The organism is Biostraticola tofi (genome assembly GCF_004343195.1).
GTDB classification, from domain to species: Bacteria; Pseudomonadota; Gammaproteobacteria; order Enterobacterales; family Enterobacteriaceae; genus Biostraticola; species Biostraticola tofi.
The window spans coordinates 173,014-223,700 of record NZ_SMCR01000007.1; the positions used below are offsets into that span (position 1 = coordinate 173,014).

Here is a 50,687-nt window from a genome sequence, read left to right on the forward strand (position 1 = left end):
TAATCTATCTTTTTCATCTTGGCCTTAAGTATTTAAACAGATGTCGAATTTGTCATACATTGTTCAAGTCGTACAGAGTTCAGTCTCTGAGAATGTTCCGAATAAACGAGAGCGGCTGGTTCGCCATCTCTGGATATCGAAATTGTTGATACCGTAGCTACTGAACAGGGTAAAAGTATCATCTAAAAAGGTTTCAACCTGATCAGTGAGTTCATTATCATTATGGTGTTTCAGTTTAAAACTTACAATAAATGAGGCTATGTGCTCAATGAGTTCATTCAATTGCAAATTGGTGATGGAAGTCGGATCATTTACCCAGCCGTGATAACTATCGCCAAGACTGGCTATGCCTTCGTCATAGAGATTTTCACACAGGAATTTGAGTTGTGCAATATCGTGACGTTTGGGTGAATACTCATCCATATCAGCCCTCCTGACCATGAACTAATTGCTGTACTGAAGACGTGTTCAAGAAGGGTATGCAGATAGCCCTGCTTGCTTCCACATCCTATTATAAAGATAGGATAATCTCCGTCGTTTGACACTATGCGCTTACATTAACTTACAGTATTGATCTCAGATAATGAGACAGAATGAATGAAATGCAAAACGTAACGCAATTTGTCTGTAATCTGCATAACACCCATTGCAGGGTAGGGGCAGGCCTCTAAACGCCTGATGAAATAAATCAACCTGATTTCATCAAGCCACATAATAAAATTAGCAGACCAGCCGAAGAAAAAAAAGAGTCATTTATGTGGCGATCTGGTCACCATTAACTTTTTAACTCATTTTATTCATTATTGCAGGTTCAGATTATACAGTAATGCGCGATTGCTGATTTAGCCTAAAAAGCGATTCTCAAAAGCAGAAATGAGTGTTATGTTATCTTATATCATTTTATGCGATGTTTTCTCATGCCTGTTATTTCAACGTTTTTTTGCCGCCTGCAGCGATTCAACCTGCTGATGGCCGCCTCCTGGCAACGCCTGTTGTGCGCTGCTTTCATCGTCGCTCTGCTGTGGCTGTCAATCCAGTGGGCTAATTTACTGCCATGATTACCTTAAATAATGTAGTCATCGGCCATCAAGGGAAACCGGTTGTTTCGCCGGTGAGCGGCAGGTTTGAACCCCATAGTCTCACCGCTATTATCGGTGCAAACGGTACCGGTAAATCTACCCTGCTCAAAACCATCGCTGGGCTGTTACCGCCGTTGGCTGGTGAGCTCATGTTTGCAGAGCGCGCTAAACCGCACATTGGCTATCTGCCGCAACAGGCCGAAATCGACCGGCAATTCCCGGTCAATGTGCTGGATGTCGCGGCCATGGGATGCTGGCCAAAAATCGGATTTCTCCGCTCTATCAATCGTATCGCTCGGCAGCGGATACATCAGGCAATTGAGCGGGTGGGGCTGACTTCGATACAGCGTCAACCGATTGAGGCATTGTCTGGCGGCCAATTCCAGCGGCTTATGTTTGCCCGATTGCTGGTACAGGATGCGCCATTGATGTTGCTTGACGAACCCTTTACCGGCATCGATGGGGAAACCTGCAGCTTGCTGATGGACGTCATAAAACAGCTGCATGCAGAAGGTCGGACGCTGATTGTCGTGCTGCACAACCTGGAACTGGTCCAGCAGCATTTCCCGCACACGCTGTGCCTGGGGTCATCCGATATCCGCTGGGGCGACACCCGCGAAGTGATTCCCCGCGCCTGGGTTGACCCGGCAATGTCGTTGGCGGGTTCCCCGATGCTGCCAGGTGCATCATGATCCTGCATGACTTAATTACCCCATTCGCCTCCTTCGGCTTCATGCGAAGGGCGCTGATTTCCTGTCTGGCACTGACGGTCAGTACCACTCCGTTAGGCGTATTCCTTTTACTGCGGCGAATGAGTCTAGTCGGCGATGCGCTTTCCCATGCCATTTTACCTGGTGTGGCTATAGGTTATCTGCTTTCCGGTATGTCGCTGCTGGCGATGGGCATCGGCGGCTTTGTCGCCGGGTTGCTGGTAGCGCTGCTGTCTGGATGGGTTACCACGCTGACGCCGCTCAAAGAAGATGCCAGTTTTGCCGGGTTTTATCTCGGTTCGCTGGCATTGGGGGTGACGCTGGTGTCCTTGAAAGGATCAAGTGTGGATTTGCTGCACGTGCTGTTCGGATCGATTTTGGCGGTAGACGGCGAGGCCATGGAGTGTATCGGGCTAATTGCCGGCTTCACTCTATTGATGCTGGCGCTGTTGTATCGGGCCCTGGTGATTGAAGCTTTCGATGGTGCTTTCCTGCGGGTAAATCGGCGCGGCTATCCAAGACTGATTCATGGCCTGTTCCTGGGTCTGGTGGTCCTGAACCTGGTTGCCGGCTTCCAGATACTGGGCACGCTGATGTCGGTCGGGCTGATGATGCTGCCGGCGGTAGCGGCCCGCTGCTGGTCAGGTCGCTTGCCGCTGATATTGCTGATTGCCGCTGCTATCGGCTTTCTCAGTGCCTGGGCCGGTCTTGTCTGGTCATTCTATGCCTCGCTGCCGGCCGGGCCGTCCATTGTGCTCAGCGCGAGTCTGGCTTTCTTTTTTTCAGTGGTATTTGGTCCTCGCGGCGGTATAGCGGTATGGCTACGCAAACGCCGCGAGGTCAGTCATTATGGAGAACGTTAAATGAAATCTTTATCAGCCTCGCTGGCAATCGTCATGATCGCCGCAAGTCCTGCCGCCCTGGCCAATACCGTTACCACGGTCGCCAGTTTTTCTGTCCTGGGGGATATCGTCAAACAGGTGGGCGGTGACCATGTTACCGTCACTATCCTGGTAGGCCCGGATGGTGATCCTCATAGCTTTGAACCCAGTCCCAAGGATAGCAAGGCGATAGCCGGCGCGGATGTGGTGTTTGTCAGTGGCCTGGGCCTGGAAGGCTGGCTCGACCGGTTGGTCACGGCATCTGGCTATAAAGGTAAAGTGATTGTCGCCTCTGATGGCATCGATAGCCGGAAAATGGAAGAAGACGGAAAGACAGTGACCGACCCCCATGCCTGGAACAGCGCTAAAAATGGGGCTATTTATGCGCGTAATGTCATGAATGCCTTGATAGCCGCCGATCCGCAGGATGCACCGTATTTCCGTCAGCGCGGCGGCGCCTATATCCAGCAACTGGAAAAACTGGATAGCTGGGCGAAACAGGCGTTCAGCCAGGTCAGTCCAGCGACACGCAAAGTATTGACCAGTCATGATGCGTTTGGCTATTTTGGTGCCGAGTATGGGGTAGAATTTTTGGCCCCGGTAGGATTCTCAACCGAATCCGAAGCCAGCGCCAGCCAGGTGGCGGCATTGATTACCCAAATCAAGCAGCAGGGCATCAAGACCTACTTTATTGAAAACCAAACCGACCCTCGACTGGTAAAACAGATTGCCGCCGCCAGCGGTGCCCAGCCAGGTGGCGAGCTTTACCCGGAAGCGCTGTCTAAGCAAGATGGACCGGCGACAACCTATGCAGCGGCTTTCAAACATAATGTAGATACCCTTATTGCCACCATGAAATAAATCGACCTCATTAAAAAAGGGCCCTTGGGCCCTGTTTTAATCTGCTTCAGCGTTTCTTCTTACGGCCCTGCACCGCTTTGAAACGCGGATTGGTTTTGCAGATGACATATATACGGCCCCGGCGACGAACCACTTTACAATCTTTATGCCGGGTTTTAGCCGATTTCAATGAACTCAATACCTGCATCAGAATAAATCCTCAGGATGATTGCTTATTGCCAAGAAAGCGGCCAAAACGCTGATTGAAACGAGCGGTGCTGCCGTCTTTGGTCAGGGTTCTCTGCTTACCGGTATAGTAGGGATGAGATTTTGACGACACTTCAATCGTGACGTATGGATAGGTTTGACCTTCGAATTCCACGGTACGATCGGTACTAATGGTCGAACCTACTTTGAACCAGGCATCAGCGGTAGTGTCATGGAATACCACCAGTCGGTAGTCAGGGTGGATACCCTCTTTCATAATAGCCTCTCTGTTATGTTATAATATATCTATTATGCGATATTCCTTCGCCGGTTTCAACCTCGACGCATGAAAGCCTTTTCGCCAGCGACAGCGATAAAAAAAGCCGCTTGCGCGGCTTTTTAACAGTAGGATTGCAGGAGAGCTTAGTGCTTGCTCAAGTCTACCTGCGGTTCGGCGTGTGCGCGGTGCCCATCCTGGTCGGTTTTCTTGCCGAAGCGCCGACGAACCACGACAAAGAACACCGGTACAAAGAACAGGGCCAGTACGGTTGCGGTAAGCATCCCTCCCATTACCCCGGTCCCTACGGCATTCTGGGAGCCAGACCCTGCGCCGGTGCTGATGGCCAGCGGCAACACACCGAGGATGAAGGCCAGTGAGGTCATCAGGATCGGACGCAGACGCATGCGGACCGCATCCATCGTCGCCTCGATAAGACCCTTGCCTTCTTTATCCATCAGGTCTTTGGCGAACTCAACGATTAGGATGGCGTTTTTAGCCGATAGCCCGATTGTGGTCAATAGCCCTACCTGGAAGTAGACGTCATTATTCAGCCCGCGCAGCGTCGCGGCGAGCAGAGCGCCGACCACACCCAGCGGTACCACCAGCATGACCGAGAAAGGTATTGACCAGCTTTCGTATAACGCCGCCAGACAGAGGAATACCACGATAAGCGATATGGCATACAGGGCAGGGGCCTGGTTGCCCGACAACCGCTCCTGGTATGACATGCCGGTCCACTCGTAACTGATGCCGGCAGGCAACTTGGCGACCAGCTGTTCCATCATCGCCATCGCTTCACCGGTGCTCTTGCCGTGCGCGGCCTCACCCTGGATCTGCATTGACGGCAGGCCGTTATAGCGTTCCAGACGTGGTGAACCGTATTCCCAGCGCGCGCTTGATATTGCGGAAAGTGGGACCATCTGATTGTCAGAGCCGCGGACAAACCAGTTATTGATGTCCTGTGGCAGCATGCGGTATTGCGCATCGCCTTGCACATACACCTTTTTCACTCGACCGCGATCGATAAAGTCATTCACATAGCTGCCGCCGACTGCCGCAGCGATAGTGGTGTTGATATCAGACAGCGACACCCCCAGCGCCTGTGCTTTTTCATGATCGACATCCAGCTTGTACTGCGGCGTGTCTTCAAGTCCGTTTGGACGTACACCCACCAGTAGATCCGGATGTTGGGCAACCATGCCCAGCAGTTGGTTACGCGCTTCGGTCAACTTCTGATGACCCAGGTTGTTCTCATCGATAAGTTCAAAGTCAAAGCCGGTCGCCGTACCCAGTTCGACAATCGCCGGCAGGTTGAACGCCATGACGATACTGTCTTTGATGGCGGCGAAGTGCTGGTTGGCTCTGGCTGATATGGCCGGCACCTTATTTTCGGCGCTGCTGCGCTCATCCCAGTTTTTCAGGCTGACGAAGGCAATACCGGTATTCTGGCCGCGGCCGACAAAGCCAAAGCCGTTAACGGTAAAGACTGATTCGACATTCGCCTTTTCCTTGGTCAGGTAATAATCGGTAACCTCGTCGAGCACTTTCTGTGTCCGTTCCTGGGTCGCTCCGACCGGCAACTGCGCCATGGTCAGAAATACCCCCTGATCTTCTTCCGGCAGGAACGAAGAAGGCAGGCGCAGGAACAGCAGTGCCATACCAACCACGATCAGCAGGTATATAATCAGGTAACGGCCGGTGCTGTTAAGGATATGGCCGACGCTATCGGTGTAATGATGAGTACTCTGATCAAACTTTTTGTTGAACCAGCCAAAGAAACCGGTGGTCTGGGCCTGATGACCCTCTTTAAGCGGTTTAAGCAGTGTGGCGCAAAGTGCCGGAGTCAGAATCAATGCGACGACGACCGACAGTACCATGGCGGAAACAATGGTAATGGAGAACTGTCGATAAATGGCGCCGGTTGAGCCGCCAAAGAACGCCATTGGCACAAACACCGCCGACAGCACCAGGGCGATACCGATCAACGCACCCTGAATCTGTCCCATGGATTTACGCGTTGCTTCCAGCGGACTGAGGCCCTCCTCCGCCATGACGCGCTCGACGTTTTCCACCACCACGATGGCATCATCCACCAACAGGCCGATGGCCAGTACGCAGGCGAACATGGTCAAGGTGTTGATCGAGTAGCCGAACGCCCCTAGCACCGCAAAGGTGCCCAGCAGTACCACCGGCACCGCGATGGTCGGGATAAGCGTGGCGCGGAAGTTCTGCAAAAACAGATACATCACCAGGAACACCAGGATGATGGCTTCTACCAGCGTTTTGACCACTTCGTTAATCGAGATGGTAACGAAGGGCGTAGTGTCATACGGATAAACTACGCTCAGGCCGGTGGGGAAATTCTCCTGAAGGCTTTTGAGATCTGCCTTCACCGCCGCTGCGGTATCCAGGGCATTGGCGCCGGTGGCCAGTTTGATACCCAGGCCGGCCGCCGGACGGCCGTTAAAGCGCGCAATGATGTCATAGCTCTCGCCGCCAAGCTCAACCTTGGCGATATCTTTAACCCTGACCTGCGAACCGTCCTGATTCACTTTCAACAGGATATTACCGAACTCTTCAGTGGTCTTCAGACGGGTTTGCAGAATAATCGAAGAGTTGAGCTGCTGTCCTGGTATTGGCGGAGTACCGCCCAATTGTCCCGCCGCGACCTGATTGTTCTGTACCGTCAGAGCGCTGATGACATCCACCGGCGTCAGTTTGAAGTTATTAAGCTTGTTCGGATCCATCCAGATACGCATCGCGTATTGGGCGCCAAACAGCTGTACTTCACCCACCCCTTCAGCACGGCTCAGCGGATCTTTGATGTTGGAACCCACATAGTCAGCGATATCCTGCTGGGTCATGGTTGGGTCGCTGCTGATAAAGCCCGCCACCATCAGGAAGCTGGCGCTGGATTTCTGCACCTGCACACCTTGCTGCTGAACATCCTGCGGCAACAGCGGCATCGCCAGCTGCAGTTTATTCTGTACCTGTACCTGGGCGATATCCGGGTTGGTGCCTGACTCGAAGGTCAGGGTAATGATAGCGGTACCTGAAGAGTCACTGCTTGACGACATATACATCAAATGATCTATGCCGTTCATGTTCTGTTCAATGACCTGGGTTACACTGTCTTGCAATGTAGTGGCATCGGCCCCCGGATAGGAAGCGGTCACCTGGATAGACGGCGGTGCAATTGCCGGATACTGCTCGATGGGCAATTTCATAATTGAAAGCGCACCGGCAAGCATGATGATAATGGCAATCACCCAGGCGAATATGGGTCGATCGATAAAATACTTAGCCATGTCGTTTACCCGTTCCTATTAAGACTTACTGGCGTTTTCAGGCTGAGGTTGTTCCGGTTTTTTCTGTTCTTCGGTCATTTCTCGAGCGTTTACCTGAACGCCTGGTTTGACTTTCTGCAGACCTGATACGATGACGCGGTCACCTTCCTTCAGGCCGGCGGTGACAAGCCATTTATCGCCTATCGCCTGCTGGGCAGTCAGTATATGAACGGCTACTTTATTGTCCTGACCCACGATCATGGCAGTGGCTTCACCACGCGGGGTGCGGGTAATACCCTGCTGAGGAACCAGGATGGCACTGTCGTTGATCCCCTCCTCAAGACGGGCACGCACGAACATGCCTGGCAGCAGGCTGTGCTGCGGGTTGGGGAATATAGCGCGCAGCGTAATGGAGCCGGTAGTTTCATCGACGGTGACATCAGAAAACTCAAGGGTACCGGTCTGCTGGAATTCTTTGCCGTCTTCCGTCAGCAGGCGGACGGTGGCTTTACCGTCTTTCTGCTTCATGGTGCCTTTTTCCAGCTCTTCCTTGAGACGCAAGAATTCATTGCTGGATTGGGTAACATCTACATAAATCGGATCCAGTTGCTGAATGGTCGCCATGGCGTCTGCCTGGCCATTGGAGACCAGTGCGCCTTCAGTAAAGGCTGATTTGCCGATGCGGCCGCTGATGGGTGCCTGAACGCGGGTATAGGCAAGATTTATCCGGGCGGTTTCAACCGAAGCCTTTGCTGCCAACACAGCAGCATCATTCTGGCGCATGGTTGCTACTGCCTGGTCATAATCCTGTTTACTGACGTAATTGGTGGAAATCAGTTTTTTATAACGATCTACGGTAACGCGGGCAATGCCGGCATTGGCTTCGGCCTGGGCCAGGTCGCCTTTGGCGCTATCGTAAGATGCTTTATAGGTAGCTGGATCAATCTGGTAAAGCGAGCTGCCTGCTTCGACATCAGCCCCTTCCACGAAGTTGCGCTTCAGGATAATACCGCTGACCTGAGGACGGACCTCTGCAATACGAAAAGCGGCAGTGCGACCGGGCAAATCAGTGGTGACATTCAAGGATTCTTTTTTTATCGTCACCACACTTACTTCCGGTGCCTGTTGCTGAGCGCCTGTCTGACCCGCTTGTTTATTATCACATCCTGCAATAACAAAACTGCCAGAAAGCATCAGAACGGCTGCCAGAGGCAAAATCCCTCTGTTTTTGTTCATATGTAAACCTCAAGAGTCCGATTTGAAAAAAATTGATCAACTGATCACAAGCCCTAAAACCGATTGCTGCGCAATACGACCGAATATGCTATGTTACATACATTCACGAATGTATGTAACTCTAAACGCTGCCCAAAATCACCTTATGGCACGAAAAACCAAAGAACAGGCGCTGGAAACGCGTCAAGATATTATTAATGCTGCGGTTCATCTTTTCTCCGAGCGGGGTGTCGCAGCCACTTCGCTCAGCGATATCGCCACTGTGGCAGGCGTCACTCGTGGTGCTATCTATTGGCATTTTAAAAATAAATTCGACCTGTTTAATGAGATTTGGCAGGTCGCTGATGCCCGGATTACGGCATTCGAGTCAGAGTATCAGACAAAATATCCTTCGGATCCACTATACGTGCTTACAGAGACATTGATTTACATTCTGAACAGCACTGTTTCGGACAGAGATTGGCGTGCTCTGATGGAAATTGTCTATCACAAATGTGAGTATGTCGGAGAAATGGCGCTGTTTGCCAATGTACGGAAAACACTGTATGGGGATTGCTATTCGCGTATAGAGGAAACGCTTAACAGATGCATTTCGTTTAATCAGTTACCGGCAAACCTGCACTGCCGGCGGGCGGCGATCGTTATCAGGGGCTGTATTTCGGGCCTGATGGAGAATTGGCTGTTTCTGCCTGATACCTATGATCTGGAAAAGGAATCGCGTGCTCTGGTGATGACGCTGGTTGATACCCTCAACCTCAGCCCCAATCTGAGAAACGAGCACACCTGAGAGAATACCAGCCCCGCAGCCGGGGCGTGCTATTCCGTTTGATTGGAACGGCGCAGTTTGGACTGGTAATCTTTTTTCACGATTTCAATGGCGTCCAGCACCACTTCCGGTTCCACTTCATTACTTTCCAGCAGCATAATCAAATCCACAGCCAACTTAACTGCGGGTGATTCATCTTCCAATACCACGGAACTCTCCGGCATGCCAAAGGCACGATAAGCAAAAAAGAGAGTATAGATGAGATTATTAACATGCTTAATGGTGATTCAGTAATAATAAGTGTAGTTGTGGTGATTTCTGCCGTCCCGTAACTTAAAGACCATTCTCCCGCTTCTCGATTTTCCGCTCTATTCGTGCCAGCGCCTGCCTGCATCGCGTCAGTCTTCCTTCAAGGGCGGCGATTTCCTGCTGCAATTGCTGGGCTCTGGCCATGTCGTTACAGGAGAGCAGGAGGCTCTCGCGATCCTGGATCATCCCTTTCAGGCGGCGCTCATAATCCTGATGCTCAGCCAGTCGGCTATAGTCATCGACCGGTTCCGGGGCCGATGGGAGGTTATTGCGCAATTCAAGGGTGGCAAGTTCTCGGGCCAGGGCGGTCATCTGATCGACCAGCCTTGGCGCCAGCCAGGCCACTTGCTCTGTCTGATTATGTCCGGCAGCCTGGGATAACTTCTGCAGCGTTTCGCCACACTCGTCAAGGTAGTCTTCGAGTCTGTTTCCCCGACTGTGAAACAGTCGCCGGTCAAAGCGGGATTGCGCGACGAGGGTGGATTTTGCTTCTTGAACCCGCTGGGCCAGGGTGGAAAACTGCTGGCTAAGGGTGGTAATAAACCTGGATGGCTGCACGTGATGTCTACCTGAAGTCAATGACAAATTAAGGCTTATGCCCGATGATACCTTTCTGAAGGCTATCATTAGAAGTACAAACTGCCATCGGCGCCATGTTTGCTCTGCGCCCCGTGCTGCACGGTTACCCAAGAGGGGCTATGTACCGTATATTTTTAATCACCCTGGGATGGCTGTCGGTCATCCTTGCCACGCTGGGCGTGGTATTGCCGCTGTTGCCAACCACGCCATTCCTGTTGCTGGCTGCCTGGTGCTTTGCCCGCTCATCGCCGCGTTTTCACGCCTGGCTGCTGCACAGGTCCTGGTTTGGTCCCTATCTCAGACACTGGCAGCAGTTTCGGGCATTACCGCCAGGCGCCAAGACAAAAGCGGTTATCGTTATTCTGCTGAGCTTTGGCGTATCACTGTGGGTAGTGAAAATTCTCTGGGTACGGTGTATTTTAGGATTAATGCTGCTGGCGTTGTTAGTGATGATGTGGCGTTTGCCTATCGTTAACGCTGCCCAACAAAATCATGAATGAGACCGCTGTGGTTATTGCATTTCCCTGCCAGTTTGCATAGATTTGTGCGCTTTCATGTGTGGTCGGCACTAAAATCAGTTTTTTATCCTGACGCCATCGCCGATCCCTGTAGATAATATTTATCTGAATGACCAGGCATAACTATGATGACCCCAACAGATCAACAATACGATATGATCAAAAACAGCATCATCAGCGTTCCCGACTACCCCAAGCCGGGTATCCTGTTTCGTGATGTGACCGGTTTGCTCGAAACCCCGCTTGCCTATGCCGCCAGCATTGAACTGCTGGTAAGTCATTATCGTGATAAAGGCATTACCAAGGTCGTGGGCACCGAGGCCAGAGGGTTCCTGTTCGGCGCGCCGGTAGCGCTTGCTCTGGGCGTCGCGTTTGTACCGGTGCGCAAACCCGGCAAACTGCCCCGTGAGACGCTGAGCGAAAGCTATGATTTGGAATACGGCTCAGATCGCCTTGAAATCCATACCGCTTCTATTAATCCAAGCGATAAAGTGCTGGTGGTCGATGACCTGCTGGCTACCGGCGGTACTATCGGTGCCACGGTAAAACTTATCCGCCGGTTGGGCGGCGAGGTGCACGATGCGGCCTTCGTGATTAACCTGGCGGACCTGGGTGGTGAAGCCTTGCTCAATACCATGGAAGTAACCAGTTACAGCCTGTTGGTGTTCCCAGGTCATTGACGATATCCGCCTCGCGCTTCGGTGCGGGGCTGTGGTAGCATGACCTTCTGTTTTCCCGACTTTTGCGCGACTCATGAGCTATCAGGTTCTTGCCCGTAAGTGGCGTCCCCAGACGTTTTCCCAGGTGGTTGGCCAGGAACATGTTCTGACGGCACTGGCTAATGGCCTTTCACTAGGCAGGATACATCACGCCTATTTACTTTCGGGCACCCGCGGGGTGGGTAAAACGACCATTGCCCGGCTGCTGGCCAAGGGGCTCAACTGTGAAACCGGCATTACCGCTACCCCCTGCGGGCATTGCGATAATTGCCGTGAGATAGAGCAGGGCCGGTTTGTCGACCTGATAGAAATAGACGCCGCTTCGCGTACCAAAGTCGAAGACACCCGCGATCTGCTGGACAATGTGCAGTACGCACCGGCGCGGGGTCGCTTCAAGGTTTACCTGATAGACGAAGTGCACATGCTTTCGCGTCACAGTTTTAACGCCTTGCTTAAAACGCTCGAAGAACCGCCTTCCCATGTTAAATTTTTACTGGCCACCACCGATCCGCAAAAATTACCGGTGACCATTCTGTCACGCTGCCTGCAATTTCATCTCAAAGCGCTGGATGTCGGCCAGATTCGCGGCCAGCTTGAACATGTCCTGGGCGCAGAGAAGATAAACAGCGAGCCCCGGGCGCTACAGCTGCTGGCGCGTGCCGCCGACGGCAGTATGCGTGATGCCTTGAGCCTGACCGACCAGGCCATCGCTATCGGCCAGGGGCAGGTGAGCACCGCCGCCGTCAGCGATATGCTGGGCACCCTGGACAGCGAACAGCCGCTGGCGCTGATTGAAGCGATGGTGGCCGCCGACGGCAACCAAATGATGGCCAGGCTTGCCGAGGCGGCCTCGCGCGGCACCGACTGGGAAACGCTGCTGGTCGAAATGCTGACCCTGCTTCATCGCATCGCCATGGGTCAACTGCTGGCCGACGCCCTGTCGGCTGAAGAAGACTCTGCCATCGCTCCGCGTCTGCGGGAGCTGGCAAGGACGATCCCGCCGGCGGATCTGCAGCTCTACTATCAGACGCTGCTGGTCGGCCGTAAAGAACTGCCGTTTGCGCCGGACAGGCGAATGGGCGTGGAAATGACGCTGTTGCGTGCGCTGGCCTTTCATCCGCGGTTAATCGACGATGCGCCGGATGCGCCAGCGGCCGACGGGGAAAAAAAAACGGCTGAAAACCCGGGTCTGAATCAATCCAGGGGCGAATTTAATTCGCCGGCCGCTTTAGCCGCAGTCCCTCCGCAGGGGGTAGCCAATGCCAGACGCCAGCTGGAGGCCTCTTCCCAGGCTCGGGTAAAGGCCGCTCCCCGTACCGCAGAGGCCGGCGCATTAAGGACAGCCGATGCCCTGAAGGCGGCAGAAATGGCGTCGCCTAAAGCGGCGAAAACCTCTTTGCCGCCGCCGGTCGATTCCCCTGCCACCGCAAAGGCGCGTTGGCAAAAAACCGATAATAGGCCAACTGCCGAGGATCCAGCTGCCGAGGATAATGTCGCTTTGGCTATGCCTGATGCGCCGCAGGACGCCGAGGATACATTTCACGATTATCCCCAGGCGGACGCTACTCTTGCTGGCCCTGCAGCAGACCGTCAGGAAAATGGCGACTATGCTGATGAGTGGGCGCGCATGATGTCCCAGGATGACAACGAGCGCATTCCTGAGCCGACTGAACCTGTGCAGCCATTACCCGACGCGACGGCTAAACTGTTGCAGGCACGCTCGGCCCTGCTGAGCCGCCAGGAGCAGCATAAAGCAAAAAAGGATGATCCGGCTTCAACGCCGGTCAAGCCCGGTAACGCAGGCAGTCCGCTTGAACGCCTGGCCTCGGTAGGGGAACGCGCCCAGCAGCGCAGCCAGTCGTCCGGTCATGCTGGCACCGCACCGAAGCCCGCCAAGCCTGATGCCTACCGCTGGCGCGCCAGTGTCCAGCCCCAGGCGGTGGCCGAGCCGGTGACTACGCCGAAAGCGCTGCGTACCGCTCTGGAGCATGAAAAAACCCCGGAGCTGTCGGCAAGACTGGCAGAGGAAGCTATACTGCGCGATCCCTGGGCGGCCCAGGTCAGCCGGATGAAAATACCAAAGTTGGTGCAGCAGCTGGCGCTGAATGCGGCCCGTGAGGACTTGGCTCCCGGCAAGGTATGTTTGCATCTGCGCAGTGCTCAGCGGCATTTGAATTCCGACTCCGCCCGGGAAACACTCGGTAATGCCCTGGCGGTCGAGCTGGGTGCGCCGGTTGAGCTTAGCGTGACAGAAGACGATAATCCGGCTCTGCGCACGCCCCTTGAGTGGCGCCAGGCTATATATGAAGAAAAATTATTACAGGCGCGTCTGGCGATAAATGCGGATTCGCATATCCAGACGCTGCAGCGTTTCTTTGATGCTGTGCTGGATGAAGACAGTATCCGGCCTGTTTAACTTAACCGCCGCATTACCGGCCCCGATGGCGGCTGCGGCCTGATGCAATAGAGAGAGACGATTATGTTTGGTAAAGGCGGAATGGGTAACCTGATGAAACAGGCCCAGCAGATGCAGGAAAAAATGCAGCAGATGCAGGAAGAGATCGCACAGCTGGAAGTGACCGGCGAATCCGGTGCCGGTCTGGTAAAAGTCACCATTAACGGTGCGCACAACTGTCGCCGGGTTGAAGTGGATCCCAGCCTGCTGGAAGATGACAAGGACATGCTGGAAGATCTGATCGCAGCGGCTTTCAATGACGCGGCCCGCCGCATCGCCGAAACGCAGAAGGAAAAAATGGCGTCCGTTTCCAGCGGAATGCAGCTTCCTCCTGGCTTTAAAATGCCGTTCTGATGCAAACCAGTCCACTGCTTGAAGCGCTGACGGAGGCGTTGCGCTGCCTGCCCGGCGTTGGTCCGAAATCGGCGCAGCGCATGGTATTCCATCTGCTGCAGCGTGACCGCAGCGGCGGTATGCGGCTGGCCCAGGCGTTAACCCGGGCCATGTCTGAAATCGGCCATTGTGCAGACTGCCGCACGTTTACCGAGCAGGAGATCTGCACCATCTGCGCCAATCCGCGCCGTCAGAAGACGCGGCAAATATGCGTTGTGGAAAGCCCGGCCGACATCAATGCTATCGAACAGACCGGCCAGTACGCCGGGCGCTATTTCGTGCTGATGGGACATCTGTCGCCTCTGGACGGCATCGGCCCTGATGATATCGGCCTTGGACGGTTGCAGGAAAGGCTAGGCGGCGAAGAGATCGATGAGGTTATTCTGGCTACCAACCCCACGGTTGAGGGCGAGGCCACTGCCAACTATATTGCCGAGATGTGCGCCCATTATGCTATCCTCGCCAGCCGTATCGCTCACGGCGTACCGGTCGGTGGAGAGCTTGAAATGGTTGACGGCACCACGCTTTCCCATTCCCTGGCGGGTCGGCATCCGATAAAGTCCTGACTGATGGTGGTCCGGCGCCCGGCAGTGGCTTGCCGGGCCGCCGCCTGCTTTTGGACTTTTTTTTTCGCCGGTTGCCGGCTTTCTTCCCTTGAAAAACCTGCCGCTTACCCCCATCTGTCTATCAATGTTGTATTTAACCCGCTTGAATAATCGCTATCTGGATTGAGGTAAGTATGAGTATGAAAGGACAAGAAACCCGCGGATTCCAGTCTGAAGTCAAACAATTGCTGCAGTTGATGATCCACTCACTTTATTCCAATAAAGAGATATTCGTTCGTGAACTGATTTCCAACGCCTCAGATGCCGCGGATAAACTGCGTTTTCGCGCCTTATCGAAGCCTGAACTGTATGAAGGCGACGGAGAACTCCGTGTCCGCCTGTCTCTTGATAAAGAAAAGCGGACTTTGACCCTCAGCGATAACGGTATTGGTATGAGCCGTGACGAAGTGATCGATAATCTGGGGACTATCGCCAAATCCGGCACCAAGGCGTTCCTGGAGTCAATGGGCTCCGATGACGTCAAAGACAGCCAGCTAATCGGCCAGTTCGGCGTCGGTTTCTATTCGGCATTTATCGTTGCCGATAAGGTCACCGTGCGCACGCGCGCTGCCGGTGCCCCGGCGGATGCCGGTGTCTATTGGGAGTCCGCCGGTGAGGGCGATTACACGATCGCCGATATTTCCAAAGCCGATCGCGGCACAGAAATTACCCTGCACATGCGTGAAGGCGAAGATGAGTTCCTTGACGACTGGCGCCTGAAGAGTGTTATCAGTAAATATTCCGACCATATTGCACTGCCGGTAGAAGTGGAAACCCGCTCTACAGAGGGCGAAGGCGACGAAGCTGAAGAAACCGTTACCTGGGAAAAAATCAACAAAGCCCAGGCGCTGTGGACCCGCAGCAAAGGGGAAATCAGCGATGAAGAATACCACGAGTTTTATAAGCACCTGTCCCACGACTTCAGCGATCCGCTGATCTGGAGCCATAACCGGGTCGAAGGCAAGCAGGAATATACCAGTCTGCTGTATATCCCCTCCCAGGCGCCTTGGGATATGTGGAATCGCGATCATAAACACGGCCTGAAACTGTACGTGCAGCGCGTGTTTATCATGGACGAAGCTGAGCAGTTCATGCCCAACTACCTGCGGTTCGTCAAAGGCCTGATTGATTCCAATGATCTGCCTTTAAACGTATCCCGTGAGATTCTGCAGGACAGCCGAGTGACCCAGAATCTGAAAAGCGCCCTGACCAAGCGTGCGCTGCAAATGCTGGAAAAATTGGCTAGAGACAGTGCCGAAGAGTATCAGACCTTCTGGCAGCAGTTCGGCCTGGTGCTGAAAGAAGGCCCCGGCGAAGATACCGCCAACAGCGCCAGCATTGCCAAGCTGTTACGCTTTGCCACGACGCGGTCCGACAGCTCAGTCCAGACCGTATCGCTGGATGACTATATCGCACGCATGGTCGAAGGCCAGGAAAAAATCTATTACATTACCGCAGACAGCTATGCGGCGGCGAAGAGCAGCCCCCATCTGGAACTGCTGCGTAAAAAGGGCATCGAAGTCCTGCTGCTGTCCGATCGCATCGACGAATGGATGATGAGCTACCTGACCGAATACGAAGGCAAATCCTTCCAGTCCGTCAGTAAAGCCGATGAATCCCTGGATAAACTGGCTGATGAAGAAACCGAAGAGCAGAAAGACGCTGAAAAAGCGCTTGAGCCATTTGTAGAGCGTGTCAAAACGTTCCTGGGCGACCGGGTTAAAGAAGTCCGCCTGACGCATCGCCTTACCGATACCCCGGCTATCGTCACCACCGATGCCAATGATATGACTACCCAGATGGCGAAGCTGTTTGCCGCTGCTGGACAGGCTGCGCCGGAGATCAAGTACATATTCGAGTTGAATCCCGATCATCAACTGGTGAAAAGAGCGGCTGATGTCAGTGATGACGCCGGGTTCGGCGAATGGATCGAACTGCTTATGGATCAAGCGCTGCTGGCTGAACGCGGTACGCTTGAGGATCCCAACCAGTTCATCCGCCGGATGAATCAACTGCTAACGGCTTAAGGGTGTAAGCCGGCATGGTCAGCGTAGGGACCATGCCGGCCGATTCCCGGACAAATCGGCGGGTTTTATCTGAAAGCGAGCTCTGTGAGTCACTCCTTGCGCCGGTTCCTTGAGGGATCATGCCCGAAAATGGTATGGTTTGTCGTTTTCTACCTTTTATTACACTCCAAGATTAGCAAGGGGATTTACGCAATGCGTATCATTCTGCTGGGCGCTCCGGGCGCTGGTAAGGGCACTCAGGCTCAGTTTATTAAGGAAAAGTACGGTATTCCGCAGATTTCAACCGGCGACATGTTGCGCGCTGCGGTGAAAGCGGAATCCGATCTGGGCAAAAAAGCCAAGGAAATCATGGATGCCGGTAAGCTGGTCACCGACGATCTGGTTATTGCGCTGGTTAAAGAACGCATTACTCAGCAAGATTGTCGTAACGGTTTCCTGCTGGACGGATTCCCGCGCACAATTCCTCAGGCTGATGCCATGAAGGACGCGGCCATCAATGCAGATTACGTGCTTGAATTCGATGTACCTGATGCCTTGATCGTCGATCGCATCGTCGGCCGCCGAGTCCATGCGCCATCGGGCCGGGTATACCATGTCAAATTCAATCCGCCCCGTGAAGAAAACAAGGATGACGTGACCGGCGAGCCGCTGACCACCCGTAAAGATGATCAGGAAGAGACGGTACGCAAACGGCTGGTGGAATACCATCAGCAGACCGCGCCGCTGGTTGACTATTACAAAAAAGAAGCGCAAGCGGGCAATACCCGTTATTTTAATATCGACGGCACCCGTAAGGTAACTGAAATCAACCAGGAACTGGCCAAAATCCTCGGTTAATAATGTCACGCCACCCCGCGGCGTTGAGGCAGTCCATGGTTGCCATCCTCAGCGCGGCGGGTCTCAAGGCCAGATAACATCGTCTCCCTTCCTTACCTCACCCGATCGTTCATCATCTGTCCCCTTTATGATAAGGGTTCTCATATATCCCTTTTCAGCTACAATAGCTTATCCAACCTGTGCGGACAGTCCTCATGGCGTCGGCCAGGGCCAAGAATAACAAGAGTAACTGAAGGGAAAAGGATTCATGAGTCAGGAAAAATACGGTGTCCTGATGGTCAATCTGGGAACGCCTGAAGCACCCACATCCAAGGCAGTGAAACGTTATCTGGCCGAATTTCTCAGTGACAGGCGGGTGGTGGATACGCCGAGGGCATTATGGTGGCCGATATTGAACGGTGCCATCCTGCCGTTGCGTTCACCCCGGGTCGCCAAGCTGTATCAGAGCGTATGGATGGACGAAGGCTCGCCCCTGATGGTCTTCAGCAAACGACAGCGTAAAGCGCTGGCCGACTGTCTGCCGGATATGGCGGTAGAGCTGGCCATGAGTTATGGCAAACCGTCCTTGCCGGACGCCGTTGGCCGCTTGCTTGAGCAGGGCGTGACCAAACTTATCATACTGCCGCTTTATCCCCAGTATTCCTGTTCCACCAGCGCTGCTATCTGGGATGCGGTAGCGCGTATCCTCATCGGCTACCGGCGCCTGCCTTCGATCAATTACATCCGCGATTACGCAGAGCATCCGGCCTATATCGCCGCGCTTAAGCATTCTATCGAGCAGTCGTTCGAACGTCACGGCAAGCCTGACCGTCTATTGCTGTCGTTTCACGGCATCCCGGTACGTTATGCAGCCGAGGGAGATGACTATCCGCTGCGCTGCAAAGATACCCGGGATGCGCTGGTGCAGGCCTTGGATTTCCCTGAACAGCAGGTGATGATGACGTTCCAATCGCGCTTTGGCCGCGATCCCTGGCTGACGCCCTTTACCGATGAAACGATGAAAAACCTGCCGGCCGACGGCGTTAGGCACATTCAGGTCATTTGTCCCGGCTTTTCGTCCGATTGCCTGGAGACGCTGGAAGAAATCAATGGCCAGAACCGCGAGATATTTGAACACGCCGGCGGCGAAACCTTCCATTACATCCCGGCGCTCAACGATTCACCAAAACACATTGAACTCTTCCGTCAATTAGTCAGTGAACAGGTACGATGAAATTTCCCGGTAAACGTAAATCCAAGCATTACTTTCCCGTCAGCCAACGCGATCCGCTGGCGCTGCCGGAACCTGAGATAAATGAAGCCGCCGGGGCGTATATCGTTGGCATTGATCAAACACTGGTGGACATTGAGGCCAGGGTTGATGATGCCTTTCTTGCCCGTCATGGGCTCAGCGTGGGACATTCAATGCTGGTGGATGCGGATGCCGCTGATCGGTTGAATCTTGAACTCATGGAGCAGGCCAGCATCACGCATCAGTTTGCCGGCGGCACCGTCGGTAATACCCTGCATAATTACTCGGTGCTGGCCGATGACCGGTCGATGCTGCTGGGGGTGATGTCCAGTTCGATAAGTATCGGCAGCCATGCATATCGCTATCTGTGCAATACCTCCAGCCGGGTAGATCTGAACTATCTGCAGGGGGCCGATGGGGCGATGGGGCGCTGTTTTACCCTGATTGGCGATAGCGGCGAGCGGACGTTTGCCATAAGCCCCGGCAATATGAACCAGCTTAAGCCTGAATGTGTGCCTGAAGATGTGGTTGCCGGTGCGTCGGCGCTGCTGATAACCGCTTATCTGCTGCGCTGTACTGCCTACGAGCCCATTATGGATGCGACGCTTGTGGCGATAGCCTATGCCAAAAAATACCAGGTGCCAGTAGTACTGACCCTGGGTACCCAGGCGATAATCGCCGACCGCCCGGAATGGTGGCAGGATTTTATCCGTGAAAACGTCACTATCCTGGCGATGAACGAAGAAGAGGCTTGCGCGCTTACCGGCTGTACCGAACCGCTGGCGGCGGCTGATGCCGCGCTGGCATGGACTGACCTGGTGATATGCACCGCCGGGCCCGATGGGCTTTATATGGCGGGTTATGCCGATACCGGCGTGAAACGTGAAACTCGGCATCCGTTGCTCGATGGCGCATTGCCGGCTTTCAACCGGCATGAATTCAGTCGGGCGATGCGCCGGGAAGCCTGCGAACAGCCAGAGCGAATTTATTCCCATATCAAGCCGTACATGGGCGGGCCGGGCAAGATAATGAATACCAATGGCGCCGGGGATGGCGCTCTGGCGGCGGTGCTGCATGATATTGCCGCCAATGTTTATCACCGCCAGCAACTCCCTGACTCTACCAAGCACCGGGCTTCTTTCCTGACCTATTCCTCACTGGCCCAGGTGTGCAAATATGCCAATCGCGTCAGTTACCAGGTCCTGAATCAGCACTCACCCAGACTGACGCGGGGCCTGCCTGAGCGCGAGGACAGCCTGGAAGAGGCGTATTGGGAGCGCTGAGGAGCGCTGGGGGGAACCTCGCCCTTTATTCAGGGCGGGGAAACTGTCAAATCGGGCAGGACTCGGGTTGGGCCTCCTGCATCTCCAACTGCAATAAGGCAATCATGCTGTTGGCGATTTCCCGCTCTCCCATCACCACCTGGGTGGCGCCGCGATCGGCAATGTAGGTAACTTCATCATCGTAATGGGCCCGGGCAACGATTTTCAGGTCAGGCCGTTTTTCGCGTGCCAGGGCGACAATCTCACCGGCTTCAAATCCATTGGGAATAGTCAGCAGCAGCCAGCGGGCACAGTCCAGTCTCGCCAGCGACATGATTTCGGCCTTGGCGGCATTACCCAGCACGACATTAATGCCCTGTTCGCGCAAGGCATCCACCCGTGAACGGGTATTTTCCACCACCACCATCGGCACGCCGGCCTGATTGAGTTTGGCACCTATCAGGCTGCCGACCCGGCCATAACCCACCAGCAGTACGTGGTGGCAGATTTCAAGCGGTATCTGGGCGACTTCAGCTTCGATCTTGTCGTGGTCTTTTTCACTGTCGTTATCGTCTCGCGCCAGATAACGCTCGAGCAGGGCAAACATTAGTGGGTTAATCATGATCGAGAGGATGGCGCCAGCCAGGACCAGGTTGCGCCCCTGTTCCGACAGCATGCCCAGATAAATGCCCAGGCCCGCCAGGATAAAGGCAAATTCGCCGATTTGCGCCAGGCTGACCGAGATTGTCAGCGAGGTACGGTTGGACAGGCCGAACAGCTTGACGAAGATAAACGCCGCCGCGGATTTACCGAAAAGAATTATCGCCAGGGTACCCAGCACCGCCAGCGGTTCCTTGATAAGAATCATCGGATCAAACAGCATGCCTACCGATACGAAGAACAGTACGGCGAAGGCATCGCGCAGCGGCAGGGTGTCATGGGCCGCCCGATGGCTGAGCTCCGACTCGTTCAGTACGACGCCCGCAAAAAATGCGCCCAGGGCAAAGGAGACATCAAACAGTTCCACCGCGCCAAAGGCTATCCCCAGGGCGAGCGCCAGCACTGCCAGGGTAAACAATTCCCGCGAGCCGGTGCTGGCGGTCTTGGCCAGTACCCAGGGCACCACGCGCCTGCCGACCACTATCATCAGGGTAATGAATGCGACCACCTTGCCGATGGTGATTGCCAGCCCGGTCCATAATTCCTGGCTAATAGCCTGGTTGCTGCCCAGCATGTCGCCAAAGGCCGGCATCAGGACCAGGGTCAGCACCATGACCAGGTCTTCGACAATTAGCCAGCCTATGGCTATCTGGCCGCGTCGACTGTCAATCAGCTGGCGTTCTTCCAGAGCCCGCAGCAACACCACGGTACTGGCGGTAGAAAGGCACAGGCCAAACACCAGGCCATTCAGCAGCGGCCAGTCCATAAAGCGCGAGAACAGCATGCCCAGGAGAGTGGCAACCGTAATCTGGGCGATAGCGCCCGGGATGGCGATATGCTTTACCGACATCAAATCTTTCAGGGAAAAGTGCAGCCCAACGCCGAACATCAAAAGGATAACGCCAAGCTCAGCCAGCTCAGGGGCCAGGGAGGTATCGGCAACGAAACCCGGCGTGAAAGGCCCGACCAGGACGCCAGCGGCCAAATAGCCGACTAAAGGAGAAATGCGTAATCGATTTGCCAACATTCCAAGCAGGAATGCCAGGACGAGACCCCCGACAATGGTGTTGATGAGCGGTGTGGCATGATGCATCCCGTCTCCTTAAAGTGATAAATGTGTGTAACAAAGGTTTACATATTCAGTTTATGGTATAGAGAGGGTATTTGGATAGGTAAAAATATGCATATTGCTAAAAAAAAAGACATGGGCCGTTTTAACGCTGCAAATGCATATTTAGCATCGATAACTCGTTTATCATCAATGTCCAGCAGGGGATAGTCACTGGGCTGAATGAGTTTTGAGTCAGTAAATGGCCTTGTTTTGCTCCAGGTCAGGCAGAAAAGCGGTAAGCATCCCCAGTAAAGGCAGGAATGCGCATATTTGGTAGACTCGTTCGATGCTGGTGATATCCGCAACGTGGCCCAGGACCGCTGCGCCTAATCCTCCCATGCCGAAGGCAAAACCGAAAAACAGCCCGGAAACCATACCGATACGTCCTGGCAGCAGCTCCTGGGCGTACACGAGGATGGCTGAAAATGCCGATGCAATGATGACGCCGATAACCACGCTTAATACACCGGTCATCGACAGCGAGGCGTAGGGCAGCAGCAGGGTAAAGGGCGCCACGCCGAGTATCGATCCCCAGATGACATATTTGCGCCCGATACGATCCCCCAGAGGACCGCCGATCACCGTGCCTACGGCCACGGCAAATAAAAACGCAAACAAATGCATCTGGGCTGCCTGGACCGACAGGCCGAATTTATGGATCAGATAAAAGGTGTAATAACTGCTGATGCTGGTGAGGTAAAAATATTTGGAAAATATCAGCAGCAACAGGATGCTGATAGCCAACGCCACCCGGCGGCCGGGCAACGCGGAGGCGCCGGGCCGCGGGATTTTCTTCGGCAGCCGCGCCACGGCAGCGTTCTTGTACCATCGGCTGACCTGCAGCAGTACCACCATCGCCAGCAAGGCCGCCAGTGAAAACCAGGCCAGTTGTCCACGGCCATAGGGGGCAATGATTAGCGCCGCCAACAGTGGACCCAGCGATGCGCCAAAATTGCCGCCGACCTGAAAAATGGATTGCGCCAGGCCATGTCGCCCGCCTGAAGCCATTCTGGCCACTCGGGAAGACTCTGGATGAAATACCGATGAGCCGGTTCCTACCAGAGCGGCTGCCGTCAGCACCAACGTGAAACTATCGGCAACCGCCATCAACAGCAGTCCGCAGAGCGTAAAGCCCATACCGATCGGCAAGGAGTAGGGCTGGGGATACTTGTCGGTCCAAGCGCCAATCAACGGTTGAAACAGGGACGCGGTAATCTGGTAAGTCAGGGTGATAAGGCCTACCTGGGTGAAACTCAGCGCAAAGCTTTGCTGCAACAGCGGATAGATAGCCAGGATCAACGATTGGATCATGTCATTGAGCATATGGGCGATACTTATCCCCCCCAGCACTGAAAAGGCGGTTTTGCGACCGCCATCACTAGAGCGCGATCCTGGAACAGTGCCTTGCGTCATGGTTTTTCCTTACCTCCCGTTGTGTGGGGGGGGCGGCGAGCAATATCGGCAAAACGCGCGCTGAGCAGCGTCGCCAAATCGTCCGGCTTGAGTTCGATATCCAGGCCGCGCTTGCCACCTGAGACAAAGATGGTGTCAAACTGCTGCGCCGGCAAGTCAATAACCGTAGGCAGGCGTTTTTTCTGACCCAGCGGGCTTATCCCTCCCACCACGTAGCCGGTCGTTTTCTGAGCTATCATTGGGTCGGCCATTTCGGCTTTCTTGGCTTCCAGGGCTTTGGCGACTTTCTTGAGATCCAACGGGAGGGACACTGGAGTGATGGCGACAGCCAGCTTTTTAGCGTCGCCGTTCAGGCTGACCAGCAGGGTCTTGTACACCTGCTCAGCATTCAGCCCCAGCTTGCGAACCGCCTCATCACCGAAATGGGTCTCTTCACTGTCGTGGTGGTAGGGGTGCAAAGTAAAAGGAACACGCTGTTTTTCCAATACGTCAACGGCCGGCGTCATATTTGAATCCTGGTATGTATAAAATGTAAATTATTACCAAGATTAACGGGTTCTGCCTTCGAGGTAAATGTCACCGATCCCGCTGTGCCAGCAAGTCCGGTAAATTTCCTGAACCGTAAAGATGCTGAGCCCCCACCGCTACCAGATAATCGCCGTCAGGCAGCGCCAGCAGGGCTGATTTCCAGCGCATATTACGCTCTGTCATCAGGTACTGGTATAAATCATTGCTGAAGCTGTCTGGAAAGGCCTTGCGAATGTTCACCGGCCGGCTATCCAGCCACCAGCCGATCATGACCTGCAGCAATCGGGCATTGGTATGCCAGTGATCAAGCGTGTCATGCAGCAGTGACAGCCCTTGCTCCGGCAATTGCAGCAGCAGATTGAGTTGTTCTTCAGGCCCCTCCAGTTCGATAATCGGTTTGCCCATTTCCTTGGCTGCCTCGATAAGTTGATAATCAATACCAAATTCGGCGCTAAGGCCTAAACGTCCGGCCTGCCGTGCCTGCAGGGTCAAGGCGATTTGCCACGCTGGCAATTGCTCCAGCGTTTGGCGGTCCAGATGATAAAGGCTGATGAGGCTTTCGAGCGTCTGCCGCTGTCGAGGCGTCAGGCGCGGTTCAAGCGGCAGACTGATGCCGTCAGCCGGGGCCAGCGGCGGGCTGGCGGTAATGTCGGCTTCAACAATCAACGCGTCGGCTTTTTCCAGACGGTTCACTAAGGCGATGGGCAACGGGGCCATGCCTGCGGTACCCATATGAATACTGCCGACCAAGTGTAGCTGACGATCTGCCGGCAAAGTGATATCCATGCCTGGCCAGGCATATACCGCCGGGGATACCAACCCCAGCAAGCTCGCCAAACGCCATAAGAATGTGGTCATCAATTCCTGCTCCAGTCTTATTATGGCTGCTCAGCGTAGCACGAAGCGACGGTCCGTTTTGGGTTTGGTCCGTGAAAGGCGTATAATTGGCCAGCATCAGCGACGTTAGGCAAATGCAGCGGCCGATACGCTACCCGCATCCGCACCCTCTGTGCGGGTGTCAATTGCCGCAGCCATTGCCATAGCAAGCAGGCGAGGAGAATATATGAATATCAGCGATGTCGCAGTCAAGACCGGTTTGACCAGCAAGACCATTCGTTATTATGAAGAAAAAGGCCTGGTCACTTTACCCCTCAGGCAAGATAACGGCTATCGTCGCTACACTTCTCGACATATCCAGGAATTGACGCTGCTCAGGCAGGCGCGCCAGGTAGGATTTACCCTTGAGGAGTGCCGGGAGCTGGTGGGGCTGTTTAACGATCCCCACCGCCACAGTGCCGATGTAAAAAGGCGCACCCTGCAAAAAATCACCGATATAGCACAGCAGATCGAACAGCTCAACGCGATGCGCGAGCAGTTGATCACCCTCGCCCGGCGCTGCCCGGGAGATGATGGCGCGGAATGTCCGATTATCGACAGCCTGGCCGGCTGCTGCGCCGTCAAAGCCTGACGCAGCAGTGGCCGGGCTGTGCGAAACCTGCCTTGAAGGGGCGATACGGTAAAATATGAGGCTTTTTTCCCGTGGCTCGCCAGCAGATGATCCATCTGTACAGGTTTAGCGAACCGGCCGCACCCTGAGGGTGATACCGTCGATAGCATATATTTCCACCTGTTCACCGCTTTGCATCGGTTGGTCACAGATAACTCGCCAACTGCTGTCGCCGATACGGACCCGGCTGTAGCCATCAACCGAGGTTTCGGCCAGCGTGACCCGATGGCCAATAAGCTGTTCCCCTCGCAAATTGAGGGTAGACGGCGGCAAAGCGGCATTTTTTGCCCGCAGCCGGTACCACCAAAGCCAGGCGCAAAGCACCGTCAGCAGCGCAAAAGTGAGACCCTGCCATTCCCAGCTTAGCGGCACCGCCCATACCAGCAAACCGACCAGCATCGCGGCGATGCCGCTCCACAGCAGGTAGCCGCTGGCCCCCAGCATTTCCGCCGCCAGCAGCAGTCCACCCAGGGAAATCCAGAACCAATGAGGATAAATCAGCCAGGCGGTAAGCATGATTATTGCCCCCTGGCACGCTTGCTTTCACCCACTAACTCGGCAATGCCGCCAATGGCACCCATCAGGCTGCTGGCATCAAGCGGCATCATGATGACTTTGCTGTTGTTGGCCGAGGCAATATTTTTCAGCGCATCGGTATATTTCTGGGCGACAAAATAGTTAATGGCCTGAATGTCGCCGGCCGCAATGGCCTCAGACACCATTTTGGTGGCGCGGGCCTCCGCTTCGGCGGCACGTTCACGGGCTTCAGCCTGCAGGAAAGCGGACTGTCTTTCCCCTTCGGCATTCAGGATCTGGGACTGTTTTTCCCCCTCTGCGCGCAGGATTGCCGCCTGACGAACGCCTTCAGCTTCGAGTATGTCCGCACGCTTGGTTCGTTCCGCTTTCATCTGGGCATTCATGGCGGCAATCATTTCAACCGGTGGGCGTACGTCGCGTATCTCGACGCGGGTCACTTTCACCCCCCATGGATTGGTGGCTTCATCAACGATGTGCAGCAGCCGGGTATTGATGCCATCGCGCTGGGACAGCATTTCGTCCAGCTCCATCGAACCCAGGACGGTACGGATATTGGTCATGGTCAAATTGAGGATGGCCTGTTCCAGATTACTGACCTCATAGGCGGCCCTGGCCGGATCTACCACCTGGATAAAGCAAACGGCATCAATGGTCACATTGGCATTGTCTTTAGATATGATTTCCTGGGAAGGAATATCCAGCACCTGTTCCATCATATTGATTTTGCGACCAACGCGATCCATGAAAGGCACCACCAGATTGAGTCCGGGTTTCAGCGTCAGTGTATAGCGACCGAAGCGTTCCACTGTCCAGTGGTAGCCCTGAGGAACGATTTTGATGCCGGCGGCGACAATGACTAACGCGACCACTATCAGTATTGGAATAACGAGCAACATAGGTGAATCTCCTTTTCTTGTTTCGGTTAAGCGGCTGGCTGAAAATCAGATGGATGGACGTCTGGGTTTGTCGCCCTGGCTGGTTCCTGTTGGGATAATCCCTGTTTGAAGGTAGTAAGGCAAGCATAGCGCCAAACCGATGTCGATAGCGCGATCAAAAAGGCGGAACCGAAATATATACTGACCCGGAGGACGGACGCGGGGAAGGGGACAAACTGCCGGCAGGCCTAAAGAAAAATGACCTCGGCCTCTACACCGGCAAGGGCTGTAAAGGCCGTTAAAATTAGCCGAATGTCAGTAGAGCAGGGAGTAAAGCTGTCGACGGTATTTTCCTGCCAGGGCATCGCCGGTGCCCAACGCGGCCAGAATATTCATCATGGTTTTACGGGCGTCGCCGTCAGCGGCCGTCAGGTCTTTACGCAAGTGTCCGAGCAACAGTTCAAGCGCTTCTTCATTGCGGCCTACCTGGTGGAACTGCAAAGCCAGTTGCACCGCCAGCGGCGCATCATCGGGTGCGGCTTCGACCTGGCGCTGCAGCAACTGGATTTCAGGACTGTCTGCCGCCTGCTTCAGAAGATCAATCTGGGACAGTAATCCCTGATAGCGGGTGTCTTTATCCTGCAAAGGAAACGCCGACAGCACCGTTTCGGCTTCTTCGATACGATTAAGTTCGATATAAGCCTGGGCCAGCAGCAAGCCGACTTCACTGGCATGACTGCTGTCCTGCCAGAGTTCCTTGAGCAGCGGCAACGCCTGGGCATACTGCTCCTGCTCCATCAAATCGGCGGCTTCAGCCAGTTTCAATTCATTAGGGTCAGGCAAAGCCCGCAGGAGCAGTTCCCGGATGGCGTCTTCCGGCTGCGGACCCTGGAACCCATCCAGCGGCTGGCCGTCCTTGAACAGGTACACCGTTGGGATTGCGCGCAAACCGAACTGGGCCGCCAATGGCTGCTGGGCGTCGCAGTCTACGCGCGCCAGGGTAAACTGGCCGGCAAATTCCTGGGCCAGCTTTTCTATCACCGGGGTCAACTGCTGGCAGTGCTGGCTGCGTTCGGACCAGAAATAGAACAGCACTGGTTCAGACATTGACAGTTCCAATGTTGATTGCAGGTTGCTTTCATTGATATCGATTATTTTGGCTTCGGCTAGCATAGCGTTCTCTCTTATCCGTTTAGGCACTACATGGGGGCATTTTCTCCCGCTTCAATGTCTGGGGCGTAAAATCATATCCAGGCAACGGTCCGGTAAAATGCGGCGCAAGAAGGCCATTCCGTGGGTGACCAGCGTGACTGGATAACGGGCTCTAGGCCGGGGGCTTTCTAAAGCGTGGCGCAGTTTGGGCAAGATTGCCTCTGGCGGCAGGGTAAATCGCCCGGCAATACCCGGATTTTTAACCGGTCTGTCAGGTTCAGACTGATTAACGTTGTCGGTGAAGGCGGAGCTAATCGGGCCCGGTTCAATCAGGCAGACGTGCAGTCCGCTGCCGTGAAGCTCCATTCTCAACGCATCCGACCAGGCCTCAAGGGCGAATTTACTGGCGGCATAGGCGCCACGACCGGGGGTGGCGATAAGCCCCATCACTGAGCTGGTCTGGATTATCCGTCCTTCGCCATAGGGCAGCATCGCCGGCAGCAGTCGGCGGGTAAGCTGGTGAACGCCGAAGAAATTACTGGCGAACTGCTGTTCCAGCTGTTGGCGCGACAGCGAGGCAAGCGGCCCATAAACCCCATAGCCGGCGTTGTTGAACAGGGCATACAGCCGATGACCGGTCAGCGATAAAATCTGGTCGGCGGCCTGCTCCACACTGTGCGCATCGTCCAAATCCATTAACAGCGCCTCAAAGCCTTCGGCGGTCAGGCGCTGGAGATCGGCGGATTTACGGCAGGTAGCCAGTACCCGATAGCCGCAGGCCCGCAGACTTTGCGCCGCTGCATGGCCTATGCCGCTTGAACAACCGGTGATAACCACTGATTTTTGCATAACTTTACCCATTTCTCCGGGCGGTTCGCCTATGATTCATGCTTTAGTAGAGGCATTAACCGTTCAGACATCCATTGAGCGATAAAAGGCTGTGCGGCAGAATTAGGGTGAATACCGTCATCCTGCATCCATTGAGGCTTTAAATACACCTGCTCCATAAAGAACGGCAGTAACGGGATGCTGTACTGTTTGGCCAGGTCAGGGTAGATAGAACTGAAAGATTCGGTATAGCGGCGGCCATAATTGGGCGGTAACTGAATCTGCATCAGCAGGGGGGATGCTCCGGCCTTATTGACCAGTGCTATCGCCTCAGTCAGATCCCGCTTGATATTCTGAGGTGGAAAACCGCGCAACCCGTCATTGCCGCCCAGTTCAATCATCACCCAGCGGGGTTTATGTTGTTTGAGCAGCCCAGGCAGGCGCGCCAGTCCCTGGGTAGCGGTATCGCCGCTGATGCTGGCATTTACCACCCGAATGGAGGAGGCGTCCTCTCCCCATTGGTCATTCAGTAACGCCGGCCAGGCAGTTGCCGCCGGCATGCGATAGCCGGCGCTGAGGCTATCGCCGAGTATCAGTAAAGTATCAGCGGCGAGTGCCCGCATACTCACCAGTGCCATTATGAAAAGGAAGGGCAAATGCCAGCGGAAAACGTTCTTGAAGTTCATCATCTTAGTAAGCACGTCGGTCAGGGTGATAATCATATATCCATCCTTACCGGAGTTGAGCTGGTTGTCAAACCCGCACAGACAATTGCCCTGATTGGCGAGTCGGGGTCAGGCAAATCGACTTTGCTGGGGATCCTTGCGGGTTTGGATGATGGCAGCGAGGGCGACGTGCGGTTGCTGGGGCAATCTCTGCCGGGGTTGGATGAAGAACAGCGCGCTGCCCTGAGGGCGAAAAGCGTCGGTTTTGTGTTCCAGTCTTTTATGCTGGTGCCCACCTTGACTGCACTGGAAAATGTCCAACTGCCGGCATTGCTGCGGGGTGAAAACGAGCGCCAAAGCCGTGACCAGGCGGTACAGTTGCTGGATAAACTGGGACTTGCGGCCCGACTCGGCCATCTGCCTGCGCAATTATCCGGCGGCGAGCAGCAGCGAGTGGCTCTGGCTCGGGCGTTTAGCGGCCGGCCGCAGATTCTGTTTGCCGATGAGCCCACCGGCAATCTTGATCGGAAAACCGGAGATCGTATAGCGGATCTGCTGTTCTCTCTTAATCAGGATTCCGCCACCACGTTGATTCTGGTGACCCATGATCAGCAATTGGCGGCACGCTGCCAGCGCCGTCTGCGGTTACAGGACGGACAGTTGCAGGAGGTTGCATGATCCATCGATGGTTCTGGCGCGAGTGGCGTTCGCCTTCGCTGCTGATTGTCTGGCTGGCGCTGACCCTCTCGGTAGCCTGCGTTCTGGCGCTAGGCAGCATCAGCGATCGGATGCAGAAGGGACTGAACCAGCAAAGCCGCGACTTTCTGGCTGCCGATCGGGTGCTGCGCGCCGCCAGGCCGGTCGACGAAGGCTGGCTCAGGATGGCGGAGCAGGAAGGCCTGACCCTCAGTCGGCAAATCCGTTTTATGACCATGACCTACGCAGGTGAAAATGCGCAGTTGGCCGAGGTGAAGGCCGCTGACGACAAATATCCGCTTTATGGCCTGCTCGAGACCCGTCCGGCGAATCTTCGCTCCCAGCCGGGTACCGTGCTGGCAGCGCCGCGATTGCTGGCTCTGATGGGGCTGAAAGTCGGTGATACGCTTGAGGTGGGCGATGCCACTTTGCGCATTGCCGGGGAAGTTATCAAAGAACCGGACAGCGGCTTCAATCCGTTCGAGACCGCGCCGGGAATTATCATCAACCTGGCGGATGTGGATAAAACTGGCGCGGTGCAGCCCGGCGGCCGGGTAAGCTGGCGTTATCTGTTTGCCGGCAGTCCTGCCGCGCTCGAGACGTATGAACAGGCTATCCTGCCGTTGTTAAAGCCGGATCAGAGCTGGCGCGGGGTGGAAGATTCCAGCGGTGCGCTCAACCGATCACTTGAGCGGTCACAGTATTTTTTGCTGCTTTCGGCGTTGTTGACGCTACTGTTATCGGTTGCCGCCGTAGCGGTCTCAATGGGACATTATTGTCGCAGTCGCGGCGATCTGGTTGCAGTGCTCAAAACCTTGGGCGCCGGCCGGCGGGCGTTGGTAAAACTTATCGTCGGCCAGTGGCTTTCATTGCTGGCGTTTGCCGGCATCTGCGGCAGTCTGACTGGCCTGGCATTTGAAGCCATACTGATGCATCTGCTGACTCCGGTGTTGCCGGCCGCATTGCCGCCGGCCGGTATCTGGCCATGGATGTGGTCGCTGGGATCGCTGCTGGTGATTTCACTGCTTATCGGAATCAGACCCTATCGTCAACTGCTGGCGACTCAGCCGCTCAGAGTGCTGCGTCGTGATGTCCGGGTAACGGTATGGCCACTGAAATATTACATCCCGCTGTTGCTGGTGATGGTGCTGGGTCTGCTGGCGCTACTGGTAGGGGCTAATGCGCTGCTGTGGTCGCTGATGGGCGGCATGCTGGTGCTGGCGCTGCTGCTTGGACTGGCCGGCTGGCTGTCGCTGATTACCCTGCGGCGGCTTACGGTGAAACGGCTGACGCTGCGCCTGGCGCTAAACCGGCTACTGCGGCAGCCTTGGGTCACGATGAGTCAACTGGCTGCGTTCTCCCTATCATTCATGCTGCTGGGGCTGCTGCTGGTGATGCGCGGAGACTTGCTGGAACGTTGGCAGCAGCAGTTGCCGCCTGAAAGTCCGAATTATTTTCTGTTGAATATGACCGGGGAGCAGGTGCAGCCGGTGCGCGATTTCCTGCAGCAGCGAAGCGTAGCGCCAGGGACTTTCTATCCGATCATTCGCGCCCGTTTAACCGAAATCAACCAGCAGAAAGCCACCGATCTGATTCATGAAGATTCTCCGGGCGGCCCGACGGTGAATCGTGAACTCAACCTTACCTGGCTTAAAGGGCGTCCAGAGCATAACCCCCTGACAGCCGGTTACTGGCCGCCCAAGGCGGGGGAAGTATCGGTCGAAGCAGACGTAGCCGAGCGGCTTGGACTTAAATTGGGCGATGAATTGACGTTTACCGGTGATACCCAGCCCTTCAGCGCCCGCGTAACCAGCTTGAGAAAAGTGGATTGGGAAAGTTTGCGTCCCAACTTTTTCTTCATCTTTCCTCCCGGGGCGCTGGATGATCAGCCTCAAACCTGGCTGACCAGTTTTCGCTATCAGGGAGATGATCGGCTGGTAGTGCAGTTGAATCGGCAGTTTCCGACCCTGAGCTTACTCGATGTGGGATCGATTCTGGCGCAGATCGGCCAGATATTGCAGCAGGTGAGCCGGGCGCTGGAAATCATGGTGGTGCTGGTGCTGCTTTGCGGTGGACTGCTGCTGTTGGCACAGGTGCAAGTCGGCATGCGCCAGCGGCAACAGGAATTAGTGGTTTATCGAACGCTTGGCGCCAGCAGAAAACTATTGCGGGCGACGCTCTGGAACGAGTTTGCTCTGCTTGGACTGGTATCCGGACTGGTGGCGACTGCCGGCGCGGAAGCTGCTCTGGCGCTGCTGCAGCGTAAAGTGTTTGATTTCCCCTGGGCACCCAATCTGATGATGTGGTGGTTGCTGCCGCTAGGTAGTGCCCTTACGCTGTCGACCTGCGGCGTGGTACTCGGTCATAGACTGGTCGGCAGAAAAGGCCAGCACAGGAACTATCAGGGATAAACCCCGGCTGGAACGCCGGTCGCAGGCCTGGTTGCCGGATCATCAACCGGCCATCAAGCCGCCGTCGACCGGCAGCGTACTGCCGGTGATAAAACTGGCGCCAGGGGAGCACAGCCAGGCAACTGCCTCGGCGATCTCTTCCGGGCGGCACAGTCGTCCCATCGGATGGACCCAGCCATGATTTTCAAGTTCGGCCCCCAGTTCCCTGCTGGACATAGGGGTCCTTACCAGTCCGGGGCACACGCAGTTGATGCGAATACCTGTACGGGCATGTTCTAACGCCGTAGCCCGGGTTAGCCCAACCAGGCCATGTTTGCTGGCGGTATAGGCCGCTCCGCCGCTGAAGCTGGCACGCAAACCGGCCACAGAGGCAATATTGACGATGGAGCCCACTTTGCTGGTGGCGGTAATCAATGCCAGTTCATGTTTCATGCAGTGAAATACCGCGCTCAGGTTGAGCGCAATCACATCATCCCATACCGAGAGCGGGTAATCGTCAATAGCGGTAAAAGACAGCCCCTGCATGCCGGCATTATTGACCGCAATATCCAGGCCTTCGCCGCTGCCGGCAATTTTTTCAAACAGCCGGCCAACATGCTGGCGATCGGCCAGGTCTGCCCTGATAAAACTGGCTCCGGTGTATGCCGGCAGCGGTCCTTCTAACCAGGTACGTTCTGTACGCCCTACGATGATTACTTTGCCGCCCAGCTTGAGGAAATGCTCGGCGCAGGCGAGGCCGATACCGGAAGTGCCGCCGGTCACCAGTATGTGTTTATCCTTGAAAAAGCTCATTAGGCAATCCTTTTGGTCAGTCATTGATGCTCACCGCCTGGTCGAATCAGTATCCTGACTGCCGCTGAAAGCCGCAGTCAATGCCTCGACTCGCTCAGGGGGGATCTTTTTGACAAGGCAGTCGACCTGTAGATCGAGATGAATTTCTTTATCAAGCCAATGGGCATCCATGGCGCTTTCCAGCGAAGGGAAGGGGGTCTGTTGCAGGGCCAATGCCTGCCTGATTCTGCCTGCCAGAGCCGGAATGATCGGCGCCAGGGCGCAACTGAATATATTAAGCAGATAGAGGCAATTTTTCAGGATGTGGATCACCTGCGGGCGGTCGGTTTTCAATACTTGCCACGGCTGTGCCTGACTGATGTACTCGTTGCCGATATCCCACATTTTCCTGATGTGATGCCCGGTTTTCCTGAATTGGATTTCTTCCATCTGGGTCAGGTAGCTTTTGACCTGCAGCCCGATATCCTGCCGCAGGCGGTCATCTAACAGAAAACCGGCCGGCAGGATGCCGCCAAAATGATTTTCGATAATCTTAAACGTGCGGTTAATAAAATTGCCCAGGCTGTCCGCCAAGTCTTTATTAATAATCTGTGCAAAAGCCTGGAATGAGAAATCGGCATCGCTGGACTCGGGGATCATGGCAAACAGACCATAGCGCCAGTAATCAGCGGGAAACAGCTCCAATGCCTTATCGGTAAACACCCCTCTGCGCCGGCTGGTGGAAAACTTGTCGCCTTCATACGTCAGCCAGTTAACGCCCTTGATATAACTCGCTGACAGCCAATCCTGACCTGATCCCTTAAGCATAGCGGGCCAGAACAGCGTATGAAACGGCACATTATCCTTGGCCATGAACTGCACCAGGTTAACGTCTTCCGGCGCCAGCCACCACGCTTGCCATGATTCAGGCCAGCCGTTGGCGGCCGCCCATTCCTGAGTCATGCTGATGTATCCCATCGGCGCATCAAACCAGACATAAAAAACTTTGTCATGATAAGCAGGTAGAGGCACCGGCACGCCCCAGTGCAGATCGCGGGTTATGCAGCGCGCCTTGAGCCCCTCCTTCAGCCACTGATTAGCAATTCCCCGCACCAGCGGCGGCCAGCCATCCTGGTTTGAGATCCAGCTTTTAAGCTGAGGTTCCAGAAGGCCGAGATCGAAAAACAGATGATTCCCTGCTATCTGCTGCAGGTCGGTACTGCCGCTTAATGCCGACCGGGGGCTGAGCAGCTCTTCAGGAGACAGCAGGGCGCCGCATTTATCGCATTGATCGCCTCGGGCATCGGTATAATGGCAGCGGGGACAGGTTCCTTCAATATAGCGATCTGGCAGGAAACGCTTATCGATCGAGGAGTAATACTGTTTAATACTTTTTTCAAAAATATATCCGTGATCGTTGAGTCTGGCGAAAATCTCCTGCGTGCACTTTCTGTTCATTTTTGTGGAGGTACGGCCGAAATAATCGAAACTGATATCAAAACTGCGGTAAATATCACGCTGCAGGCAGTGATTTTGCTGGCAGTACTGTTCAATGTTCAATCCCGCTGCCTGGGCACCGAGTTCAGCTGGGGTGCCATGTTCATCAGTGCCGCAGATATACAATACTTCCTTGCCCTGCTGGCGTTGAAAACGCGCGTAAAAATCCGCCGGCAGCATTGAACCGATTAAATTGCCTACGTGCTTGGTGCCGTTAATATAGGGCAGGGCGCTTGTAATAAGTACTTTATTCATATCAATTTTCATTATTATTTCATTTAATACGGGCTGGAGGCCAATTAAGACGTTTTTTTTACAGGAACTACCATAGCGTAAAGCTTTAAGGTTTTCCTCGGTCGTTAAAATAACAGATAAACTTTTAATCTGAAGATTTTTTTATTTAGTTAACATTGGAAGTGTAGCTTCTACTGGTTATGCGAACGGTTAAATATTTATTGATTACTTACTTGATGCTATAAAGCCAAGGGTTAATGAGTTTTTACTCGTTCTGGTCGATAATAAAAACGCGAAACGGCGTCCGGCATAGAATTGAAATTAATGACAGAAGTTCTGCTGTTTGTATATCCTTATCACGATAGCGCTCCTGAAACAGATTGATTAGCCCCTGTACGCTCATTGTTTCGTCGGTGAGATCCAGTAAACTGGCGATCTGCTCATCCGGCAGGCTGAAGCAGTGTCCCAAATCTTCCAGCGTCAACCACTGGCGCGGTTCTTCAGTAATGCAATCTCGTGCTATCCCGTAATATATCACCCCGGGGCGCCGCTCGCCGGCATCGAACATCAATCGGCCATTTTCCAGTTTATACTTGGGCAGCGGCACAGTCTTGGTCACGCCTCCGCCTGCGTTTATTTCATGCTTCATCGCCTGGCGAGCCGGACGCAGCCGATATTGCAAAAATGCATTGCTGCTATTTTTAAGGGTATCGCTGACGCCTCGCCCTGCTTGACAGACATAACACTCAAGCAGTGGGTTTCGCATCAGACTGCCCAGATGAGCCTTGTCGGGTGCGGATAACCCCTCGACCCGCTGCCTGAGTTCAGCTGAGTCCAGCATAAATTCGGGTGAAAAATGGTGTGGCTGCTTCCAACTGATAAGGCCGAGCGAAGCCTGATCCAGCATCGTCAGCAGTGAAGGCACATCATAATAATGCTCCAGGGGATTACAGATGAAATCGGCCAGTTCAATGGCAAAGCCTCGCCGATGTTCCAGATAAGATAAGACTTTACCCAATTCCCTCGGCCGGCGGGCATGACGATTCAGATTGGAGAGGAATTCCACCGCCAGATTAAAACGCTCTCCCGCCTTTAGGCTGTTGCCTCCTTCCAACAGCCTCAGCACATGCTGCATTTTGATTGAGTACTGGCGATTATCGCGGTCATAAACCATTAACTCGGCCATGCCGTCGGTTTTAAGGGACGACCTGATAGCGGACAATCCTTCCGGTGGGCAGGGCAAGTGATGCAGCACGCCTATACAGCTCACATAATCGAATTCGTGCCGGTAGCCGGCTGCCAGCAGGTCTTCCTGGCGGAAAATGATATTATCCAGTGCCAGATTAGCGGCCAGTTTCCGCTGAAAATCCAGACTGGCTGCACTGATGTCGCTGGCAATAATCTGGCATTCCCTGAACTGCAGAGCCAGCATCACCGCCCAGCGGGTGCCGCAGCCAGGTACCCATAGCCGGCTGGTGCGGGAGAGTCCGGCGTTGCGCATCGAACTGAATTCGTAGTTAAAACTGGCGGTCAAATCACGCTGGGCATCTTCCTGTACCAGATGATAAACCGGCGGGAAAGGAAATCGATCATAGTGTGCCGATATTGCAGTACTGTCCTGACATTGCTGATTCAGGAGCCTCATATGCTCATCCTTATACGGGCCAGCGGCCCGATGAATTGTTTAATTAAGTTATTCGTAATAGGGGCGCGCCCGGTGATCAGCATCCAGGAAATGGGGCAGTAAAGGCGGCAGATAGTTCTCCAGATCCAGGCTGTAACTGTGCATCGGCTCTTCAGGATACAACTCGTAATATATCTCCTTGGCCAGCAGGCGCAGCGCCATTACCCGCTGCTTTCCATTCAGGTAGCGCCGGCTGCTGCACTGCAGTATCCGGCTGATGATGGAGGGATAAAGTGTGGTTGCCAAGGCAGGATCGGCTAATTTGTGAATGATGCCTTGGGTGAACATGTCCGGAAATAAATAGTTTAGTAATTCCGTACTGTGTCCCGGCCGCCTGAATCGGATGCGTATCGCCATGCTGTCTTCCAGATAGTCGGCAAAGTGCCAGCAGAACGCCGGCACGAAAATAGCATCCCCGGCATCCAGTACCACTTCCTGGCCACCGGTAAAGTGCAGGAAATCCCGACGTTCACGATCGGAAAAGTGCTGCAATTTCCATCCGGACATTTGGGTGAAGGGCAACAGTTTTTTAGCAGCGCTATGAGGGAAAACCACAAAGCGTTTTTTACCGAAAATCTGGTAAAGAAAACCATTGTGTCCGCCTTTATCAAAATGAATATTGGCGACGTTGCCCTTATTACCGACAAAGCACTGTTGGATTCGGGTTTTACTTTCCCTGGGCTGGTGCTGGCAAATATCAGGGATTGAATAGCAGGATTTGATTTGTGCAGGCGTGGTAAATTCAATGCACATTTTTTTTACCCCGCTATGGCTGGCGCAAAATTCATAGTAATCACGAATGGTCATGGTCCGATGTGTTTCAGCAACGGCCGGTGCAGGGTCTTGTTCCTCTTCGGGGCCAGGTATTGTTGCCGCCTGTTCATAAGCTTGAACATATTCGTCCTGGACCGGTATGGCGATGTCCCCCCAGTTGTGGATGACATCCTGTTTGCATCTGATATCACGTATTGCCTGCCCTTGATAAAGGTCGGTTATAACCACCGGCACGACTTTACATATATAGTCTTTGTAGAAATTAGGTTCATCGGATAATTTTATTTTCGCGATAGTAATGCTTGTGTTGTCCATAACGCCTCCTTAAGGAAATTAATTAATGAAAATTAGATTCGATTATGATTGGGACTGGCTGATGCTGTATTGCAAACTATATATATCAATGCTGAAGTAATGCATTGTTTCAATGTCAAAAACAGATGATAGTTCATTAATACTGTCATGTTGAAGTGATGAATCATAAGAATAATAAATAAGAATTGAATATTTTTTTTTTCCCTCTTCTTTATGGCAGTAGACGCTGCAGCTGCAAAATTTCTTCTGGTGATATAAAGAAGGCAACACGTCATTTACCAGTCGAGTGATGAAATCCTGCTGCCCCGGGGACAGGTAAAATTCAATAAAGACGGCTTGTGCGCCCAGGCCATCGCCACAGTGGAAAATCTCGTCAGCGACCCTTCTTTTCTTAAGTATCATGCTGCCAGCCAGACTGGTTTCGGCTTCGCTGACCGGCCGTTGCTGCAGCGATAAATAGTCGGGTCCGGTTAGGACAGCAGGGTCGGCAAGTGAATAAAGGCAAAGGTACTGTTTACGCGCCGGACAATAGAACCGACTGCTGTCGGTGAATCCATTGATACTCATCCGCTGTGGAATATGCTCAAAAGTATGCCACTGGTTAAATAAGTCATGGTAATCCTGGTTAAGCTTTAGTTCTACGATTAACGCTGCTGCGGTATGGCTGGACATAATCTCCTCCTGAAGTGCGCCCCGTGGAATATGACGGCACTGCCTCCTGTTAATATCCGCCTGTCATGGCCCGAATGATTCAATCCAAGTATTAACCGTTTCATTCTGGCAAGACCTCAGAGAGGGCCTGACAGAATGAGCCAAGCTGCTGATCGGTCAGATTGGCGCGCCCCATCAATCGAATGCCCGGATTATTCTGCGCCACTATCGGGAAAAACACCGTTGAGCAATAAAACCCGCGCTGATAAAGAGCCACTGAGGCTTTAATCGCTTTATCGGCAGACCCCATATTGATTACACGAATGGGAAGTCCATTGCCGGCATTAACAGTAGGCGCATGTTTATCCAAATGATTCATTACGTGCTTGAGTGACTGCTGCAGCTTTTCAAGTTCCCCGGTTAAATGAAGTTCTGCAGCAGCCTTTATTGCTCCCAAGCCTGGGGCGTTTATCATCTGGGACCAGCCCAGCGGTCCTCCGCAATAGGTCAGCATTTCCTTGATATGCCGATCACCCAACAGAATTGCGCCGCCGGTTGCGCCAAAGGCTTTGGCCAGTGAGGCGACAATAATGGTCCGCTCACTCAAATCGTCATAATGAGAGCGGGCCAGGCCGCTACCATGGATACCCTGGACTGAAATTGAGTGTGAATCATCAATATACAAAAATAAATTGTGTTCTCTCTGTAGCTCGATTAATGCTTGAATTGGCGCATTCCCCCCCATGCTATAGGCTCCGTCACAGATATAAACCACGTAATCATGACTGCGGCAAAGGTTGAGAATGTATTCCATATCATTATGGGGACAGGTACATACATCGGTTTCATCGCTGCACTGAGCCTTGAGAGCACTCATCGAAAAATGGCATTGTGCATCGAAAACCATCAGTGGCTTATGACCCTCGGTGAAATGGCCCGATGCCAGCAGCGGAAGCACTGCCGCACTAGCGATATAGCACGATGGGGTCAGCATTACCTCACAGTTGAATACCCTGCCCATAAGTTCTTCAGTTTCATCCAGCAATTGCGGGGCGATGCGCGCCCTGGATACTGAGGTGCTCATGGTGCCCTCTCTTTCGAGGGCCTGCATCGCTCCGGCAAGGATTGATGGATGTCGATTCAGACCCAGGTATGAACAGGAACACATATTGATGAAGCGGTGATTGTCTTTTGTTACCAGGACATGATCTGCTCCCGGAACGGTGCGTAGATTAACCAGTCCCTGACGAGCGGCTGCACGCCAGTTGCCGAGGCTGCTGGTTACCATCTTCTGTACGTTGGCAAAGGCACCCATGTGATCTCCTTATCGTTAAAGCGCCAGGTCAGTCCGGCGTAAGTCAGCTATGAAGCGGGTTTTACGTTTGGTGGCATTTTCAAAATAGGCAAAATCCACCGTCTGAATGGTAATGAGGCTAATGGCGCCTCGATGTTGAGCGGACAGTAATTGTGGTGCGATCGCCTTTAGCGCCGCAAACAATACCTGCTCGGCCTGTCCAACGGTCGGCGTAAGGCGAAAGAGCGACAGCAAAAATTCCAGCGTCGGACGTTCGTTGGTGCCGGTCAGCCTGAGTTGCAACATCAATAACGGCAGGCTTAGCGCCATGGTTGCCGCAATAGCCTGGACCGTTGCACTGTCTATACGTTCACCCGCCACTGTAAATCCGTTGGCCGCGCGTCGTCCCAGCAGGGAGAAGCGGGCGTCTACCCGTTCTGGTGGATCCAGCCATTGCGCCTGATCGCCGGTGTCGAGACGGATGGCGGGGGTCTGCTGCCTGATGAAGCTGGTTACCAGCAAGGTGCCCGACACGCCGGTTTCTGTTATCACTTGCCGGTTAAGCGGGTCAACAATCTCAATCTTGCACAATGGGTGAAAGGGAATATATGCATTATCTTCGGTCGGTTGACGACTGTAAGCCGCCAGACCTGTTTCGGTGGTGCCGTATAAAAAGGGATAAAGGACCGCATTCGGGAAGGCTTCCCGCAGCAGTGATAACTGGCTGCCTATCAGGTTTTCGCCGCCACCCAACAGACGCTTGATGCTGTGGTCCGGGCCTGACACCTTGAGCAGTCGATGGGCTAATCCGAGAAAAGTGGAATTCATACCGGTAATCACATTGGCGCCAAAGTGCTGGTAGTGACCGATGAGCGTCTCAAAATCGTGATCGCACCCCAGCGGGATCTCGGCGCAGCGGCCGGGGAAAGCATCCGCCACTCGATTGACCGCCAGATAAGATGCGCTGCCGGGCTCTGAAAGATTAAGAATGATATCGTTATCGGCCAGCAATCCATTTTTCCAATGAGTTTCGGCCAGCAAACGGTTAGCGGTTCTCCACTCATCCCGGCCAAACAGGGTTGCCTTGGGTTTACCGGTGGTACCGGAGGTGGTATAGAACATGCCCGACGGGGTGGTAGTGGCGAATAACGCGGCAGGATCATCCTGTACCGCTGCCATGACTGCAGCGAAATCGGCTATCGGCAGATCTTCTAGTTGATAGTCCGACGGCAGGTCATGATACAGGCGGCGATAAAATGGACAATGCTGACGGGCAATACTGACCAGATGCGCCAGAGGATAGATATTCATCAGTTCACTTCTCCCCTTCCTTGTCCACAGCAGTGGACTTTTGCTGGCTGAGCAGAAAGCTCACCGTGAGCAGATCCAGGTAGCCATGGCCGGTGGAACTGAAAATACTGCGGCATGATTTATACCAGCGCGTTTCACTGGTCACTAAGCGATAGAGGTCAATTGCATTGCGATGCAGGACGCCGGCTTCTTCGATAGCGGTGGGCAAATCTTCAACGATAAGGGTTGATTGCTTCAGCAGGGCGAGGGGCAATTCGCGCGAATGGGGGGTATGGGCGCCCATACAGTTAATGTGCACGCGGGGTGCCAGCGGTATAGGCTGAAAAAGCGGCTGGTCGCTGGTGGTTGCGGTACAAATGATATCCGCCTCTGCGAGGGCGGCTTCAGCGTCGGTTGCGGCGGTAATCGTCGTTTCTTCGCCGAAGGTCTGGATAAATTTACCACATAATGCGCTGCGACGTTCTGGCTGACGGGAACACAGCGTAATACTTTTGATTCGCCTGACCGACATGACCGCCATGATTTGCTGCCAGGCAAGCACGCCGCTGCCGAACACACATAATGATTCTGCATTGTCGGCTGCGCAATAATCAGTAACCAATGCGGATACCGCTGCGCATTTAAGGTTGGTGATTCTCTTACCGTCCAAAATGGAAATCGGCCTGCCGCAGGTGCCGTCAAAAACGCAGACACTGGCCTTAACGCTGCTTTCCCTTGAGGGCACCCCAGTCACCAGGCTGGCAATTTTAGTGATAAACAGATTTGCCTCAGGGCACCAGGCGGGCATAACACCAAAGGTCGAGCCATGTCGTGGCGGCGATATCAGTGTTCTCAGCGGCACGATCGCACGGTGAATCTGTCCCTTCTGATAGCTGTTTTCGATAGCTGCCATCAAGGGTAACAGGTAAGGCAAATCGGCTGCTTCAGGATAATCGTATTGGGGGGCTGGGTTGACCATAGCCATACTCCGTCATTAGTCATCTGTTTTCAGAGAGATAAGGAAACTGCGTTCCCAGCTCAGGACGGTCTTTTGATGCTGATTCAGTCCATGGGTCTGGATGGTGACGATGCCCTCTCCAGGGCGAGTGGCCGAAGGTCGTTTCGCCATTACCGTAGACCGGGCATACAGGGTATCGCCGATAAAAACCGGCTTGAGAAGTTTGATGTTATTCCATCCGAGGTTCGCGATTGCCCGGGCGCTGGTGGACGCCAGGCTGAGTCCGCCTATGATTGAGAAGGTCACCAGGCTGGAAACTAGCGGTTTGCCAAAGGCGGTGGTAGCGGCGTAGGCATGATCAATGTGCAAAGGATGGGTGTTGAGATTTATCAGCGATTGCCAGGTATTATCCGCCTCGGTTATGGTCCTGCCGGGGCGATGTTCATAGATATCACCCACGGTGAAATCATCATAATGGAGACCGTGGGACTCCTGATAATGCTGATGACCAATTTTTTTCAGCAAAGACAGCGGCTTGTCAGTCATGACCTTATCCTTGGGATTAATCTTCGATAATCGCTTTGGCATGTTTCAAATGCGGCGGCCCGACCAAGACATCGGACAGGGTGAACACCGGCCCGGTGATATTTTGCTGGGCTTTATCAACAATTTCCCTCGCAAGGGATTTGTCGCGGTTGCTGTCGCAGAAGTTGCGGTTGATGGCCGCTACCTGACGTGGATGGAGCGCTATCTTTCCCTTGAAGCCAAACTTCCGGGCCTGGAGGATCTCCGTTTGCAGGCGGTCAATGTCATGCAGTGCAAAACATGGAGCATCAATAGCCATGATCCCCAGGCGATGGGCGTGCAGGCTTATCTCCATTTTGATTAACCTGGCCATTTCCGACGGAAAATGCTGCGGAGCGATATTCATTGATACCGAAAAATCAGCACTGCCAAAGATGACGCCGGCCAGGCCTGGCACCGGAGCCTTCATCTGGCAGAGTTCATAATGAGTGCTGATGCTCTCAATAACGGCAAAAAGTCGAACATCGCCAAGAATATCGCGCACCATTGAGGCGTCTCGGCAAATACAGGATTTTGGTACGATAATAATGTCTGGAACAATATTATTTATTTTCAAAAATGCCAGATCGTCCAGGCCGTCGCGCATATTGAGCGGGTTAATACGAATAGCGCTTGAATAATGCCCTGGATGCCGGAATTGATCTGCCAATGCTATTCTGGCTGCCTGCTTGTTTTCAGGAGACACCGAATCTTCCAGATCAAAATGAATAATATCAGCCTGTACTGAAATGGCTTTATCAACCATGCCAGGATGTGTGGCGGGTGAGCACAGCCAACTACGATAATTCATATATTATCCTTAATGTTGCGCCAAAATTAGATTATTTTAATAACAAACTTTCAGGACGATTGACTGGCCTGTACTTAGGTAGCGGGTCAGGAATATAGCTGGCAATATCCACCAGCAATGGCGCTCTGCCTATGGGGAGGCCATAATGGCGACACAATGATTGGATGCGATTAAGGCCGGTATTATCCTGCTCGGGGTTCAAGGCCTCTTCGAGGATTTTTTCGCGGCGGGCCTGCGAGAGATCCGGTGAGCACAGCAACTGGGCCAGACCCTGACAATAGCAGTCCGGATAAGTGGCATTCAACAGCCGGGTGATAACATTGCTGCGGCGGAACCTCAGGTTGAGTGACCAGCAATCATCAAGATAGTCGGCATAGTGCCAGGCAAACGGTGGAAAATAAAGGGCTTCCCCGGGTTCCAGTATGACCTCGCAGCCGCCGGTGTATTCCAGGAAACGCCGGCGATCATCCTCGCTGAAATTCTGTAAGGACCAACTGCTGAACTGGCTGATTGGAGCAAGTTTTGCCGATGCTTCCGGAGGGAAAACAATTAATCGTTTACGGCCATATACCGAATACAGCAGCGCATGCAGGCCGTCTTTATCAAAGTGAATATTGGAAAAGCTGCCTTTGATGCCAATGAAATTATGGTTGAGCAGCTCAGGGCTTTCACCCGGTATTGGCCTGGTAAAGGCCGGCGGGGTAAAAAAACGCTGCCATGGGGCACTGGTTTTAAATGCGATACGCAGCAAATGCCGGTTTTTCCTGCCGCACGCATAATAGAAATATTCCCTGAGCCTGATGCTGTCACCCGCGTAGTGCGGGATGCCGTCATCTTTTTTACCCGGTCGGAATTGCGCTGGCAGCCGATTGGCAAGATGCTGTCTGATATCCTCAATGGCGACAGCGTCGTCATAGCTGTTATCCAAGGGGATGAGCATATCACCCAGATGCCCTATGGCAGCTTCCTTAGTGGAAATAGTGCGTATCGGCTCGCCGGCAAAAAGGTCAGTGATAACGACGGCTTTATGCCTATGTATTATATTTTGATTAAATTCCTGGGTAGCGGGCAGGGCGATTCTTGGGATCTCCAACGGCAGCCTCCTTCTGGCAGCATCTAAAGGGTCGCGATTGCCACACTTATTCAATAGAATTCAAAATATAGAAAATAAATAAAAAATATTAAACTAATTCTTTATTGTTTCTTTATAAGTTTGCTGTTGTTTTTTTCTAAAATAGCATGACGCCGGTTGAGAGTGATCTTCTGTTGGGGTTAATGTTTACCATACTCGCCAGAATTAGCTGCGTCAAACTTCAATAAAATTAATTTGGCATTAACGACGCTTGGATAAATTAAGCTTTTAAATAGTGATAAAAAATTTAATATTATTACTAAGGATTCAATATAATAAAACCGCTGTATAAGGCAGCGGTTTCAGTATCAAAGGGACAATTCTTCAGATAGGGTGAGAGAGTTTTTGCCCTGCCCAATCGATGCCGCTTTGATATTCGGCAGGCAGCAGCGGGGCAAGTCGATGCAGCGTCTGGGCGATCTGCCTGCTGTCCGGGTCAGAAATATTGATATGCCCGACCTTACGCCCGGGTCGTACGACTTTGTCATACCAATGCAGATGCGCTAAAGGCTCGCTGAGCCAGTCGCTGCAGACCTCGGTACCGATAAGGTTGATCATCACCGAGGGAGCAGTCACCGCGGGCTGTGGCAGCGGTAAGCCGAGAATCGCCCGCAAATGCAGTTCAAACTGGCTTATCGAGGCGCCGTTCTGCGTCCAGTGGCCGCTGTTATGAACCCGTGGCGCCAGTTCATTGATCAGCAGACCGCTGTCGACGATAAAGCATTCCATTGCCATTACACCGATATAACCCAGCTCGGACATTATGGCCGACAGCATGTCTTCAGCCTGCTGCTGCATGTCTTCAGCCTGCTGCTGCATGGCTGCCGCTGGCTGCGCAAACGCCACGCTGGCTCGTAAAATGCCGTCCTGATGGAGATTATGGGTCAGTGGGTAGAATACCATGCCGCCATCTTCGGCCCTGGCACCGACCAGAGAGACTTCACCTTTAAAGGCAATCCCTTTTTCAACGATGCATTCGCCGTAGCATTCTTCAGGCAGGTCGGATTCCTCCCCAGGATGCAGGCGCCATTGTCCACGGCCGTCATAACCGCCAACCCGGCGTTTGACAATGGCAAAATTGTCGAAGGAAAGAAAAATTTCAGGCCATTGAGCGGCAGCAGTCAGCGCTTCCCAAGGCGCGGTTGCCAGTTTCAACTCATCAAGCAGCTGCTTTTGGGTCAGACGATCGGCCAGACGCGGGAAAATATCGCGATTAACAAACGCCGGATGACCGGCGAGCTGCCGGGTGAGTTCGGTTTCGGGCCAGCGTTCAATTTCGGCGGTAATCACGCTCTGCTGGAAGGGCAGCGATTCAGGTTCGTCATTCAGCCCAACCGGGAAGACGGCGATGCCGAGTGGTTCGCCTGCCTGGCGCATCATCCGGCCTAATTGACCATTACCTAGTACACATACCGGCTTCATGCATCCTCCCGGGGATCGGGATGGGCGAGCACCTCATCCGTCTGCGCCTGGCGCCATGCGCTCAGGTTTTTCGCAAGCTTTTCATCATGCAAGGCTAGAATCTGGGCAGCCAGCAGGGCCGCATTGGCAGCGCCGGCTTTACCTATAGCCAATGTTCCGACGGGGATCCCCCGTGGCATCTGTACGATGGAATAGAGGCTGTCCACGCCGCTTAACGCTGCGCTCTGAACCGGTACGCCCAATACCGGCACCAGCGTCTTGGCGGCAAGCATGCCGGGTAAATGGGCTGCGCCGCCAGCACCGGCGATAATTACCTGGTAACCGGCAGCCGCCGCCTGTTCGGCAAAGCTGAATAACTTATCCGGGGTACGATGAGCCGAGACAACTTCAACGTCATAGGCGATGTCCAGCGTGGTGAGGATCTCGGCAGCAAACTGCATGGTAGCCCAATCGCTTCTGGACCCCATGATGATGGCAATTTTTGCCGGGGAAAAGGTGGATTGCATGCGCAGGGTGCTCCTGTAATAGTGGCCGGCGGCAGCCCTGCCAGGCCAGGGTGCCGTTCTAAGAGGGCGTAGAGCATATCATGTGAACCGCACGAGGAAAACGGTTGCGTGGTGGGTATGATGATAAATTACGCCGGCAAATGTCATCAACTAATCAGTGGATCCGAACGGGAACTCGATGAGCTCAATGCCATCGGCGCTGACGCGAACCATCGACCCCTGGTGGTGCCAGGCGCCGAGGACTGCACGGTGGGCTTCCCCCGCCGGCGTTACCAGCCGATGAACAGCCGGACGATGCGTATGGCCATGGATCATCCAGTCAACCTCCATCGCGACCAGTGTGCGTATAACTGCGCCGGGGTTGACGTCCATGATCTCGGCCGATTTGCCGCTGTTGGCCCTGCTACTGTTTGCCCGCAGTTTTCCAGCGATACGCAGCCGCCAGGTAAGCGGCAGCGCCAGAAACAAGCGCTGCAGCCATTTCTGATGGACTCGTCGGCGAAAGCGCTGATAAGCGTCATCATCGATGCACAAAGTGTCGCCGTGTAATGTGACGATACGGTGGCCTTCAAGCGTCAGGCGCTGCAGTTCAGGTAATAGGGTCATACCACTGGCGGCGGCAAAACGACGGCCCAGTAAAAAATCACGGTTACCGTGAATAAAATAGCAGGGCACCCCTTTGCGGTTGAGCTCACTCAGAGCACCGGCGATCATCTGGTGCAGCGGAGCCGGATCATCATCGCCGATCCAGACTTCAAACAGATCGCCCAGAATATATAGCGCATCGGCTTTTGCCGCCTGGTGCCGCAAAAAATGCAGAAAACCGGCAGTAATTGCCGGTTCTTGTTCATTGAGATGGATATCCCCGACGAAAAGGGTGCTCATCAGGAAGCGTTACTCGCCGAGCGTTACGCTGGTGATAATAACGTCATCTTTAGGAACGTCCTGGTGCATACCACTGCGACCGGTGGCGACGCCTTTGATTTTATCAACCACGTCCATGCCCGCGGTTACTTCGGCGAATACACAGTAACCCCAGCCATCGGCGCGTTCAGAACGGAAGTTCAGAAAGTCGTTGTCCACCAGGTTGATAAAGAACTGGGCAGTAGCGGAATGGGGATCATTGGTGCGGGCCATTGCCAAAGTGCCGCGGTTGTTCTTCAGGCCATTGTTTGCTTCGTTTTTCACCGGCGCCTGGGTTTCTTTCTGCGACATGCCGGGCTCAAAACCACCGCCCTGAATCATGAATCCATTAATAACACGATGAAAAATAGTGTTGTCATAAAAACCGCTGCGACAATAATCAAGGAAATTCTCAACAGTTTTAGGGGCTTTGTCGGCGAAAGTATTGATAACGATATCGCCATGGTTGGTGTGTAAAGTGACCATAATAATTGTCCTACAAGTCAGTAAAGGAGAGTATCCCGCTCGGGGAACAAGCAGACCGAATTTATAACATAACTGCGACGAGGAGTCAGCACTCAGCACCGCCCGTAGCGGGGCAAGGCGTGATCAAAGGCATTTTTATTCGTCAATTTCAGTCTAGCGAACGAACAAGAGGTCATATCGGCTGTTTCCCGATCTTGCATTCATGACGCCTTCGGGTTTCAATACGCCGTTAGGTTTATAAACCGACTACGCTTATTGATGCGCCCGCACTTACACGCTACCACCATGGACTGATTTTCGATGCTAAAGATTTTTAATAGTCTGACACGACAAAAAGAGGAATTTAAGCCTATTCATGCCGGGAAAGTGGGCATGTACGTGTGCGGCATCACGGTGTATGACCTCTGTCATATTGGTCATGGCCGAACTTTTGTGGCTTTCGATGTGGTGACTCGCTATCTGCGTTATAAAGGATACGATGTCCACTATATCCGTAATATTACCGACATAGACGATAAAATCATATCCCGGGCGGCGTTGAATAACGAGAGTTTTGAGCAGCTCACTGCGCGCATGATTGATGAAATGCACCGCGATTTTGACGCTCTCAATATTTTGCGCCCAGATGAAGAACCGCATGCCACCCATCATATGGCCGATATTATTGAAATGGTCGGTACATTGCTTGAAAAAAATCATGCCTATATCGCATCGAACGGTGATGTCATGTTTGCCGTTGATACTGATCCTGATTACGGCTTGCTTTCTCGCCAGGATCTCGACCAACTGCGCGCCGGCGCCCGGGTCGAGGTGGCCGATGTAAAGCATAATCCAGTGGATTTTGTATTGTGGAAAATGTCCAAGCCTGGCGAACCGAGCTGGACATCTCCCTGGGGCGAGGGACGTCCCGGCTGGCATATCGAATGCTCGGCAATGAACTGCAAACAGCTGGGCCACCATTTTGATATTCACGGCGGCGGATCAGATCTGATGTTTCCTCATCATGAAAATGAAATTGCCCAGTCACAATGCGCCCATGAAGGGCCTTATGTGAATTACTGGATGCATTCGGGCATGGTGATGGTGGATCGTGAAAAGATGTCCAAATCACTGGGTAACTTTTTTACCGTCCGTGACGTGCTGGCCTACTACGACGCTGAAACCATTCGCTATTTCCTGATGTCCGGCCATTATCGCAGCCAGCTTAACTACAGTGAAGAAAACCTGCGTCAGGCCCGCTCATCGCTGGAACGTTTGTATATCGCGCTGCGCGGTATGGATCCCGCCACGCAGCCTTTAGGCGGCGAAGCCTTCGAAAGCAGATTTTGCCAGGCGATGGACGATGACTTTAATACCCCTGAGGCCTATTCCACGTTGTTCGATATGGCCCGCGAGGTCAATCGCCTCAAGGTTGAGGATGCTGCGGCTGCAGCGGGTCTGGCAGCCTCCCTGCGCCGTCTGGCTGGGGTGCTGGGATTACTAGAGCAGGATCCAGAGCATTTCCTGCAACACGGCGCCTGTGTGGATGATGATGAAACGGCAGTGATAGAAGCGCTGATAAAACAGCGCAATGACGCCCGACGGGATAAACAGTGGCAGATGGCTGACGAGGCTCGGGACAAGCTGACCGCCATGGGGATCGTGCTGGAAGACGGCGCCGGGGGCACCATCTGGCGTCGTGGCTGACGGATCCCATGGTCCACAGGGTTAAATGCCTGGCGTGTCATGTCAATAATGGCGTGACACGCAATCAAGAAAAATATAATGCACTGCTGAGAGCATTTATAATGCACTGCGTGAGAGCATATAGATCATATTCCAGACCACACTACTCACTTTATCCCCAAGCAAATGGCGGCTAGGAATGCTACAGTTATCTCTGCCTGGAAATAGGTAGGAAGTCTGTAGCAATAAACACAATGCTCAATAATTTCTATTAATCACTAATATCGCATTGACCGTAATATTTACGCATTTTAGCCGGTTGTGATGCATTTTTACCTTTTATCCTTTGGCTCATCGCTATTTCCCCTCTAGCATCGCCGGACATAATTTACCTTCTGCTTATGAAGGATTTCCTCTCGTGCTTCTGGAAGCGATGGCCAGAGGCGTCTATTGCATCGCCGCGGATTGTGTCAGTGGCCCAAATGAAATTATAAACAGTGGCGTTAATGGCATATTATACGAGCCTGGTAATGTAAAGCGATTACAGGCTGCCATGGATAGTCTGCTCGCAGGAGCAGCCTTAGCCGATCAGAAGAATATCCAGGATGGAATACAAAAAAGTTTATGAAGAAACCTTCATAGAGAATTTCATTAAGGCATTAAAGTCCATAGCGTAATAGGGAGTATGAGCACCCTGTATCAACAGATGCTTTGTTTTGTTTGGGCTATTAGAAAAAGGCGCAACACTCTGTCGCGCCCTGTCGGCTGAGGACTTGGCCATGCTTGTGTCCGGTGCTGCGACCGGCAATTATTGTTGTGCAACCAGCGACTTCCAGTGCAACTGGCGCCAGATCGGTCAGTGTCAAGGTTGTTGTCACCCCCTTGCTGATTTAGGCTGCCTGTTTTTCCTGCTCAGGATTCAATGTCACGGTACTTATTGGCTGCCAGTTTCTTGTCTCTCCTGACCAGCGTTCCGGGTGCGCTGCCTGCGCCGCTCGGTATACCTCATCCCGCCGCATTAATATCTCCCGGTCATCGCCTCGGTGCCGCTGCGCCGGCGTCACGTAGCGTATACCACTGTGATAGTGCTCCTCGTTATACCAACGCGTAAAAATACCCACCCATT

At 53.6% G+C, this 50,687-nt stretch carries 50 protein-coding genes and 1 pseudogene (1 of these 51 running past the window's edge); 18 read left to right on the plus strand and 33 right to left on the minus strand.

From position 1 onward, the window contains the following. Nucleotides 1-17, minus strand: the 5' end (the start) of a protein-coding gene (locus tag EDC52_RS14795; RefSeq protein WP_131866204.1) for an HHA domain-containing protein. 187 nt of this gene lie to the left of the window's left edge; 17 of the gene's 204 nt are visible here — the first part of the coding sequence; it begins with the start codon at nt 15-17; its stop codon lies beyond the left edge, outside the window. 46 nt (nt 18-63) lie between these two features. Continuing rightward, nucleotides 64-423, minus strand: coding sequence for an Hha toxicity modulator TomB (gene tomB / locus EDC52_RS14800; RefSeq protein ID WP_131866206.1), 360 nt, complete (start codon nt 421-423; stop codon nt 64-66). Between the two features lie 631 nt (nt 424-1,054). On the opposite strand from tomB, the gene EDC52_RS14805 reads away from it, so the two are divergent. Genes EDC52_RS14805 through EDC52_RS14815 form a run of 3 tightly spaced genes read left to right on the plus strand, consistent with a single transcriptional unit; the run spans nt 1,055 to nt 3,531 of the window. Next, complete coding sequence (locus tag EDC52_RS14805) at nt 1,055-1,771, plus strand: metal ABC transporter ATP-binding protein (protein WP_131866208.1); 717 nt, start codon at nt 1,055-1,057, stop codon at nt 1,769-1,771. Then, nucleotides 1,765-2,652 carry a metal ABC transporter permease gene (locus EDC52_RS14810; protein WP_407924220.1) on the plus strand — a complete coding sequence of 296 codons (888 nt, stop codon included), beginning with the start codon at nt 1,765-1,767 and terminating at the stop codon, nt 2,650-2,652. Before EDC52_RS14805 ends, EDC52_RS14810 begins: the two co-directional genes overlap by 7 nt. Continuing rightward, complete coding sequence (locus EDC52_RS14815) at nt 2,653-3,531, plus strand: metal ABC transporter substrate-binding protein (RefSeq protein WP_131866212.1); 879 nt, start codon at nt 2,653-2,655, stop codon at nt 3,529-3,531. A 46-nt stretch (nt 3,532-3,577) separates the two neighbouring features. Here EDC52_RS14815 and ykgO read toward each other — a convergent pair whose 3' ends face one another. The 4 genes from ykgO to EDC52_RS14835 all read right to left on the minus strand — a co-directional run bounded on the left by ykgO (nt 3,578) and on the right by EDC52_RS14835 (nt 8,520). Beyond that, on the minus strand, nt 3,578-3,718 hold the full coding sequence (gene ykgO, locus EDC52_RS14820) for a type B 50S ribosomal protein L36 (RefSeq protein ID WP_131866214.1): 141 nt from the start codon (nt 3,716-3,718) through the stop codon (nt 3,578-3,580). A 12-nt stretch (nt 3,719-3,730) separates the two neighbouring features. Further along, nucleotides 3,731-3,994 carry a type B 50S ribosomal protein L31 gene (locus EDC52_RS14825; RefSeq protein WP_131866216.1) on the minus strand — a complete coding sequence of 88 codons (264 nt, stop codon included), beginning with the start codon at nt 3,992-3,994 and terminating at the stop codon, nt 3,731-3,733. A 146-nt stretch (nt 3,995-4,140) separates the two neighbouring features. Continuing rightward, nucleotides 4,141-7,305, minus strand: coding sequence for an efflux RND transporter permease subunit (locus EDC52_RS14830; RefSeq protein ID WP_131866218.1), 3,165 nt, complete (start codon nt 7,303-7,305; stop codon nt 4,141-4,143). A gap of 18 nt (nt 7,306-7,323) precedes the next feature. Continuing rightward, complete coding sequence (locus tag EDC52_RS14835; protein WP_131866220.1) at nt 7,324-8,520, minus strand: efflux RND transporter periplasmic adaptor subunit; 1,197 nt, start codon at nt 8,518-8,520, stop codon at nt 7,324-7,326. Nucleotides 8,521-8,665: 145 nt separating this feature from the next. On the opposite strand from EDC52_RS14835, the gene acrR reads away from it, so the two are divergent. Continuing rightward, a complete protein-coding gene (gene acrR, locus EDC52_RS14840; RefSeq protein WP_131866318.1) occupies nt 8,666-9,307 on the plus strand; it encodes a multidrug efflux transporter transcriptional repressor AcrR in 642 nt (213 codons plus the stop codon). Between the two features lie 29 nt (nt 9,308-9,336). Here the strand turns inward: acrR and EDC52_RS14845 are convergent, their stop codons facing one another. Continuing rightward, complete coding sequence (locus EDC52_RS14845) at nt 9,337-9,495, minus strand: DUF2496 domain-containing protein (protein ID WP_131866320.1); 159 nt, start codon at nt 9,493-9,495, stop codon at nt 9,337-9,339. Between the two features lie 124 nt (nt 9,496-9,619). Beyond that, nucleotides 9,620-10,153, minus strand: a complete 534-nt coding sequence (gene priC / locus EDC52_RS14850; protein WP_230468066.1) for a primosomal replication protein PriC — start codon at nt 10,151-10,153, stop codon at nt 9,620-9,622. A gap of 140 nt (nt 10,154-10,293) precedes the next feature. Between priC and EDC52_RS14855 the strand changes: the two genes are divergently transcribed. From EDC52_RS14855 to EDC52_RS14895, 9 genes are all read left to right on the plus strand, one after another. Then, nucleotides 10,294-10,674, plus strand: a complete 381-nt coding sequence (locus EDC52_RS14855; protein WP_131866224.1) for a DUF454 family protein — start codon at nt 10,294-10,296, stop codon at nt 10,672-10,674. Between the two features lie 146 nt (nt 10,675-10,820). After that, nucleotides 10,821-11,372 carry an adenine phosphoribosyltransferase gene (gene apt / locus EDC52_RS14860; RefSeq protein ID WP_131866322.1) on the plus strand — a complete coding sequence of 184 codons (552 nt, stop codon included), beginning with the start codon at nt 10,821-10,823 and terminating at the stop codon, nt 11,370-11,372. Between the two features lie 73 nt (nt 11,373-11,445). Then, entirely contained in the window at nt 11,446-13,827 is a 2,382-nt protein-coding gene (dnaX, locus tag EDC52_RS14865; protein ID WP_131866226.1) for a DNA polymerase III subunit gamma/tau, read from the plus strand. A 63-nt stretch (nt 13,828-13,890) separates the two neighbouring features. Beyond that, nucleotides 13,891-14,220 carry a YbaB/EbfC family nucleoid-associated protein gene (locus EDC52_RS14870; protein ID WP_131866228.1) on the plus strand — a complete coding sequence of 110 codons (330 nt, stop codon included), beginning with the start codon at nt 13,891-13,893 and terminating at the stop codon, nt 14,218-14,220. Further along, nucleotides 14,220-14,825, plus strand: a complete 606-nt coding sequence (gene recR / locus EDC52_RS14875) for a recombination mediator RecR (protein WP_131866230.1) — start codon at nt 14,220-14,222, stop codon at nt 14,823-14,825. Before EDC52_RS14870 ends, recR begins: the two co-directional genes overlap by 1 nt. Before the next feature lie 179 nt (nt 14,826-15,004). Further along, entirely contained in the window at nt 15,005-16,891 is a 1,887-nt protein-coding gene (gene htpG / locus EDC52_RS14880) for a molecular chaperone HtpG (protein WP_165911729.1), read from the plus strand. Between the two features lie 192 nt (nt 16,892-17,083). After that, complete coding sequence (gene adk, locus EDC52_RS14885) at nt 17,084-17,728, plus strand: adenylate kinase (protein ID WP_131866234.1); 645 nt, start codon at nt 17,084-17,086, stop codon at nt 17,726-17,728. A gap of 247 nt (nt 17,729-17,975) precedes the next feature. Continuing rightward, nucleotides 17,976-18,941: a ferrochelatase gene (gene hemH, locus EDC52_RS14890; RefSeq protein ID WP_131866236.1), complete on the plus strand. Its 966-nt coding sequence runs from the start codon at nt 17,976-17,978 to the stop codon at nt 18,939-18,941. Beyond that, a complete protein-coding gene (locus tag EDC52_RS14895) occupies nt 18,938-20,242 on the plus strand; it encodes an inosine/guanosine kinase (protein WP_131866238.1) in 1,305 nt (434 codons plus the stop codon). Before hemH ends, EDC52_RS14895 begins: the two co-directional genes overlap by 4 nt. A gap of 46 nt (nt 20,243-20,288) precedes the next feature. Here EDC52_RS14895 and ybaL read toward each other — a convergent pair whose 3' ends face one another. The 4 genes from ybaL to EDC52_RS14915 form a co-directional block, all read right to left on the minus strand. Then, nucleotides 20,289-21,974, minus strand: coding sequence for a YbaL family putative K(+) efflux transporter (ybaL, locus tag EDC52_RS14900; protein ID WP_131866240.1), 1,686 nt, complete (start codon nt 21,972-21,974; stop codon nt 20,289-20,291). 210 nt (nt 21,975-22,184) lie between these two features. Further along, a complete protein-coding gene (locus EDC52_RS14905) occupies nt 22,185-23,405 on the minus strand; it encodes an MFS transporter (protein ID WP_131866242.1) in 1,221 nt (406 codons plus the stop codon). Then, nucleotides 23,402-23,911, minus strand: coding sequence for a Cys-tRNA(Pro)/Cys-tRNA(Cys) deacylase YbaK (gene ybaK / locus EDC52_RS14910; protein ID WP_131866244.1), 510 nt, complete (start codon nt 23,909-23,911; stop codon nt 23,402-23,404). The genes EDC52_RS14905 and ybaK overlap by 4 nt, the downstream gene beginning before the upstream one ends. 70 nt (nt 23,912-23,981) lie before the next feature. After that, a complete protein-coding gene (locus EDC52_RS14915) occupies nt 23,982-24,791 on the minus strand; it encodes a TraB/GumN family protein (protein WP_131866246.1) in 810 nt (269 codons plus the stop codon). Nucleotides 24,792-24,996: 205 nt separating this feature from the next. Between EDC52_RS14915 and cueR the strand changes: the two genes are divergently transcribed. Continuing rightward, on the plus strand, nt 24,997-25,401 hold the full coding sequence (gene cueR / locus EDC52_RS14920) for a Cu(I)-responsive transcriptional regulator (protein ID WP_131866248.1): 405 nt from the start codon (nt 24,997-24,999) through the stop codon (nt 25,399-25,401). Between the two features lie 105 nt (nt 25,402-25,506). Here the strand turns inward: cueR and EDC52_RS14925 are convergent, their stop codons facing one another. The 5 genes from EDC52_RS14925 to tesA all read right to left on the minus strand — a co-directional run bounded on the left by EDC52_RS14925 (nt 25,507) and on the right by tesA (nt 29,521). Further along, the gene (locus tag EDC52_RS14925; protein WP_131866250.1) at nt 25,507-25,956 is read right to left on the minus strand and encodes an NfeD family protein; all 450 of its coding nucleotides are present in this window, start codon (nt 25,954-25,956) and stop codon (nt 25,507-25,509) included. Nucleotides 25,957-25,958: 2 nt separating this feature from the next. Further along, nucleotides 25,959-26,873 carry an SPFH domain-containing protein gene (locus tag EDC52_RS14930; protein ID WP_131866252.1) on the minus strand — a complete coding sequence of 305 codons (915 nt, stop codon included), beginning with the start codon at nt 26,871-26,873 and terminating at the stop codon, nt 25,959-25,961. 294 nt (nt 26,874-27,167) lie between these two features. Then, complete coding sequence (locus EDC52_RS14935; RefSeq protein ID WP_131866254.1) at nt 27,168-28,025, minus strand: thioredoxin family protein; 858 nt, start codon at nt 28,023-28,025, stop codon at nt 27,168-27,170. Between the two features lie 51 nt (nt 28,026-28,076). Continuing rightward, the gene (locus EDC52_RS14940) at nt 28,077-28,853 is read right to left on the minus strand and encodes an SDR family oxidoreductase (RefSeq protein WP_131866256.1); all 777 of its coding nucleotides are present in this window, start codon (nt 28,851-28,853) and stop codon (nt 28,077-28,079) included. A 29-nt stretch (nt 28,854-28,882) separates the two neighbouring features. Beyond that, nucleotides 28,883-29,521: a multifunctional acyl-CoA thioesterase I/protease I/lysophospholipase L1 gene (tesA, locus tag EDC52_RS14945; RefSeq protein WP_165911730.1), complete on the minus strand. Its 639-nt coding sequence runs from the start codon at nt 29,519-29,521 to the stop codon at nt 28,883-28,885. Between tesA and ybbA the strand changes: the two genes are divergently transcribed. Continuing rightward, nucleotides 29,489-30,175 (plus strand): putative ABC transporter ATP-binding protein YbbA, encoded by a 687-nt coding sequence (gene ybbA / locus EDC52_RS14950; protein WP_131866258.1) that lies wholly within the window; start codon nt 29,489-29,491, stop codon nt 30,173-30,175. The genes tesA and ybbA overlap by 33 nt on opposite strands. Next, nucleotides 30,172-32,604, plus strand: a complete 2,433-nt coding sequence (gene ybbP / locus EDC52_RS14955) for a putative ABC transporter permease subunit YbbP (RefSeq protein ID WP_131866260.1) — start codon at nt 30,172-30,174, stop codon at nt 32,602-32,604. The genes ybbA and ybbP overlap by 4 nt, the downstream gene beginning before the upstream one ends. 42 nt (nt 32,605-32,646) lie before the next feature. Here the strand turns inward: ybbP and EDC52_RS14960 are convergent, their stop codons facing one another. The 15 genes from EDC52_RS14960 to ppiB all read right to left on the minus strand — a co-directional run bounded on the left by EDC52_RS14960 (nt 32,647) and on the right by ppiB (nt 47,896). Further along, nucleotides 32,647-33,396, minus strand: a complete 750-nt coding sequence (locus EDC52_RS14960) for an SDR family NAD(P)-dependent oxidoreductase (protein ID WP_165911731.1) — start codon at nt 33,394-33,396, stop codon at nt 32,647-32,649. 30 nt (nt 33,397-33,426) lie between these two features. Continuing rightward, the gene (metG, locus tag EDC52_RS14965) at nt 33,427-35,127 is read right to left on the minus strand and encodes a methionine--tRNA ligase (protein ID WP_165911732.1); all 1,701 of its coding nucleotides are present in this window, start codon (nt 35,125-35,127) and stop codon (nt 33,427-33,429) included. A gap of 244 nt (nt 35,128-35,371) precedes the next feature. Next, nucleotides 35,372-36,751, minus strand: a complete 1,380-nt coding sequence (locus EDC52_RS14970) for a class I SAM-dependent methyltransferase (RefSeq protein ID WP_131866266.1) — start codon at nt 36,749-36,751, stop codon at nt 35,372-35,374. Between the two features lie 48 nt (nt 36,752-36,799). Further along, a complete protein-coding gene (locus tag EDC52_RS14975) occupies nt 36,800-37,879 on the minus strand; it encodes a cupin-like domain-containing protein (protein ID WP_131866268.1) in 1,080 nt (359 codons plus the stop codon). Nucleotides 37,880-37,921: 42 nt separating this feature from the next. Further along, complete coding sequence (locus tag EDC52_RS14980; protein ID WP_131866270.1) at nt 37,922-38,551, minus strand: hypothetical protein; 630 nt, start codon at nt 38,549-38,551, stop codon at nt 37,922-37,924. Nucleotides 38,552-38,651: 100 nt separating this feature from the next. Further along, entirely contained in the window at nt 38,652-39,845 is a 1,194-nt protein-coding gene (locus tag EDC52_RS14985; protein ID WP_131866272.1) for an aminotransferase class I/II-fold pyridoxal phosphate-dependent enzyme, read from the minus strand. Between the two features lie 15 nt (nt 39,846-39,860). Continuing rightward, nucleotides 39,861-41,135, minus strand: coding sequence for an AMP-binding protein (locus EDC52_RS14990; protein ID WP_131866274.1), 1,275 nt, complete (start codon nt 41,133-41,135; stop codon nt 39,861-39,863). Between the two features lie 4 nt (nt 41,136-41,139). Next, nucleotides 41,140-42,093 (minus strand): ornithine cyclodeaminase family protein, encoded by a 954-nt coding sequence (locus tag EDC52_RS14995; RefSeq protein WP_165911733.1) that lies wholly within the window; start codon nt 42,091-42,093, stop codon nt 41,140-41,142. Between the two features lie 15 nt (nt 42,094-42,108). Continuing rightward, nucleotides 42,109-42,618 carry a MaoC family dehydratase gene (locus tag EDC52_RS15000; RefSeq protein ID WP_131866278.1) on the minus strand — a complete coding sequence of 170 codons (510 nt, stop codon included), beginning with the start codon at nt 42,616-42,618 and terminating at the stop codon, nt 42,109-42,111. Nucleotides 42,619-42,634: 16 nt separating this feature from the next. Beyond that, nucleotides 42,635-43,447, minus strand: a complete 813-nt coding sequence (locus EDC52_RS15005; protein ID WP_131866280.1) for an HpcH/HpaI aldolase/citrate lyase family protein — start codon at nt 43,445-43,447, stop codon at nt 42,635-42,637. A 31-nt stretch (nt 43,448-43,478) separates the two neighbouring features. Next, complete coding sequence (locus EDC52_RS15010; RefSeq protein ID WP_165911734.1) at nt 43,479-44,540, minus strand: cupin-like domain-containing protein; 1,062 nt, start codon at nt 44,538-44,540, stop codon at nt 43,479-43,481. Nucleotides 44,541-44,903: 363 nt separating this feature from the next. Further along, the gene (gene purK, locus EDC52_RS15015) at nt 44,904-46,001 is read right to left on the minus strand and encodes a 5-(carboxyamino)imidazole ribonucleotide synthase (protein WP_131866284.1); all 1,098 of its coding nucleotides are present in this window, start codon (nt 45,999-46,001) and stop codon (nt 44,904-44,906) included. Further along, the gene (purE, locus tag EDC52_RS15020) at nt 45,998-46,507 is read right to left on the minus strand and encodes a 5-(carboxyamino)imidazole ribonucleotide mutase (RefSeq protein ID WP_131866286.1); all 510 of its coding nucleotides are present in this window, start codon (nt 46,505-46,507) and stop codon (nt 45,998-46,000) included. The genes purK and purE overlap by 4 nt, the downstream gene beginning before the upstream one ends. Before the next feature lie 150 nt (nt 46,508-46,657). Further along, nucleotides 46,658-47,392: a UDP-2,3-diacylglucosamine diphosphatase gene (locus EDC52_RS15025; protein WP_131866288.1), complete on the minus strand. Its 735-nt coding sequence runs from the start codon at nt 47,390-47,392 to the stop codon at nt 46,658-46,660. A 9-nt stretch (nt 47,393-47,401) separates the two neighbouring features. After that, nucleotides 47,402-47,896 carry a peptidylprolyl isomerase B gene (ppiB, locus tag EDC52_RS15030; RefSeq protein ID WP_131866290.1) on the minus strand — a complete coding sequence of 165 codons (495 nt, stop codon included), beginning with the start codon at nt 47,894-47,896 and terminating at the stop codon, nt 47,402-47,404. Between the two features lie 300 nt (nt 47,897-48,196). Between ppiB and cysS the strand changes: the two genes are divergently transcribed. Beyond that, complete coding sequence (gene cysS / locus EDC52_RS15035; RefSeq protein WP_131866292.1) at nt 48,197-49,582, plus strand: cysteine--tRNA ligase; 1,386 nt, start codon at nt 48,197-48,199, stop codon at nt 49,580-49,582. Nucleotides 49,583-49,994: 412 nt separating this feature from the next. After that, the gene (locus tag EDC52_RS15040; protein ID WP_131866326.1) at nt 49,995-50,189 is read left to right on the plus strand and encodes a glycosyltransferase; all 195 of its coding nucleotides are present in this window, start codon (nt 49,995-49,997) and stop codon (nt 50,187-50,189) included. Nucleotides 50,190-50,451: 262 nt separating this feature from the next. On the opposite strand, the pseudogene EDC52_RS20105 reads toward EDC52_RS15040, so the two are convergent. Continuing rightward, nucleotides 50,452-50,687, minus strand: a pseudogene (locus EDC52_RS20105) (IS3 family transposase); the annotation flags it as partial.

What these genes read in the sequence shown, in the direction of transcription:
- tomB (WP_131866206.1), bottom strand. Translation starts at nt 423, where the DNA reads ATGGATGAGTATTCACCCAAACGTCACGATATTGCACAACTCAAATTC.
- EDC52_RS14805 (WP_131866208.1), top strand. Translation starts at nt 1,055, where the DNA reads ATGATTACCTTAAATAATGTAGTCATCGGCCATCAAGGGAAACCGGTT.
- EDC52_RS14815 (WP_131866212.1), top strand. Translation starts at nt 2,653, where the DNA reads ATGAAATCTTTATCAGCCTCGCTGGCAATCGTCATGATCGCCGCAAGT.
- ykgO (WP_131866214.1), bottom strand. Translation starts at nt 3,718, where the DNA reads ATGCAGGTATTGAGTTCATTGAAATCGGCTAAAACCCGGCATAAAGAT.
- EDC52_RS14825 (WP_131866216.1), bottom strand. Translation starts at nt 3,994, where the DNA reads ATGAAAGAGGGTATCCACCCTGACTACCGACTGGTGGTATTCCATGAC.
- EDC52_RS14830 (WP_131866218.1), bottom strand. Translation starts at nt 7,305, where the DNA reads ATGGCTAAGTATTTTATCGATCGACCCATATTCGCCTGGGTGATTGCC.
- EDC52_RS14835 (WP_131866220.1), bottom strand. Translation starts at nt 8,520, where the DNA reads ATGAACAAAAACAGAGGGATTTTGCCTCTGGCAGCCGTTCTGATGCTT.
- acrR (WP_131866318.1), top strand. Translation starts at nt 8,666, where the DNA reads ATGGCACGAAAAACCAAAGAACAGGCGCTGGAAACGCGTCAAGATATT.
- EDC52_RS14855 (WP_131866224.1), top strand. Translation starts at nt 10,294, where the DNA reads ATGTACCGTATATTTTTAATCACCCTGGGATGGCTGTCGGTCATCCTT.
- apt (WP_131866322.1), top strand. Translation starts at nt 10,821, where the DNA reads ATGACCCCAACAGATCAACAATACGATATGATCAAAAACAGCATCATC.
- dnaX (WP_131866226.1), top strand. Translation starts at nt 11,446, where the DNA reads ATGAGCTATCAGGTTCTTGCCCGTAAGTGGCGTCCCCAGACGTTTTCC.
- EDC52_RS14870 (WP_131866228.1), top strand. Translation starts at nt 13,891, where the DNA reads ATGTTTGGTAAAGGCGGAATGGGTAACCTGATGAAACAGGCCCAGCAG.
- recR (WP_131866230.1), top strand. Translation starts at nt 14,220, where the DNA reads ATGCAAACCAGTCCACTGCTTGAAGCGCTGACGGAGGCGTTGCGCTGC.
- htpG (WP_165911729.1), top strand. Translation starts at nt 15,005, where the DNA reads ATGAAAGGACAAGAAACCCGCGGATTCCAGTCTGAAGTCAAACAATTG.
- adk (WP_131866234.1), top strand. Translation starts at nt 17,084, where the DNA reads ATGCGTATCATTCTGCTGGGCGCTCCGGGCGCTGGTAAGGGCACTCAG.
- hemH (WP_131866236.1), top strand. Translation starts at nt 17,976, where the DNA reads ATGAGTCAGGAAAAATACGGTGTCCTGATGGTCAATCTGGGAACGCCT.
- EDC52_RS14895 (WP_131866238.1), top strand. Translation starts at nt 18,938, where the DNA reads ATGAAATTTCCCGGTAAACGTAAATCCAAGCATTACTTTCCCGTCAGC.
- ybaL (WP_131866240.1), bottom strand. Translation starts at nt 21,974, where the DNA reads ATGCATCATGCCACACCGCTCATCAACACCATTGTCGGGGGTCTCGTC.
- EDC52_RS14905 (WP_131866242.1), bottom strand. Translation starts at nt 23,405, where the DNA reads ATGACGCAAGGCACTGTTCCAGGATCGCGCTCTAGTGATGGCGGTCGC.
- ybaK (WP_131866244.1), bottom strand. Translation starts at nt 23,911, where the DNA reads ATGACGCCGGCCGTTGACGTATTGGAAAAACAGCGTGTTCCTTTTACT.
- EDC52_RS14915 (WP_131866246.1), bottom strand. Translation starts at nt 24,791, where the DNA reads ATGACCACATTCTTATGGCGTTTGGCGAGCTTGCTGGGGTTGGTATCC.
- cueR (WP_131866248.1), top strand. Translation starts at nt 24,997, where the DNA reads ATGAATATCAGCGATGTCGCAGTCAAGACCGGTTTGACCAGCAAGACC.
- EDC52_RS14925 (WP_131866250.1), bottom strand. Translation starts at nt 25,956, where the DNA reads ATGCTTACCGCCTGGCTGATTTATCCTCATTGGTTCTGGATTTCCCTG.
- EDC52_RS14930 (WP_131866252.1), bottom strand. Translation starts at nt 26,873, where the DNA reads ATGTTGCTCGTTATTCCAATACTGATAGTGGTCGCGTTAGTCATTGTC.
- EDC52_RS14935 (WP_131866254.1), bottom strand. Translation starts at nt 28,025, where the DNA reads ATGCTAGCCGAAGCCAAAATAATCGATATCAATGAAAGCAACCTGCAA.
- EDC52_RS14940 (WP_131866256.1), bottom strand. Translation starts at nt 28,853, where the DNA reads ATGCAAAAATCAGTGGTTATCACCGGTTGTTCAAGCGGCATAGGCCAT.
- ybbA (WP_131866258.1), top strand. Translation starts at nt 29,489, where the DNA reads ATGCCAGCGGAAAACGTTCTTGAAGTTCATCATCTTAGTAAGCACGTC.
- tesA (WP_165911730.1), bottom strand. Translation starts at nt 29,521, where the DNA reads ATGATGAACTTCAAGAACGTTTTCCGCTGGCATTTGCCCTTCCTTTTC.
- ybbP (WP_131866260.1), top strand. Translation starts at nt 30,172, where the DNA reads ATGATCCATCGATGGTTCTGGCGCGAGTGGCGTTCGCCTTCGCTGCTG.
- EDC52_RS14960 (WP_165911731.1), bottom strand. Translation starts at nt 33,396, where the DNA reads ATGAGCTTTTTCAAGGATAAACACATACTGGTGACCGGCGGCACTTCC.
- metG (WP_165911732.1), bottom strand. Translation starts at nt 35,127, where the DNA reads ATGAATAAAGTACTTATTACAAGCGCCCTGCCCTATATTAACGGCACC.
- EDC52_RS14970 (WP_131866266.1), bottom strand. Translation starts at nt 36,751, where the DNA reads ATGAGGCTCCTGAATCAGCAATGTCAGGACAGTACTGCAATATCGGCA.
- EDC52_RS14975 (WP_131866268.1), bottom strand. Translation starts at nt 37,879, where the DNA reads ATGGACAACACAAGCATTACTATCGCGAAAATAAAATTATCCGATGAA.
- EDC52_RS14980 (WP_131866270.1), bottom strand. Translation starts at nt 38,551, where the DNA reads ATGTCCAGCCATACCGCAGCAGCGTTAATCGTAGAACTAAAGCTTAAC.
- EDC52_RS14985 (WP_131866272.1), bottom strand. Translation starts at nt 39,845, where the DNA reads ATGGGTGCCTTTGCCAACGTACAGAAGATGGTAACCAGCAGCCTCGGC.
- EDC52_RS14990 (WP_131866274.1), bottom strand. Translation starts at nt 41,135, where the DNA reads ATGAATATCTATCCTCTGGCGCATCTGGTCAGTATTGCCCGTCAGCAT.
- EDC52_RS14995 (WP_165911733.1), bottom strand. Translation starts at nt 42,093, where the DNA reads ATGGTCAACCCAGCCCCCCAATACGATTATCCTGAAGCAGCCGATTTG.
- EDC52_RS15000 (WP_131866278.1), bottom strand. Translation starts at nt 42,618, where the DNA reads ATGACTGACAAGCCGCTGTCTTTGCTGAAAAAAATTGGTCATCAGCAT.
- EDC52_RS15005 (WP_131866280.1), bottom strand. Translation starts at nt 43,447, where the DNA reads ATGAATTATCGTAGTTGGCTGTGCTCACCCGCCACACATCCTGGCATG.
- purK (WP_131866284.1), bottom strand. Translation starts at nt 46,001, where the DNA reads ATGAAGCCGGTATGTGTACTAGGTAATGGTCAATTAGGCCGGATGATG.
- purE (WP_131866286.1), bottom strand. Translation starts at nt 46,507, where the DNA reads ATGCAATCCACCTTTTCCCCGGCAAAAATTGCCATCATCATGGGGTCC.
- EDC52_RS15025 (WP_131866288.1), bottom strand. Translation starts at nt 47,392, where the DNA reads ATGAGCACCCTTTTCGTCGGGGATATCCATCTCAATGAACAAGAACCG.
- ppiB (WP_131866290.1), bottom strand. Translation starts at nt 47,896, where the DNA reads ATGGTCACTTTACACACCAACCATGGCGATATCGTTATCAATACTTTC.
- cysS (WP_131866292.1), top strand. Translation starts at nt 48,197, where the DNA reads ATGCTAAAGATTTTTAATAGTCTGACACGACAAAAAGAGGAATTTAAG.
- EDC52_RS15040 (WP_131866326.1), top strand. Translation starts at nt 49,995, where the DNA reads ATGGCCAGAGGCGTCTATTGCATCGCCGCGGATTGTGTCAGTGGCCCA.